Source organism: Streptomyces sp. SAJ15 (genome assembly GCF_007595705.1).
Classification (GTDB): domain Bacteria; phylum Actinomycetota; class Actinomycetes; order Streptomycetales; family Streptomycetaceae; genus Streptomyces.
In genome coordinates this window covers 1-56891 of sequence record NZ_NISY01000022.1, presented here as the reverse complement: position 1 = coordinate 56891, position 56891 = coordinate 1, and the positions used below count along the sequence as shown (strand labels likewise).

The 56891-nt window shown below is 73.7% G+C and carries 51 protein-coding genes and 2 tRNA genes (1 of these 53 running past the window's edge); 23 read left to right on the top strand and 30 right to left on the bottom strand.

The features are described 5' to 3' along the window. Both CD790_RS32795 and CD790_RS32790 read left to right on the top strand, forming a co-directional pair. On the top strand, positions 1–907 hold the 3' portion of the coding sequence (locus CD790_RS32795; RefSeq protein WP_260868068.1) for an NAD(P)/FAD-dependent oxidoreductase. It extends 881 nt beyond the left edge of the window; only the last 907 of its 1788 coding nucleotides appear in the window; the start codon falls outside the window, past its left edge; it ends in the stop codon at positions 905–907. A 131-nt stretch (positions 908–1038) separates the two neighbouring features. Beyond that, entirely contained in the window at positions 1039–2547 is a 1509-nt protein-coding gene (locus CD790_RS32790; RefSeq protein WP_144387032.1) for an FAD-binding oxidoreductase, read from the top strand. On the opposite strand, the gene CD790_RS36710 is transcribed toward CD790_RS32790, so the two are convergent. From CD790_RS36710 to ehuB, 8 genes are all read right to left on the bottom strand, one after another. Next, positions 2532–2894 (bottom strand): helix-turn-helix transcriptional regulator, encoded by a 363-nt coding sequence (locus CD790_RS36710; RefSeq protein WP_313956569.1) that lies wholly within the window; start codon positions 2892–2894, stop codon positions 2532–2534. The genes CD790_RS32790 and CD790_RS36710 overlap by 16 nt on opposite strands. Positions 2895–3134: 240 nt before the next feature. Next, on the bottom strand, positions 3135–3929 hold the full coding sequence (locus CD790_RS32780) for an IclR family transcriptional regulator (RefSeq protein ID WP_144387031.1): 795 nt from the start codon (positions 3927–3929) through the stop codon (positions 3135–3137). 390 nt (positions 3930–4319) lie between these two features. Next, positions 4320–4393: transfer RNA gene (locus tag CD790_RS32775), tRNA-Lys, on the bottom strand. Between the two features lie 127 nt (positions 4394–4520). After that, on the bottom strand, positions 4521–5282 hold the full coding sequence (locus CD790_RS32770) for an IclR family transcriptional regulator (RefSeq protein WP_144387030.1): 762 nt from the start codon (positions 5280–5282) through the stop codon (positions 4521–4523). 241 nt (positions 5283–5523) lie between these two features. Further along, a complete protein-coding gene (ehuA, locus tag CD790_RS32765; protein WP_260868073.1) occupies positions 5524–6279 on the bottom strand; it encodes an ectoine/hydroxyectoine ABC transporter ATP-binding protein EhuA in 756 nt (251 codons plus the stop codon). A gap of 61 nt (positions 6280–6340) precedes the next feature. Continuing rightward, positions 6341–6991 (bottom strand): ectoine/hydroxyectoine ABC transporter permease subunit EhuD, encoded by a 651-nt coding sequence (gene ehuD, locus CD790_RS32760; RefSeq protein WP_144387028.1) that lies wholly within the window; start codon positions 6989–6991, stop codon positions 6341–6343. Next, positions 6988–7665 carry an ectoine/hydroxyectoine ABC transporter permease subunit EhuC gene (gene ehuC, locus CD790_RS32755; RefSeq protein WP_144387027.1) on the bottom strand — a complete coding sequence of 226 codons (678 nt, stop codon included), beginning with the start codon at positions 7663–7665 and terminating at the stop codon, positions 6988–6990. The genes ehuD and ehuC overlap by 4 nt, the downstream gene beginning before the upstream one ends. Then, entirely contained in the window at positions 7662–8594 is a 933-nt protein-coding gene (ehuB, locus tag CD790_RS32750; RefSeq protein WP_144387026.1) for an ectoine/hydroxyectoine ABC transporter substrate-binding protein EhuB, read from the bottom strand. Before ehuB ends, ehuC begins: the two co-directional genes overlap by 4 nt. A gap of 94 nt (positions 8595–8688) precedes the next feature. Here ehuB and CD790_RS32745 point away from each other — a divergent pair, with 94 nt between their 5' ends. Next, positions 8689–9204: a DUF3830 family protein gene (locus CD790_RS32745; protein WP_144387025.1), complete on the top strand. Its 516-nt coding sequence runs from the start codon at positions 8689–8691 to the stop codon at positions 9202–9204. A 71-nt stretch (positions 9205–9275) separates the two neighbouring features. On the opposite strand, the gene CD790_RS32740 is transcribed toward CD790_RS32745, so the two are convergent. The 3 genes from CD790_RS32740 to CD790_RS32730 all read right to left on the bottom strand — a co-directional run bounded on the left by CD790_RS32740 (position 9276) and on the right by CD790_RS32730 (position 12859). Beyond that, the gene (locus CD790_RS32740) at positions 9276–10166 is read right to left on the bottom strand and encodes a hypothetical protein (protein WP_144387024.1); all 891 of its coding nucleotides are present in this window, start codon (positions 10164–10166) and stop codon (positions 9276–9278) included. Positions 10167–10333: 167 nt separating this feature from the next. Beyond that, positions 10334–11836 carry an amidase gene (locus tag CD790_RS32735; RefSeq protein ID WP_144387023.1) on the bottom strand — a complete coding sequence of 501 codons (1503 nt, stop codon included), beginning with the start codon at positions 11834–11836 and terminating at the stop codon, positions 10334–10336. A 60-nt stretch (positions 11837–11896) separates the two neighbouring features. Continuing rightward, the gene (locus tag CD790_RS32730; protein WP_144387022.1) at positions 11897–12859 is read right to left on the bottom strand and encodes a D-2-hydroxyacid dehydrogenase; all 963 of its coding nucleotides are present in this window, start codon (positions 12857–12859) and stop codon (positions 11897–11899) included. Between the two features lie 307 nt (positions 12860–13166). On the opposite strand from CD790_RS32730, the gene CD790_RS32725 reads away from it, so the two are divergent. Together CD790_RS32725 and CD790_RS32720 are read left to right on the top strand one after the other, a co-directional pair. Further along, a complete protein-coding gene (locus tag CD790_RS32725; protein WP_144387042.1) occupies positions 13167–14033 on the top strand; it encodes an aspartate/glutamate racemase family protein in 867 nt (288 codons plus the stop codon). A 53-nt stretch (positions 14034–14086) separates the two neighbouring features. Beyond that, a complete protein-coding gene (locus CD790_RS32720) occupies positions 14087–14830 on the top strand; it encodes a decarboxylase (RefSeq protein ID WP_144387021.1) in 744 nt (247 codons plus the stop codon). 128 nt (positions 14831–14958) lie between these two features. On the opposite strand, the gene CD790_RS32715 is transcribed toward CD790_RS32720, so the two are convergent. The 3 genes from CD790_RS32715 to CD790_RS32705 form a co-directional block, all read right to left on the bottom strand. Continuing rightward, positions 14959–15189 carry a hypothetical protein gene (locus CD790_RS32715; RefSeq protein ID WP_144387020.1) on the bottom strand — a complete coding sequence of 77 codons (231 nt, stop codon included), beginning with the start codon at positions 15187–15189 and terminating at the stop codon, positions 14959–14961. Positions 15190–15253: 64 nt separating this feature from the next. Next, positions 15254–16216 (bottom strand): helix-turn-helix domain-containing protein, encoded by a 963-nt coding sequence (locus tag CD790_RS32710; protein ID WP_186319378.1) that lies wholly within the window; start codon positions 16214–16216, stop codon positions 15254–15256. 299 nt (positions 16217–16515) lie between these two features. Further along, complete coding sequence (locus tag CD790_RS32705) at positions 16516–17058, bottom strand: flavoprotein (RefSeq protein WP_144387019.1); 543 nt, start codon at positions 17056–17058, stop codon at positions 16516–16518. 281 nt (positions 17059–17339) lie between these two features. Here CD790_RS32705 and CD790_RS32700 point away from each other — a divergent pair, with 281 nt between their 5' ends. From CD790_RS32700 to CD790_RS32685, 4 genes are all read left to right on the top strand, one after another. Further along, positions 17340–18080 (top strand): DUF6879 family protein, encoded by a 741-nt coding sequence (locus tag CD790_RS32700; protein ID WP_144387018.1) that lies wholly within the window; start codon positions 17340–17342, stop codon positions 18078–18080. Continuing rightward, a complete protein-coding gene (locus CD790_RS32695) occupies positions 18077–18925 on the top strand; it encodes a helix-turn-helix transcriptional regulator (RefSeq protein ID WP_144387017.1) in 849 nt (282 codons plus the stop codon). The genes CD790_RS32700 and CD790_RS32695 overlap by 4 nt, the downstream gene beginning before the upstream one ends. An 86-nt stretch (positions 18926–19011) precedes the next feature. Beyond that, complete coding sequence (locus CD790_RS36450; protein WP_260868067.1) at positions 19012–19605, top strand: hypothetical protein; 594 nt, start codon at positions 19012–19014, stop codon at positions 19603–19605. Next, positions 19602–20015, top strand: a complete 414-nt coding sequence (locus CD790_RS32685; RefSeq protein ID WP_144387016.1) for an NUDIX domain-containing protein — start codon at positions 19602–19604, stop codon at positions 20013–20015. The genes CD790_RS36450 and CD790_RS32685 overlap by 4 nt, the downstream gene beginning before the upstream one ends. A gap of 52 nt (positions 20016–20067) precedes the next feature. On the opposite strand, the gene CD790_RS32680 is transcribed toward CD790_RS32685, so the two are convergent. Beyond that, positions 20068–20934, bottom strand: a complete 867-nt coding sequence (locus CD790_RS32680; protein ID WP_260868066.1) for an alpha/beta hydrolase — start codon at positions 20932–20934, stop codon at positions 20068–20070. Positions 20935–21117: 183 nt separating this feature from the next. On the opposite strand from CD790_RS32680, the gene CD790_RS32675 reads away from it, so the two are divergent. Continuing rightward, the gene (locus CD790_RS32675) at positions 21118–22227 is read left to right on the top strand and encodes an LLM class flavin-dependent oxidoreductase (protein WP_260868065.1); all 1110 of its coding nucleotides are present in this window, start codon (positions 21118–21120) and stop codon (positions 22225–22227) included. Here the strand turns inward: CD790_RS32675 and CD790_RS32670 are convergent. From CD790_RS32670 to CD790_RS36445, 3 genes are all read right to left on the bottom strand, one after another. Then, entirely contained in the window at positions 22214–22948 is a 735-nt protein-coding gene (locus CD790_RS32670) for a hypothetical protein (protein WP_144387014.1), read from the bottom strand. The genes CD790_RS32675 and CD790_RS32670 overlap by 14 nt on opposite strands. 166 nt (positions 22949–23114) lie before the next feature. Beyond that, complete coding sequence (locus CD790_RS32665) at positions 23115–23651, bottom strand: hypothetical protein (protein WP_144387013.1); 537 nt, start codon at positions 23649–23651, stop codon at positions 23115–23117. A gap of 112 nt (positions 23652–23763) precedes the next feature. Continuing rightward, the gene (locus CD790_RS36445; RefSeq protein WP_313956568.1) at positions 23764–25974 is read right to left on the bottom strand and encodes a bifunctional diguanylate cyclase/phosphodiesterase; all 2211 of its coding nucleotides are present in this window, start codon (positions 25972–25974) and stop codon (positions 23764–23766) included. 451 nt (positions 25975–26425) lie between these two features. Between CD790_RS36445 and CD790_RS32640 the strand changes: the two genes are divergently transcribed. The 3 genes from CD790_RS32640 (at position 26426) to CD790_RS32630 (ending at position 30546) form a co-directional block, all read left to right on the top strand. Next, a complete protein-coding gene (locus CD790_RS32640) occupies positions 26426–27604 on the top strand; it encodes a M6 family metalloprotease domain-containing protein (RefSeq protein WP_313956567.1) in 1179 nt (392 codons plus the stop codon). Positions 27605–28043: 439 nt separating this feature from the next. Next, positions 28044–29753: an AMP-binding protein gene (locus CD790_RS32635; RefSeq protein WP_186319377.1), complete on the top strand. Its 1710-nt coding sequence runs from the start codon at positions 28044–28046 to the stop codon at positions 29751–29753. 187 nt (positions 29754–29940) lie between these two features. Then, on the top strand, positions 29941–30546 hold the full coding sequence (locus tag CD790_RS32630) for a DNA-binding response regulator (protein WP_144387010.1): 606 nt from the start codon (positions 29941–29943) through the stop codon (positions 30544–30546). Between the two features lie 173 nt (positions 30547–30719). Here the strand turns inward: CD790_RS32630 and CD790_RS32625 are convergent, their stop codons facing one another. The 3 genes from CD790_RS32625 to CD790_RS32615 form a co-directional block, all read right to left on the bottom strand. Next, positions 30720–31997: a sensor histidine kinase gene (locus CD790_RS32625; protein ID WP_260868064.1), complete on the bottom strand. Its 1278-nt coding sequence runs from the start codon at positions 31995–31997 to the stop codon at positions 30720–30722. Between the two features lie 141 nt (positions 31998–32138). Next, positions 32139–34769, bottom strand: a complete 2631-nt coding sequence (locus CD790_RS32620; RefSeq protein WP_260868063.1) for a TOMM precursor leader peptide-binding protein — start codon at positions 34767–34769, stop codon at positions 32139–32141. Beyond that, entirely contained in the window at positions 34769–34954 is a 186-nt protein-coding gene (locus tag CD790_RS32615; RefSeq protein ID WP_144387009.1) for a hypothetical protein, read from the bottom strand. The genes CD790_RS32620 and CD790_RS32615 overlap by 1 nt, the downstream gene beginning before the upstream one ends. 292 nt (positions 34955–35246) lie before the next feature. Here CD790_RS32615 and CD790_RS32610 point away from each other — a divergent pair, with 292 nt between their 5' ends. The 4 genes from CD790_RS32610 to CD790_RS32595 all read left to right on the top strand — a co-directional run bounded on the left by CD790_RS32610 (position 35247) and on the right by CD790_RS32595 (position 40133). After that, a complete protein-coding gene (locus CD790_RS32610) occupies positions 35247–36071 on the top strand; it encodes an AfsR/SARP family transcriptional regulator (RefSeq protein ID WP_144387008.1) in 825 nt (274 codons plus the stop codon). 727 nt (positions 36072–36798) lie between these two features. Then, positions 36799–38004: a beta-ketoacyl synthase N-terminal-like domain-containing protein gene (locus CD790_RS32605; protein ID WP_313956566.1), complete on the top strand. Its 1206-nt coding sequence runs from the start codon at positions 36799–36801 to the stop codon at positions 38002–38004. A gap of 92 nt (positions 38005–38096) precedes the next feature. Further along, positions 38097–39308, top strand: a complete 1212-nt coding sequence (locus tag CD790_RS32600; RefSeq protein ID WP_144387007.1) for an SRPBCC family protein — start codon at positions 38097–38099, stop codon at positions 39306–39308. A 207-nt stretch (positions 39309–39515) separates the two neighbouring features. Continuing rightward, a complete protein-coding gene (locus CD790_RS32595; RefSeq protein WP_144387006.1) occupies positions 39516–40133 on the top strand; it encodes an antibiotic biosynthesis monooxygenase in 618 nt (205 codons plus the stop codon). Between the two features lie 136 nt (positions 40134–40269). Here the strand turns inward: CD790_RS32595 and CD790_RS32590 are convergent. From CD790_RS32590 to CD790_RS32560, 7 genes are all read right to left on the bottom strand, one after another. Continuing rightward, positions 40270–40343: transfer RNA gene (locus CD790_RS32590), tRNA-Lys, on the bottom strand. Between the two features lie 341 nt (positions 40344–40684). Further along, positions 40685–41341, bottom strand: a complete 657-nt coding sequence (locus CD790_RS32585; RefSeq protein WP_144387005.1) for a bifunctional DNA primase/polymerase — start codon at positions 41339–41341, stop codon at positions 40685–40687. 173 nt (positions 41342–41514) lie between these two features. Continuing rightward, positions 41515–41880: a hypothetical protein gene (locus tag CD790_RS32580; RefSeq protein ID WP_144387004.1), complete on the bottom strand. Its 366-nt coding sequence runs from the start codon at positions 41878–41880 to the stop codon at positions 41515–41517. 125 nt (positions 41881–42005) lie between these two features. Next, the gene (locus CD790_RS32575) at positions 42006–43361 is read right to left on the bottom strand and encodes an AAA domain-containing protein (RefSeq protein WP_144387003.1); all 1356 of its coding nucleotides are present in this window, start codon (positions 43359–43361) and stop codon (positions 42006–42008) included. Between the two features lie 52 nt (positions 43362–43413). Continuing rightward, a complete protein-coding gene (locus CD790_RS32570) occupies positions 43414–45003 on the bottom strand; it encodes a hypothetical protein (RefSeq protein ID WP_144387002.1) in 1590 nt (529 codons plus the stop codon). Further along, the gene (locus CD790_RS32565) at positions 45003–46334 is read right to left on the bottom strand and encodes a hypothetical protein (RefSeq protein ID WP_260868069.1); all 1332 of its coding nucleotides are present in this window, start codon (positions 46332–46334) and stop codon (positions 45003–45005) included. Before CD790_RS32565 ends, CD790_RS32570 begins: the two co-directional genes overlap by 1 nt. Further along, the gene (locus tag CD790_RS32560; RefSeq protein WP_144387001.1) at positions 46285–47286 is read right to left on the bottom strand and encodes a phosphatase PAP2 family protein; all 1002 of its coding nucleotides are present in this window, start codon (positions 47284–47286) and stop codon (positions 46285–46287) included. The genes CD790_RS32565 and CD790_RS32560 overlap by 50 nt, the downstream gene beginning before the upstream one ends. A 340-nt stretch (positions 47287–47626) precedes the next feature. Between CD790_RS32560 and CD790_RS32555 the strand changes: the two genes are divergently transcribed. Then, on the top strand, positions 47627–48220 hold the full coding sequence (locus CD790_RS32555) for a histidine phosphatase family protein (protein WP_144387000.1): 594 nt from the start codon (positions 47627–47629) through the stop codon (positions 48218–48220). Between the two features lie 367 nt (positions 48221–48587). Here CD790_RS32555 and CD790_RS32550 read toward each other — a convergent pair whose 3' ends face one another. Then, entirely contained in the window at positions 48588–50222 is a 1635-nt protein-coding gene (locus CD790_RS32550) for a hypothetical protein (protein WP_260868062.1), read from the bottom strand. Between the two features lie 218 nt (positions 50223–50440). On the opposite strand from CD790_RS32550, the gene CD790_RS32545 reads away from it, so the two are divergent. Both CD790_RS32545 and CD790_RS32540 read left to right on the top strand, forming a co-directional pair. After that, positions 50441–50890 (top strand): hypothetical protein, encoded by a 450-nt coding sequence (locus CD790_RS32545; protein WP_260868061.1) that lies wholly within the window; start codon positions 50441–50443, stop codon positions 50888–50890. 193 nt (positions 50891–51083) lie between these two features. Then, positions 51084–51956 (top strand): spermidine synthase, encoded by an 873-nt coding sequence (locus tag CD790_RS32540; protein WP_144386999.1) that lies wholly within the window; start codon positions 51084–51086, stop codon positions 51954–51956. 64 nt (positions 51957–52020) lie between these two features. Here CD790_RS32540 and CD790_RS32535 read toward each other — a convergent pair whose 3' ends face one another. After that, entirely contained in the window at positions 52021–52539 is a 519-nt protein-coding gene (locus CD790_RS32535) for a hypothetical protein (RefSeq protein WP_144386998.1), read from the bottom strand. Positions 52540–52581: 42 nt separating this feature from the next. Between CD790_RS32535 and CD790_RS32530 the strand changes: the two genes are divergently transcribed. From CD790_RS32530 to CD790_RS32520, 3 genes are all read left to right on the top strand, one after another. After that, on the top strand, positions 52582–53361 hold the full coding sequence (locus tag CD790_RS32530) for a response regulator transcription factor (protein WP_260868060.1): 780 nt from the start codon (positions 52582–52584) through the stop codon (positions 53359–53361). Further along, on the top strand, positions 53358–54821 hold the full coding sequence (locus tag CD790_RS32525) for a HAMP domain-containing sensor histidine kinase (protein ID WP_144386997.1): 1464 nt from the start codon (positions 53358–53360) through the stop codon (positions 54819–54821). Before CD790_RS32530 ends, CD790_RS32525 begins: the two co-directional genes overlap by 4 nt. A gap of 284 nt (positions 54822–55105) precedes the next feature. After that, on the top strand, positions 55106–56524 hold the full coding sequence (locus tag CD790_RS32520; RefSeq protein ID WP_144386996.1) for a cellulose binding domain-containing protein: 1419 nt from the start codon (positions 55106–55108) through the stop codon (positions 56522–56524). The last annotated feature ends 367 nt before the right edge of the window (positions 56525–56891 follow it).

The following is a 56891-nucleotide window of genomic DNA, read 5'->3' as shown; positions in this document are numbered from 1 at the left end:
GATGCTCACCGCCACCAACTACTCCATGATCAACGACCGGTTCGCCGACTACGACGAGCGCTGGGTGCTGCTCGGCGACGCCTCGTACTTCGTGGACCCGCTGTTCTCCTCCGGCGTGGCCTTCGCCGCCGCCCAGGCGTCCGCCACCGCCGCGCTGCTCCGGCACACCGCCGAGTCCTCGCTGCCCGAGGAGGACAAGCGCGGCCTGTGGCGGGACTACGACACCGAGTGGCACGGCATGGCGGAGACCTTCGCGCTCTCCATCGACCAGTGGTACCACGCCATCGGCAAGAGCCACCCGGACAGCGTCTACTGGTCCTCGCGCGGCGGCGCCGACGAGGCGGCCGCCAACCGCGAGCAGACCTTCCAGGCCCTGCTGAACACCGCCTTCACCCCGGATCTGCTCCAGGTGCTCAGCAAGGGCACCCGGAAGGTGGACGACCTGGAGCACGAGGGCCCGTACATGCGCGCCTACGGGCTGGCGGCGGCCGCGGAGCCGGACAAGGAGGCGCTGATCTCCCTGGCGGCCGGCGTGGAGATGCGGTCGAGCGTGGGGCTGGACGTGCCCGGCTTCAAGGCGTTCATCCCGCCCGAGCCCATCGAGTTCCCGGAGCAGGCCAAGTCGGCCATCGCCACGTACTGGAAGGATCCGGTGGCCAACGGGCACCTGGTGAGCTCGCCGCTGGCCGAGCCCATCGACTGCCACCGCTTCTTCTTCACCGCGGACCCGGAGCGCATCCAGATCCGCTCGGTCGTGGGCCGGGACGGCGGCGCCGAGCTGTGGGAGCTGCTGGGTGAGGGCCCCAGGCCCTGGCACGAGCTGACCGCGCTGCTGACCGACGCCCAGCAGCGGTTGGCCCGACGGCTGCTGCGGGCCGGGATGTTGGAGGCCCGAGAGGCCGACTGATCCCGGCGGCGGCGCGCTTCCCGCGGGCACACCGGCGACCGGTGTGCCCGCGGCGTCCCCGAGCGCGGCCGCGGCGCAGCACCCCGCCCGGCCCCGCCCGGGCGCCGATTCCGGAAAGGACAGTGCCAGCAGTGTCAGCAACATCAGAACAGGTCGCCGCCGCCGTCGCGGACTGGACCCGGTCGCTGGGCGAGGACGGTGTCGTCACCGACCCCCAGGCCATCGCCCGGACCGTGGAGAACACCTCCCGGTTCCGCGTCCGGCAGGTGGTGGCGGTCCTCACCCCGCGCACGACCGAACAGGTCCAGGCGCTCGTCCGCACCGCCCGCGAGCACCGGGTGCCGCTCTACCCGTACAGCACCGGGCGGAACTGGGGGATGGGCTCCAAGATGCCGGTCCGGGACGGCTGCGCGCTGGTCGACCTCGGCCGGCTGGACGCCATCCGCGAGGTCGACGAGCGCTACCACTACGCGGTCGTCGAGCCGGGCGTCACCCAGCGCCGGCTGAGCGCGTACCTCCGGGAGCGCGGGCTGCGGCTCCAGCTCAACGTCACCGGCTCCACCCCCGACTCCAGCGTGGTGGGCAACCTGGTGGAGCGGGGGACGGGCTTCCGTAACCACCGCACCGAGGACCTGCGCGGCGCCGAGGTGGTGCTGGGCACCGGGGAGTTGCTGCGCACCGGCTTCTGGGCCGAGGCCAAGCAGCCGCGCGAGACGCACCACTACCGGTACGGCATCGGGCCGCACCTGGACGGGCTGTTCACCCAGTCCGGGCTGGGGCTGATGACCGCGGCCGTGGTGAATCTGATCCCGGTCCAGGAGGAGACCCGGATGCTCATGTTCTCCTTCGCGGAGACCGAGCTGTCCCGGGTCATGGACCGGATCTCCGAGCTCTACAAGGACGGCACGCTGCGCTGGATCACGCATGTCTTCAACGACAAGCGCGTCCTCACCATGACCAGTGAGGAGCGGGTGGCGACGTGGACCGGCATCGGCGCGGTCGACGGCAGCCTGGCGCAGGTGGAGTTCACCAGCGGGCAGATCCGCGCGGCGCTGGAGGAGTGCGGGGCGCGGGTCGCCTTCGTGGACCGCGAGGCGGCGTTCGCCGAGGACGCCGATCCGATGGTGCGCGGGATGTACCGGCTGCACACCGGCGAGCCCGACACCGTCTTCATGGAGGGGCTCTACCACACCCTGGGCAGCGAGTCCGGGATCGAGGGGGAGGTCACCGAGCTGGACGAGCTGGACCACTCCCGCTTCGGAATGCTGGCCTGCCTGCCGATCTTCCCGCTGGAGGGCGAGCAGGTGACCGAGGCGATGGGCATCGTGGAGCGGGTCTGCGCGCGCCACGGCCTGGTGGCCGCGGTGGCGCTCAACCCGATCGACTCCACCTGCGCCGAGTCGGTGATCAACGTCTACTTCGACCGGACCGACGAGGAGGCGGCGGGGCGGGCCCAGCGGTGCGTCCGCACCCTTCACCGCGAGCTGTACGCGGCGGGCTTCCGGTTCTATCGGGTGGACATCGAGAACATGGGCCAGCTGGCGGAGCTGGACCCGGAGCTGTGGGCCGGAGCCGATGCGCTGAAGGCGGCCTTCGACCCCGACCACATCATCGCCCCGGGCCGCTACAGCCGGCTGTGACGGCCGGCGGCCACGGCCGGTTCCGGGCCGGCCAGCGCCGGCCCGGCACCGTCCGCCCCGGGCATCATCACCACGGCGAGGATCACCATGCCGCCGCCACCCCCGCGGTGGCGGCGGCTGGCCACGGCCTCGAAGGCCGCCCTCTGTAAGCCGTCCAGGCCGAGCGCCTTGGCGAGCAGCCGGACGGTCTCCTTGCGTGGACGGTTGACGCGCCCGTGCTCCAGGTCCCTGATGGCCCGGACGCTGAGGGTGGAGAAGTCGGCGAGCTCCTTCTGGGTCATACCGATCTGGAGCCGGAAGTCACGGAGAACGTCGGAGAATCGTGCGGTGGGCGCGGAAACACTCACGGTAGGCCTTTCCCGGTCGCCGCCGAGGCCCTCGGTGTCGCCGAGGTCTCGGCGAGGGCTGCTGCCCCGCTCCGGCGCCCCGGGCCGGGTCGGAGGTTGGAGCAGCCGGGTGGGGCGCCGAAGATCTACAGACCCGAAACAGTATTCGTTATGACTGAACTCCGTTCGGAAGCTACGGAGTCACATCCCAACTGTCAAGGTTTGTATCATCGTTGGCCCGGAAGAGGCATAGACCTGTCTTTATCCTGCCAACCGGGCGCCGCAGCCGCGGGGTGCGCCCAGGTCGCGGGAGAGGGCGCGCGCGGTATCCCGCACGGCCACCGCGAGGCGCTGCCGGCTCTCGTCCGCCAGGAGGCGCTCCCGGGGGCCGACCAGTCCGATCGCCCCGGCCGCCGCGCCCGAGCGGTCGAAGACCGGGGCGGCGATGCCCGCCTCGCCCAGCGCGGACTCCTGGTCCTCCACGGCGTAGCCGGTGGTCCGGGCCACGTCCAGCTGGGTGGCCAGCTCGGCCAGCTCGGCGGGGTCGGTCGGGCCCGTGCCGGCGGGGCGGGTCCGCGCCGCGGCCAGCAGCCGCTCCCGCTCCGGGCAGGGGGCGAAGGCGGCGATCGCCTTGCCGAGGGCGCACGCCGGCCAGGGGAGGGAGGACCCGGCCTCCGGCAGCTGGAGGGCGCCGGTCGGACGCAGCGCGTGGTGTACCACCAGCACCCGCTCCCCGGTGAGCACGCCCACCCACACCGCCTCGCCGGTCTGCGCGGCCAGCGCCTCCGCCCACACCACCGATCTGGTGCGCAGCGTCTGCGTCTCCAGAAAGGCGTTGCCCAGGAAGACCAGCTCCGGCCCGAGCTGGTACTTGCTGGTCTCGGCGTCCCGCACCACCAGGCCCTCCGCCTCCAGCGTGCGGAGCAGCGCGTGCACGGTCGGCTTCGCCGCGTCGACGCGGGCGGCGAGATCGGTCACCCCCAGCCGGGGGCCGGCGCTCGCGAGCTCTCGCAGAATGCGCACCGCACGCTGGACGGACTGCACCGACTGGGTCATGTCTTGTCTCCTGTTCGGAGTTACTGAACGCGGCACATGAATGCGGCATCCCCCGTTCGTACGTACCCCACGGAAGTGGAGAGTACTGATGATCGTGACCAGGACACGACAGAAAAGGGAGAAGAGGGCGGTGGATCGGGGTGCGGCCGGGAGCGGTCTCATGGCGCGGCGCGCCGGTGCGCGTGAAACGCATGGGCGTATGCCGTACGCGACGCCTCCTGTGGCGCACGTGGCACGTCGGGACATACGGCACGTCGGCACGTGCGGAACCTCGGCACATGCGGCACGGAAGGTGGGCATGGCGCGCGCATGCGGCGCAGGGGCCCGATTCATGCGGCACATGCAAAAGTGGGCGTTCCCGACATATCGGGAACGCCCACTTTCTTCAGGTGCGCCGCCAGGGACTCGAACCCCGGACCCGCTGATTAAGAGTCAGCTGCTCTAACCAACTGAGCTAGCGGCGCCTGCTGACAGAAGTAATACTACCTGGTCCTCGGGGGTCCTCCCGCCACCCTGGTCCCGACCCCGGGAAACGGGGCTCCCCGGGCGGTCCCGAGGCCGTGCTGCGGCGCCGTCGAGCCTGGGGGCCGCTCACAGGGTCAGCGAGAGCAGCACCGGGGCCGCCTCCCGGTTCAGGGTGTACGCCGCGTGCCGCAGTCGGTGCGCGTGCTCCACCGGCAGGGAGAGGGCCAGGCAGCCGACCGACTCGCCCGCGGTGATCGGCACGGCGGCGCAGACCGTGCCCACCGCGTACTCCTGGAGGTCGAGCACGGGGACGGTGGCGGGCTGGCTGTCCAGCTTGTTGAAGAGGACCTTCTCGTTGGTGGTGGTGCGCGAGGTCAGCCGCACGGTCTTGTGGCGGGAGAGGTGATCGCGGCGGCCGTTGTGGTCGAGCTGGGTGAGCAGACACTTGCCCACGGCCATGGCGTGGCCGGCCGAGCGGAAGTCGAACCACTCGTTGACCTTCGGTGTCCGCGGCCCGTCCGCGTACTGCATGATCTTGATCTCGCCGTCGATATAGCGGCTGACGTAGATCGCCGCGCCGATGGAGTCGCGCAGGGCGTCCAGCGTCCGCTGGAGCTTGTTCTCGATGGCGGCCTGGCGGTCGGGGCCGCTGGCGCCGAGCAGGATGAGGGATTCGCCGACGACGTAGGCGCCGTCGGTCACCTGCTCCACATAGCCCTCCCGGCTCAGCATCCGGAGCAGATGGGCCAGGTGCCCCACCGGCAGACCGGTTTCGCGGGCGATCTGGACGTCGGTCACACCGCCGCCGTGCCTGGAGACCGTCTCCAGGACGCGCAGCGCGTACTGCACCGAGTGGAACGGCGCGGTCGGCTCTGGCTTGAGCGCCACGGTTTCCCCCTACGAGGTTGTTACCGCATGCCACAGCGTCGTTGCTGCAGGTCACGACCCTGGGGCAGCCTGCACCCCAGCGCTGGGAGCCTTCCCTGCGGAACGGCTGCCTACCACGGTAGCGGTCAACCCGGGCATGCGGAGCGGGTGTTGAACATATTGGGGGGCGCGTTCCATCGCCTTCACCAGGAACGCGCTCCCGTGGCATATGCCGGCGTCATCCACCGATCGGCATGTCGGTTCAGAGCACCGCGCTCAGGAACTCCCGCGTACGCTCGTGTTCCGGCTCGCTGAAGATCCTTTCCGGGGGTCCGGACTCGATCACGCGGCCGGCGTCGAACATCAAGATCTCGTCCGAGATGTCCCGCGCGAAGTTCATCTCGTGCGTGACGCACACCATCGTGATGTCCGTCGTGTGGGCGATGTCCCGCAGCACGTCGAGCACGCCGGCCACCAGTTCCGGGTCCAGCGCCGAGGTCACCTCGTCCAGCAGCAGCACCCGAGGGCGCATCGCCAGGGCCCGCGCGATCGCCACCCGCTGCTGCTGCCCGCCGGACAGCTGGGTCGGGTAGGCGTCGCACTTCTCCCCGAGCCCCACCAGGTCCAGCAGCTCGCGCGCCCGCTCCTCGGCATCCCCCCGGTCCAGCCCCAGGACGTGCATCGGGGCCTCGGTGATGTTGCGCAGCACCCGCATATGGGGGAAGAGGTTGAACTGCTGGAAGACCATGCCGATCTTCTTCCGTACCTCGCGGGTGTGCTTCTCGCCGGCCGGCACCAGCGAGCCGCCGCGCCGCTCATGGGTGAGGAGGGCGCCGTCGACGCTGATGGTGCCGGCGTCCGGTCGCAGCAGCGTCATCAACAGCCGCAGGATCGTGGTCTTGCCCGAGCCCGAGGGTCCGATCAGCGTCACATGGCGGCCGGGCGCCACCGAGAAGCACAGGTCGTCCAGGACCGTGGTGTCGCCGAAGCGCTTGGTCACCCGGTCGAAGCGGATCAGCTCGTCGGGGGCCGCCGTCGCCGCTGCCGCCGCGCCGGTGGGGAGGGTGGTCTTCTTCGGTTCAGTGGCCAAGACGGCGCTCCAGGGCTCGCAGCAGAAGGGATGCCGGGTAGGCGATGAGGACGAAGGCGATGCCGGTCATGGTGTACGGCTCGATGTACTGGAAGGACGAGGCGCCCTCGGAGCGCGCCTGCTGCAACATGTCGACCACGCCGATCAGCGCGAGCATCGGGGAGTCCTTCAGCATCGCGATCACGTAGTTGCCCAGCGCCGGCACCACGCGGCGCACCGCCTGGGGCAGGATCACCACGCCCCAGGTGCGGGCGGGGGAGAGGCTCAGCGCGGTGGCGGCCTCCCACTGCCCGGCCGGCACCGCGTCGATCCCGGCCCGGTACACCTCCGAGGTGTACGTGGAGTAGTGCAGCCCCAGCGCCAGCACCCCGGTGGTCAGCGCGGAGAAGGTGACGCCCCAGGTCGGCAGCACGTAGTAGAAGAAGAACAACTGCACCAGCAGCGGGGTGTTGCGGATGAACTCCGTGACGCCCAGCACCGGCCAGCGCACCGGCCGACGCGGTGAGCGCAGCGCCACCGCCCACACCAGGCCCAGGGCGAAGGAGAGCATCGAGCCGAGGGCGGTGGCCTCCAGCGTGACCAGCAGTCCGTCCAGCAGTTCGGGGAGGAAGTCGCGGGCGACGCCCCAGTCCCAGTTCATCGGGCACCCCCGGACGGCTCGGGCGACCGGCCCAGACCCGCCTTGGCCCGCCGTTCCCACAGCCGCATCAGCCGGGTGAGCACGAAGGCCAGGGCGAAGTAGAGGGCGAGCACGGTCGCGTAGATCTGGAGGCTCTCGCCGGTCGCCAGCCGGGACAGCTGGGCGGCGAAGGCGATGTCGGCCACGCTCACCGCCGAGACCAGCGCCGTGGCCTTGAGCAGCTCGATCAGCAGATTGGTGAAGGGCGGGATCATCTCCGGGACGGCCTGCGGCAGGATCACCCTGCGCATTCGCTGCGCCGGGGTGAAGCTCAGCGCGATCGCCGCCTCCCGCTGCGCCGGGGTCACCGCGGCGATGGCGCCGCGCACGATCTCCGCGCCGTAGGCGCCGTAGGTCAGCCCGAGCGCCAGGACCGCCGCCCACATGGGCATCAGCTGCATCTCGAAGCTCAACGGCATCACGAAGAACAGCCAGAACATCAACACCAGCGCGGAGGTGCCCCGGAAGACCTCGACGTAAGCGCCGGCGAGGAAGCGCACGATCCACAGCCGGGAGGTGCGCGCGATGCCGAGGGCGAAGGCGACGACCGCCGCGAAGGCCGCGCCGTACAGCGTCAGCTGGACGGTGATCCAGATACCCGGCAGCAGCCAGTGCTGCCACAGTCCCACGGTCATGACGCGCACAGCTCCTCGGCGGTCAGATCGGTCATCTCCGCCTCGGTGAATCCGAAGGGCCGCACCACGCGCAGCAGTTCTCCGCTCTTCTTCATCGCGCGCAACTCGCTGTTGAAGGCGTCGCGCAGCCGGGTCTCCGCCGGGCGGAACGCGAAGCCCCCCGCGCCGACGTCGGGCTTGCCGTCGACCGTCGCCTGGAACGGCTCGGTCGCCTCCGCCTTGCCGCTGTGGGTCTGGCGGACCACGTTGTGCACGGTCACCGTGGTGCCGGCGAAGACGTCCACCCGGCCCTGCTCCACCGCCAGCAGTCCGGCCAACTGGTCGGGCAGCACGGTGATCTCGCTCTCCTTGACCCCGGCGGCGACCGCGTAGCCGATCTGCGCGTACGCCGTGCCGCTGGCCAGCTTGGCGCCGGTCCTGACGATGTCGCGGTAGTCGTGGAGGTTCTTCGGGTTGCCCTTGGCGACGATGAAGGCGTCGCGCATCCGGTAGTCGGGGTCGGAGAAGATCACCTGCTGGCAGCGCTCGGGGGTGATGTACATCCCGGCCGAGACCACGTCGAACTGCTGGGCACGCAGTCCGGGGATGAGCGAGGCGAACTCGGTCGGCACCGGCTGGACCCTTTCCACGCCCAGCCGCTGGAAGACGACCTTGGCGATCTCCGGGGCCTCGCCGGTGAACTCGCCGTCCCGGTCGATGTATCCGAACGGGATCTCACCCGCTATGCCCAGCCGCACGGCCCCCTGGTGCCGCAGCCGCTCCAGCAGGTTTCCGCCGTCCTTCGCGTCGGCGCCGGCGACCCGGCCGCAGCCGGCCGCGCCCCACGCCCCGAGTGCCGCCCCGCCCAGCAGGAGGGAACGGCGGTGGATGCCCGCCCGGATGCCGTGTGCCGTGTCGCGTCCTCTGTCTCTGCCACGTGATCGAGCCATGGGCGCGCGGCTACCCGACTTCACCGGAAACATGTCAGCCGGCTCGGGCACGATGGGTTGTCCGGAATATCCGCAACGACCGGGAGGAGAGCCGATGAGCGGCCACCCGAGTCCGCAGCGTTTCGTCGAGATCTCGCTGGACAAGCGCGGAGTGAGCTGCACCGCCGTGCTGTTGGACGACCGCGCGCCCCTCACCTGTGAAGCCGTGTGGAACGCGCTCCCGTTGGGCGGCGACGTCTACCACGCGAAGTACGCGCGCAACGAGATCTACACGCTGCTGCCGTCCTTCGCGTCGCAGGAGCCGCCGCTGGAGAACCCGACGGTCACCCCGATCCCCGGCGACCTGTGCTACTTCACCTTCACCGACACCCTGTTGGGCACCGCCTCACACGGCTACCAGACGGAGGCGGCGCACCGGGGCGAGAGCCGGGTGGTGGATCTCGCGCTCTTCTACGAGCGCAACAACCTGCTGCTCAACGGGGACACGGGCTGGGTGCCGGGCATCGTCTGGGGTGCGATCGTGGACGGGCTGGACCGGATGGCGGACGCCTGCCAGGACCTGTGGCGGGCCGGGGCGCGCGGCGAGACGCTGGGGTTCCGTCGGGTGTAGTCCGTCGGGCGCGGCGGGGTGGCGCCGCACCCGACGGGGTGCGCGGCCCGGCGGGGACGGCCGGGACGGCGTCAGACGATCCGGACGCCCAGCGCGTAGGCGGTGATCGAGGCGGGGTCGGAGCGTAGGTGGTCCTTGGCCGCGGCGCTGAAGCTGGGGGTCCGGGAGGTCGCCGGCTCCAGCCGCCACAGCAGATTGCCGTCGCCGCGCCAGTGCACGTCACCGCCGCCACCGGTCAGCGCGTAGCCCGGGGCCACCGCGGCGACGGCGGCCGGGTGGGCGGTCTGACCGGAGTCGGCGCGGGTGATGGCGGCGTCGACGCGGCCGACCGGCAGGTGGCGGCGGAGCGCGATGGCGTAGGCGCGGATGTTGGCGGGGTCGGAGACCAGGTGGTCCTTGGACCGCGCCTTCCAGGAGAACTCGGTGGCGGGGAAGGAGGCGGTGCCGAGGTTGCCCTGGCCGTGCCAGTCCACCCGGAACCCGCCGCCGACCAGGACGTAGTCGGTGGACGACGGGATCCCCGCCTCCGCCTCCGGGTGCGGGGCGGCGCCGCTGTCGGCGCGGGAGACGTAGACCGACCGCAGCAGCTGCGCGCGGCTGAGTCCGGCGATCTTCAGACCGATGACATACGAGGTGAGCTCGTGGGCGTGCGCCCGCAGATGGTCCTTGGAGCTCACGACCCAGCCCGACAGGTCGTCGTTGGGGTACGAGGCCGTCAACAGCGCCCCGGGGTCGGCGTCGGTGGCGGTGGCCCCGCCGCCGATGGCGATCATCTCCCCGTCGCCGACGAGCGTGGTCTTGTCGATCCAGTGCGGCTGGGGAGGGTTGCCGCGATGCGAGAACACGGACACCGTTACGCGGCCGGAGGCGTCCTGAAAGGTGTTCAGGCGCGTGCCGACGTGGTCGGCGCGGCGCGCCGCGGAGGGGATCGAACTCCGCGCGGCGGCGGTCCCGCCGCTCACGGCTCCGACGGCAGCGGCCCCCGCGACGGCTGTCGCCGTACGTAACACTGCTCTCCTGCTCTTCATCGACCTGCCTCTCTGGTCACTGGTGCAACCTGTGGCGCTTGTCGGACGTGACCCTACCTTCGTCATGTGCATGGTGAAATGCTCATAAAGGGGGGTTGACGTCAGGGGCGTGCCACCCCCGCTGCGTACAGCGCGTGCGCCGTGCGCAGTACCAGGGCGTCGGCGTGGCGCGCCGCCACCAGCTGCACCCCGATCGGCAGGCCGTCGGCGTCCACCCCGCAGGGGACGGTCGCGGCGGGCTGCTGGGTGAGGTTGAAGGGGTAGGTGAAGGGCGTCCAGCCCGTCCAGCGGGTGTGCTCGGAACCGGGCGGCACCTCGACGCCGGCCGCGAACGCGGTGATCGGCAGAGTGGGGGTGACCAGCAGGTCGTACGCCGAGTGGAAGCGGCCCAGCGCCTGGCCCAACGCGGCCCGTACGTCCATCGCCGCCAGGTACTCCAGCGCGCTGTACCCGGCGCCCTCGGCGCAGATCTCGCGCAGCCCGGGGTCCAGCAGCTCCCGCTCCTCGGGCGTCAGAGGTCGCACCAGTCGCGCCGCGCCGCTGAACCACAGCACATGGAACGCCTCCACCGGGTCCGTGACACCCGGATCGATCTCCTCCACCCCCGCGCCGAGCTCGGCCAGCAGCTCCACGGCGCGCCGCACCGCCGCCGCCACCTCGGGGGCCACCGGGGCCGCCCCGCCCAGCGCCGGGCTGTAGGCGACGCGCAGCCCGGACACCGCGCCGGTGCCCGGCGCGAGGGCGGCCCGGAAGCCCGCCTCGCCCGGCCCGAGCGGCGCCGACTGCGACCAGTCGCGCCAGTCCGGGCCGCTGATCACCTCCATCATCAGCGCCGCGTCCGCCGCGTCCCGGGTGATCGGTCCCACGTGCGCGAGCGTCCCGAAGGGGCTGGCGGGGTAGAGCGGCACCCGCCCGTAGGTGGGTTTGAAACCGAAGACGCCGCAGAAGGAGGCGGGAATGCGGATCGACCCGCCGCCGTCGGTGCCCAGGCTCAGCGGGCCCGCGCCCAGCGCGACGGCGGCCGCGCTGCCCCCGCTGGAGCCGCCGGCGGTGCGCCGCGGATCGTGCGGATTTCCGGTCACCCCGGTCAGCGGGGAGTCGGTGACGCCCTTCCAGCCGAACTCCGGGGTGGTGGTCTTGCCGACGAAGACCGCGCCGTGCTCGCGCAGCCGCGCCACCGAGGGCGCGTCCTCGTCCCAGCGCCGCCCCTCGACGCGCACCGTCCGCGAGCCGCGCAGCGTAGGGGCGCCGCGCATCGGCAGCAGGTCCTTCACCGAGACCGGCACCCCGTCCACCAGCCCCGCGGGCTCGCCCCGTCGCCACCGTTCGGCGGAGGCCGCCGCCTGCCGCAGCGCCTCCTCGGCGTCCACCCGGCAGAAGGCGTTGACGCCGGCCGGGATCCGCTCGACGCGCTCCAACACCGCGCGGACCGCCTCGACCGGGGAGAGGGAGCCGGCGGCGTAGAGCTCCACCAGCCGGACCGCGCTGAGGTCGGCGGGATCGGCGGCGTCCTCGACGTCGGCGGCGGCGCCGCCTTCCGCGTCCTCCGCGACCTGGTCGGCGTCGGCGGCGGGGTGGTCGTGCGTGTCGTTCGCGTCGGTCACGGGCCCTCCACGACTGGTGGTCGGCGAATCACTCCACGGGCGGAATCACTCCACGGGCGGTCACTCCACAGGCACATACCCCAGGCGCTTGTCGACGACGTTGAAGAGCGGCCGGCCCGTCGCCCAGCGGTCGTAGTTGTCCTGGAACTGCCGGGCCAGCTCGTCCCGCCAGCCGACCGTGTCGCCGCTCATGTGCGGGGAGACCAACAGCCCCGGCACGTCCCACAGCGGGTCGTCCACGGTCAGCGGCTCCTGGACGAACACATCCAGTGCCGCCCCCGCGATGCGCCGCTCCACCAGCGCCGCCACCAGCTCGTCCTGGTCCACCAGCGGTCCGCGACCGACGTTGACGAAGCGGGCGGTGGGCCGCATCCGGGCGAACGCGGCCCGGTCGAACATGCCACGGGTCTCCTCGGTCAGCGGGGCCGCGCACACCACCCAGTCGGCGGCCGGCAGCAGCTCGCCCAGCTCCGCGGCGCCCCGCACCCCCTGGTCGGGGCGCGCCCGGCGCCCCACCAGCGTGACCGCCACACCCAGCGCGCCGAGGGTGGCGGAGACCGCCCGCCCGATGGGCCCGGCGCCGACCACCACCGCCCGCGTCCCGGCCACCCGCTCCGTCTCCCGGTGCCGCCAGCGCCGCCGGCGCTGCGCCTCCCAGCTGCCGGGGAAGTCCTTGGCCAGGGCCAGCACCAGCCCCGCCACGTACTCGGCGATCGGCTGTTCGAAGACCCCGCGGGCGTTGGTCAGCAGGGTCGGGGACATGACCAGCTCGGGGCAGAGCACCCGGTCCACGCCCGCGCTCGCGGTGTGCACCCAGCCCGGCCGCCGCCCGCCGCCGGGCCAGGCGGCGCGCGCCGCGTCGGACCCGAAGTCCCAGACGAGCAGCACATCGGCGGTCGGCAGCAGCTCCGGCAGCGTCCGCTCGTCGCAGACCCGCACCCGGGCCCGGTCGACCAGCCGGGGAAGCGCGACGGGGGGCTCCTCGCCGAGGACGAGGACGGTGGGCAGGCGGTGCTCGGTCATGGCGCGGACCCGGGGTCGGGGACGGGGTTCCGGCCGGACCCGCGGGTGGTCCGGGGCGTCCGAGGAGCGTCCCGTACCGATCGCGGAACTGCCGGAGATGTGAGGATTGACCACGCTAGGCACCCGTCACTACGGTCGTCAACACGGCTTGTGCCGCCGGGCCTTCCGCCCCTGGTGCCAGGGTCCGACATGTCCCGGAGGCCGATGTGTTCCGGGGTTCGCGCGCCCCGAGGTGCGCGCGCCCCGGGGGTCGACGTGTCCGGGGGCCGACGTGCCCTGGGGGTCTCACATGTCCTGGGGGTTCGACATGGACGTCTCCTTCCTGGGCGGTCCGCGTCCACAGCGCGGCGTGGGCGTCGTCGCGCCCTTCGACTTCGCCCTCGACCGCGAGCTGTGGCGCTGGGTCCCCGACGAGGTGTCGCTGCACCTGACCCGCACGCCGTTCGTCCCCGTCGAGGTGAGCCTGGACCTGGCCCGGATCGTCAGCGAGCACGAGACGCTGCACGAGGCGGTGCGGGCGCTGTGCGCGGTCTCCCCGGAGGTCGTCGCCTACGCCTGCGCCTCGGGCAGCTTCGTCGGCGGCGTCGCCGGGGAACGGGCCATGTGCGAGGCGATGCGACAGGCCGGCGAGGTGCCCGCGCTCACCACCTCCGGCGCCCTGCTGGAGGCCCTGCGCGAGCTCGGCGCGGCCCGGATCGCGCTGGTCACCCCGTACACCCGGTCGGTCACGGACGCGCTGGAGGAGTATCTGGCGGAGGCCGGCGTGACCGTCGGCGGGCGCTCCTACCTCGGGCTGACCAGCCACATCTGGAAGGTGCCGTACCGGGACGTGGTCGACATGGCCCGAGAGGCGGCGGTCCGCTCGGCCGACGCGCTCTTCATCAGCTGCACCAACCTCCCCACCTACGACGTGATCCCGCAGTTGGAGGCGGAGCTGCGGATGCCGGTGCTGTCGGCCAACCAGGTGACGATGTGGGCCGCGCTGCGCGCCATCGGCGCGTACGCCGTCGGTCCGTACCAGGCGCTGCTGGACTTCGGTGCGCGCGGCGGCCCGGCGGCGCTCTCGGCCGACCGGGGGTCCGCGGCGCTGCCGGGGGAGCCGGATCCGGCGGCGGCGCTGCCGGGGGAGCCGGGCGAGGCGGTGCCGCCACCGCCGCCCGAGACCGAGACATGACATCTCGCGCCCGCCACCGGGCGTCGGGTGCGACAAGAGAGGCGAGTCAGGGCATGACACCAGGAGGCGCCCGGAACCACACCTGGCCGCCGGCGGTCGGCTTCCTCTACCCGGGCCACTCCGCGGAGGACGACTACCCGCGGCTGGAGGCGCTGCTGGGCTGCGCCGCCCGGCTCCCGGTCGTCCACACCGACATCGGCGAGGACGCGCACCGGGTGGACGCGCTCCTGGAGATGGGCTCGGCGGAGCGGCTGGCCGCGGGGGTGGCGGGGCTCAAGCGGCGGGGCGCGCGGGCGGTGGTCTGGGCCTGCACCAGCGGCAGCTTCGTCTTCGGCTGGGACGGGGCGCACGCCCAGGTCCGCGCGCTGGCGGAGGCATCGCGCCTGCCCGCCTCCAGCACCTCCTTCGCCTTCGTACACGCGGTCCGCGCGCTCCGCGTGGCGCGGGTGGCGGTCGCCGCGACGTATCCGGAGGACGTGGCCGCGCACTTCACGTCGTTCCTGGAGGCGGCGGGGGCGGAGGTGGTCGCGATGCGGGGCAGCGGCGTCGTCACGGCGGCCGAGGTCGCCACCTGGGGGCGCGAGGACGTCCTGGCGCTGGCCCGCGCGGGCGACCATCCCGACGCGGAGGCGGTGCTCATCCCCGACACGGCGCTGCACACCGCGGCCTGGCTCCCCGAGCTGGAGGCCGCGGTCGGCAAGCCCGTACTGACCGCCAACCAGGTCACGGTCTGGGAGGGCCTGCGCCTGCTGGGCCGCTCGGTGACCGGCCCGGCCCTGGGCGCGCTGTCCGCGTAGCGCGCGGGCCGGCCGGCGCGGGCCGGAACGGGGAGCTCGACGGCCCGGAACGGGGAGCTCGACAGGCCGGAACAGGGAGCTGGGGGCCCACGAAGGGGTCCGTCGGCCCCCTGCCCCCTCCCGGCCCGTCAGTACTCGCGGATGTACCAGCCCTTCTTCAACTCCCCGTCCGGGGTGGCCTTGTAGTACAGGCACTTGTAGTCCGGGCCGCGGTAGTGGCCCTTCCGGTAGACGTCGCACTTCGCCTTGGTCTTGAAGGGGCCGGCGACGAGCTTGACGGAACCGGCGGCCTCCGCGGCCGGTACGGCCGCGACGGTGACGGCCACCGCGACCGCGGCGGCGCTCAGGAGCTTCTTCACGTGACGATCCCCGTTTCGTGCGGGACGCGGTACCGCATCCCATGATCGATTACGGCGGATCATGCTACTGAGCGGTCGACGGGTGGGGAAGGTCGAAGAGAGGTGAACACGGGCCCGCGCGGTCGGGTGCTCGACAGTCCCGACACAGCCCGGGCGCCGGTGCGCGAAAGGCCCGTTCGCACCCGTCGCAGGTCTGGAACGGGTCGGGGCGCGCCGCGCGTTGCTCAAATAGCTCGGGAACGACCGGTGGCAGCCACTCGGCCAGCCGGTGCGCGAGCAGCCGCGCGGGCCGACGGATGGCGCCTGCCGGCAGCGTCCCGGTGAGCGTGCGCGTCACCTGATCGCCGCCGACCCCGCGCTCCAACCACCGACACACGGCGGGCACCAACTCCCGTACGTCCCGCCCCGACAGCACCAGCCGGGGCTCCAGAAGGCGCAGCCCGGCCAACAGCCGCGCGGCATCGTGAGCCAACGGCCCGGAGGGGACGGGGGCGACGGGCACGACGGCGGTGGCCCGCACGACCGCCTTGCCGAGATCCACGCGGCGCGGCGCCTCCGTCGTTCGCCCCCGGCGGACCGCCGCCGCCCCGGCGACCGCCCGTGGGGCGGCGCCCCGCTGGTCGGCCACCGGCCCCGCCGCCCCGGGCCGCTCGAAGAAGGTCGTACGGGTCACCACCCGCCCGCCCCCCACCCGTTCCCGCCGCCGCTCCAGATACCCGGCGGCCTCCAACTCCCGTAACGCCCGCGCCAAGGTCATCTCCCCCTCGCGGAACCTGCCGGTCAGCTCCTTGATCCCGACGCGGGCGCCGTCGGGCAGCGACTGGATGTACACACCGACACCGATCGCGACGGCGGAGAGCCGGGGATGCTGCGCGAGGTGGTTGCCGACGACGGTGAAGTGGCTGTCGTGGCGATGCCGGACGTGGACCACTCCGGCGGTCGGGAAGGCGGCCGAATCGGGGGCCGGAAGGGAGTCCGAACGGGCGGCGCGCGCGGCGGGGCCCGCGCTAGGATGCGATGAAGTCATCGGGAAGCTGCTTCTTCCTGTTGATCAGGCCCTCGGCAATGGGGATGGCCGTCCCCGCCGGGGGCCGAAGTCTTTTCTGGGGTCATTCATGCGCTTGTTGGCGCGACCGTACTCCGCAGTCGATCGCACCTGCCACCCCATCACTCGATGGAGTGACAAGGGGGTGGGGTGGGGACGGGTTTGGTTCTCTTCCAGGTTCTTTGAGGAGATGTCGCGGACCGCCGGGACGCGGTCGACCGGGACGCGGGATTCCGCGATGCGGTGATCGTCGGTACGGGGGAGGAGACCCGCTGGCCCCTTCACGTAGCCAGCGATTCCCGCGCGGCCGCGAGCGCGAGATGCCACGGATACGCCTCAGGCCGTCCTTGCCCCGGCTTGTTCGGCACGAACCCGCCCGGCCCATAGAGGACTCGCACGCGGGCACCGCGGAGCGTCGCGAGGCTCTGTTCGAACTGGGGATGCTGGGCGTACGCCTCGTTGACGCACGGCATGGCGACCAGGGGGATGGCCTTCCCGATGGCCTCCGCGACGACTCCCACCACCCAGGTGCCCGTGATTCCCAGGGCCCACTGATTGATCGTGTTCATCGTGGCCGGCGCCACCACCACGACAGACGCCGGCGGCCACACATCGGGCTGGCCGGGTTGCCGGTAGGAGCTTCGCACCGGCCGCCCGGTGAGTTCAGCCAGCTCCGGCAGCCGGCCCCCCAGCCACGCTTCGGCGGTCGGCGTCAACCCGAGGCACACCTCCCACCCGTCCGCTTGGGCTCCTCGGATCGCGTGGTCGATGTAGTGCACGGGAGGCGCGGCACAGCCGAAGAGATACATCACCGGGGCATCCATGCGCCGCAGTTCACCACACGTGCCACACCATTCAGATCCGGGCGGGTGATGGCGAGCGCGAGTACCGTTCCAAGGGCTGTGTGGAACGAAGGCCAGGATGCACCCGATCCGAGAGGTCACCGGGACGCAGGCCCCCCGGCGAGAAGTTCGAGCCCAGCCTGTTCTTGATTGCGCGCAATCGGAGCTCGGCCGCGGTTACGAGCAATCCGCCGCAATCCGGAACCCGGCGGCGTCGACCGAGCGGCATCCTTGATCTCCAACCAACTGGCCTGGAGGGATGCATGGCGCTCAGGTTCCTCGGTACCACCAGCGAAGACGGCGACTGCCCGACCCTGTACGAGGTCGATGGCACGGACGACATCCTCGTCCAGGGCGAGAGGGAGACCGACCCAGAGCATCTCGCACGGTTGCGTGACGTCAAGCCGTCCGAGACCTTCGTGCGAGTCCCACGCAGTCTGCTGGCCCGATACGCGCCCAGGAGCGAGGCTCCTGAGCTTCAGCCTTTCTCCTCGATCTCCCACCTCTTCCGTGAGTTCCGGCACACCGCGTGGCGGCTGGAGACCCGCCGCGGCTACGCCTCGGATCGCAACGGCCCCAAGTGGCAGCGGTTCCTCGACGGTGACGACATCGCGCACGATCCGGACAACGCCTGGCGCGAGAACGTGCGATTCCAGAGCGCGCAGGGCAAGCGTTTCGAGCGGGTACGTCTGGTGGACGACCCGCTGACTGAGGGGCAGAGGTTTCTCCTCGCCAGTGCCCCCGGCAACATCGGCGCCGGTGAGGACATCCGCAATCTGCCTCGTGCCGAGGCCGAGCGAATCCGGTTGCCGGACTGTGACTTCTGGCTCTTCGACTCGAAGATCCTGGCCCGCTTCGCGTTCGACGACCAGGACACCACACTGGGTGTGTACGTCACCGAAGACCCGGCGGAGGTCCTCGCGGCTTGCCAGGCCCGTGACGCCGCCTGGCATCACGCCGTGCCTACGGAGGAGTTCGCCGAGCGGGTACGTTCCACCATGTGACGACGGACTTCCAGATCGCCAGAGAGGCTCTCGGTGCGCGGCTGCGCGAACTGCGCGCCGAGGCCGGTCTGGAGGGCAAGGACATAGCTGCCGACGTCGGATGGCAGCCCTCGAAGGTCTCCCGACTTCAGAACGGCAAACAGACCCCGACTCGCGAGGATCTCACCGCATGGGCTCGCGCGATCGGTCGCCCAGACGTCGAGGACGAGTTGCACGGTTTGCTCGCCGCCCTGGACATGAAGCAGCGGCACCGGTCCTGGCGGCGCCAGTTGGCCGGTGGGCATCGCGGGCGTCAGGAGATCGCCGTACGCCAGACCGCGGCCACGCAGATGATTCGCGGCCTGGAGGTCTCGCGGATCCCCGGGCTGTTCCAGACTCCGGAGTACGCACGCGTCATCTTCGACGCCAACGCGGAGTTCCGCGGTATTCCGCCGACCACGGAGGCTGCTGTCGAGGCCCGGATGCGCCGGCAGGAGGCACTGTACGACCCGGAGAAGACATTCCGGTTCCTCGTCTGTGAGGCCGCCCTGTACCACCGCGCCTGTCCGGTGGACGTGATGGCTGAGCAGCTCGACAGGTTGTACAACCTCGTTGGTCAGCGCCGCATCGAGCTTGGCATCGTGCCCTTCGGGGCGCAGCTTCGCCGTACGGCCCCGCACGCTTTCTGGATCTACGACCGGCGGTTGGTGATCGTCGAGACGATCAGCGAGGAGCTCTGGCTGACCGGCGACGAGGACATCCAGCTTTACGAGCGGGCCTGGGACTGGCTGGCCGAGTCCGCTGAGCATGGACCGCCAGCGCGCCGTTTGATCGGTCGTGCGCGGGCATCGTTGGACGTCGCGTAGACGATCCCCGCAACCGGCGACGCCACTCGCGCAATCGCGTGCAATCGATGCCCGCTTGCGCAATCGCCTTCCCTACGGTCGTGGTCATGTGCCACATCGGTATCAAGGAGGGCGCGTCGATGCCCCAGACCAACCCGCCGTGGACCCCGCCCAGAAACCCGGAGATCGAGCCGTACCCCGCAGGGGAGTGGTGGGACGCCGTCAAGGTGCCCACCCTGGTCGGCGAACTGGTCCTGGCGCGGCTCGGCGAGAACAGCGGCGCGGTCATCGACGACCCGTTCACGGCCGTCTGGTACTGGCTCGTGCGGCCGAGAGCCGCCGCGGACTGGACGCTCCAGCGGGTGCTGAGCAAGGGTGCGTTCGTCGCCGTGCCGCCTCGGGAGCGTACGTACGGCCCCGGACCGCACTGGCGCGTGCCCCCGGGCCCTGACCGCTGTCTCACCGACGCCGACCGGCTGCACGCCGCGCTGCTGACCGCCATGGGAACGGTGAAGTACTGCCTGCGCTGCGAGCGGCTGACCGCCGAGCCCGTCGCCGTCGCCGACGTCCACGGCGGCAGCGGGGCGGGCCGCACCCTCTACGCCTGCGAGCAGTGCGCTCCGCTCTTCCCCGCACACCGTGACCCGTTCACCGAACTCGCCGCCGCACACCGCGCCCGGCAGGAGGGCCGGTCCCGATGAGCGAGGAGACCGCCCGCGGAGCCGTCGCGATCATCACCAACCGTCGCGGCGAACTCCTCCTCCACCTCCGCGACGACCTTCCTGTCATCGCCTGGCCCGCCCACTGGAGCCTCCTGGGTGGCGGCTGCGACCCCGGCGAGGACCCTGCCACCGCGATCGTCCGCGAACTCGACGAAGAAGCCGGCCTCACGGCCGACTCCCTGACCGAGCTCTTCGAGACCCCCGACCAGTACGGCTCCGGGCAGATCATCACCTTCTTCTCCGCCTCCTGGGACGGCGACGAGACCGCCCTCCCGCTCTCCGAGGGCGTCAAGCTCCAGTTCTTCGCCCCAGAGCACCTCCACAGCCTCACGATCCCGCCGTTCATCCGGGACGGGATCCACCGCTATCTGGCCGCCCGGTCCTCCTAGCCCGAAGGGACGACCCGGAGCGCGGTGCCGACCTCGCCGAGCCGGGCGTTCGTCAACAACGGTGAGTGCCTGAGTCGGACGGCAGATGAGGCTCGCCACTCGTGAACCAGTCCGCGACGGCGTGCACCACGACGGTCTGCCACCGCCGGGTCTGCGGCTCCTCGTAGGCCGGATCGTCGGGCATGGCGATCCCGTGCTGCGCGCCGTCGATCTCCAGGAGGTGCCGCGTGGGGGAGCCCAGTCGTTCGAGGTGGTAACGCGAGCTTTCGACCGGGATGAAGGTGTCCTTCGTGCCGTGCACGATCAGTGTGGGCTGCCGGACCCTGCCCAGGTAGTCGTCAGGCGCCACGTGGAAGACCTCATTGAGCAGCGGTCGGCCCAGTTTGAATGTCGGCGAGTGCGGCAGAAAGCCGTCGGTGAGCAGGGCGTGCGCCGCTTCGTGTTGGAGGCGATCGCCGGACCAGTAGGGCTTCTCCGTCACGAACCGCCGCTTGTAGTCGAGAAGCGGATTCAGCAGCACCAAGCGGCGTACGACCTCCGGGTAGGCGCCGGCTGCCATGGCGGAGACGCCGCCGGAGAAGCTGGCGCCGACGAGGTGCACCTGCCCGGGTTTCCCGGTCCGGGTGACGATCTCGTCGGCCGCCGCTCGGATGTCGTTCGTGACGGCCGCGAGGGTCAGGTCCTCCTGCTGCCCCTCGCTCTCCCCGTGCCCGCGGAGGTCGAAACGGAGCACACCCATGGACGCCAGTTCGGCGATGCCCCGGGCCAGTCGTCGGAAGAAGCCGCCTTCCTCTCTCGTGACCCCTCCGCCATGGACGAGGACGACGCCACCGGCAGGGCGCTCCACCAGCGTCATGGTGCCGCGCAAGCGCAGGCCGTCCAGGCTCCGGAACTCGACGTGCTCCTCTACCGCTGCCACTCTGCCGCCTCTCCCGCCACCTGACGATGACGGACACACGATCCCTTCCCGGATCCGCGCGGCGCATTCGGGCGCGGTCACTCCGCGCACGGGAATAACCGGAGATTCGCTCCGGTTGCGCTGACGGCAGATACCGTACGCCGCGCGGGCGGCGACGCCGAGCGTAGAGAGGGGCGGGCCATCGTGGCCGAGCAGCAGCAGGACGGGGCGATTCGAGGGCGGGCCCGTGGGACCGCGCCGGTGCCGCTGTCGGTGCTCGATCTGGCGACCGTCGGGAGTGGGCTGACCGCCGCGCAGGCGCTCAGGACGACGGTGAGCCTGGCGCGGCTGGCGGAGCGGCGGGGATTCCACCGGTTCTGGGTCGCGGAGCACCACTCGATGCCGGGGGTGGCCAGCTCCTCGCCGGCGGTGATCCTCGCCCACCTGGCCGCGCATACCGAGCGGATCCGGCTCGGCTCCGGCGGGGTGATGCTGCCCAACCACGCGCCGCTGGTGATCGCCGAGCAGTTCGGCACGCTGGAGGCGCTGGCGCCGGGCCGGGTGGACCTGGGGCTGGGGCGGGCGCCGGGGACCGACGGCGCCACCGCGGCGGCGCTGCGCCGGGCCGACCGGCTCAGCGAGGGTGCCGACGAGTTTCCACAGCAGCTCTCGGAGTTGGTGCGGTTCCTGGACGACGACTTCCCCGACGGGCACCGCTACGCCCGTGTGCACGCCGTCCCCGGGCCCGTGCAGGGCACCGTCCCCGGCGGCGTGCAGTCCGCCGACCGGCCGTCGGTGTGGCTGCTGGGCTCCAGCGGGTTCAGCGCCCGGCTCGCCGGGATGCTGGGGCTGCCGTTCTCCTTCGCGCACCACTTCTCCTCGGCCAACACCATCCCCGCGCTCGACCTGTACCGGGAGAGCTTCCGGCCCTCCGCCGTGCTGGACCGGCCGTACGCGTCCATCGGCGTCTCCGCCTTCGCCGCCGAGGAGGAGCGGGAGGCCCGGCGGCAGGTGATGACGGGCGCGCTGTCCATGCTGCGGCTGCGTACCGGGCGGCCCGGCCTGGTGCCCACCCCCGAGGAGGCGGAGGCGTACGTCTTCAGCGACATCGAACGGGACTTCGTGGACGGCTGGCTGGCGAACGTCGAGTTCGGGACCCCGGACGCGGTCCGCGAGCAGCTCAACGACCTGATCAAGCGGACCGGCGTCGACGAAATCAAGATCACGGCGGTGGGGCACGGCCGGGAAGCCCGGCTGCGCTCGTACGAACTGATCGCTGACGCCTACGAACTGCCGGTGGTCACGGGTGCTTGAGGTAGCCCACGTGGAACCGCACCGTTCCGGCGTACCCCGAGCCCTCGGGGAGGAACCGCCCTTGCAGCAGCGTCCAGCGGCCCTCGCTGGTGTGGACGCACAGGCTCTGGTCGGGCTTCATCATGTTCATGTACAAGGAGCCCTGCTGGAGTTGAGCCCGCGTCGAGCACTTCGGCACGTTCGCGTCGTCGATGATCCCCAGCTTGGCCCCTGACGACGGCGCGAGCCAGCCCGTGGAGTAGTAGAGGTCGTGACCCGGGCCCGGCACGTTCGAGATCGCTTCACCGTCGACGTCCAGGTAGTGCGCGTTCGGCACGTCGATGTCGTAGACCCCGGTCATGTGCTCGTCGAGGGCGAGGAACGGATCCGTGGAGTCCGGCGAGGGCGGGTCGACCACGGTGGGCGGGTCGGAGGGGCCCTCGCTCGCGTCCGGGCTCTCGCTCTCACTCTCGCTCGGGGGCGGGGAGGAGGGGGTGGGCGATGCCGAGGTCGGCTCGGCGCTGCCGGCGGAGGGGCTCGGAGACGTCGGGGGCGGGGGCGGGGGCGACTCCGTCGACGGGGCGGTCGAGGAGGGTGGCGGGTGCGTCGCCGAGTCGTCGTCATCCGAGCCGATCATGTCGGGCACCAGGATGGCGGCCACGCCCATGACCACCGTCGCCAGGACGCCCGCCCATGCCTGAAAGGTCCGTGAGCGCAGCAGGCCGTAGCCGTCGTCCCCCATGTTCGGCGCCCCCCGGCCGTCGTGAAAGTGAACCCTGGAATCTCGCTGGAATGGTTCCCCATCGTGGCAGCCCGCCCCCGGCGGTCGTTCGAAGTTGCACTACCGTTACGGAGTGGCTCACGTGAGCGCCCCCGGCCCGTAACCGGACCGGCGAGACACCGGGTAATCAGGGAGTCCGGGGCGCCGCGAGTCGCCATTGGCCGGAGTGGCCGGGCGGGAGCGCCAGGTCACTCCGGACGGCCGCGTAGTACCTCTCGCGCGCCGTGCGCTGGCGCTGGAGCAAGGCCGACCAGGTGTCCGGGCTATGGGTCCGGTCTCGTAGGAACCCTTCCATCTCGATCACCGCGACGACCCATTCGCGGGCCCTCTCCACCACGTCCGGGCTGCCGAGCATCAACAACGCCTCTCCGGCCGGGTCCCGGGCCTCAGCGGCCTCGGCCATGTGGGGCTCCGCCTCCTCGGGAGACAAGGGGTGCGGATGAGGGTCGTTGCCGAGATGGGCCGCGACCCGGTACGTCAGGGTCACGCTCTTCTTCAGCGACCTGGCGTAGTCGGCGTAGGCCGTCAGCCGCCGCTCCTCCCAACGGGCAGCCTGCTCGCGACGGAAGCGTGCTTGATCGCCACGCGTAATCGCCAAGTACGATCCGAGCGCGCCGATCACCACGCCTATCAGGGCGGGGAGCTGTTGTATGAACGCGGACATAGCCACACGGTATAGGGCGGTGTCAGAGCCGATATGACCCTGTTTCGGGTCGCCCCCCGCACACACGGCAGGGTGCCTGGAGGCGGACCGAGCCCTGAAAAGAAGGGCGCGCTCAAGCCCCGCCGACCGCCGCCGCGTACCCCGCGCATCCGCCTATCATCGCCGCGATCAGCTCCGGCGAGACCGGTCGCGAGTAGAACCACCCCTGTCCGGTGTCACAGCCGATGCGCGCCAGCCGCTCCGCCTGCTCGGCGCTCTCCACGCACTCCACGGTGACGGTCTGACCCAGCCGGTGGGCCAGGTCCACCAGGGCCTTGACGATCGTCTCGTCGGCCGGGTTCGGCTGGGCCCCGGCACGGAATCCCTGGACGAAGCTGCCGTCCAACTTCAGTGTGTTGACGGGGAGACGGCTGAGGTAGGCGAGGTTGGAGTAGCCGGTCCCGAAGTCGTCGATGGCGATCGCCACGCCCATGTCGCTCAGCTGCTGAAGCGCCTCCAGCGGGCGTCCGGCCGAGCCCATCACGGCCGACTCCGTCAGCTCCAACTGGAGGAGATGGGGCGGGAGCCCGGTGCGGCCGAGAATCGTGGCGACATCCGCCACCAGATCCGAGTCCCAGACCTGTCGCACCGCCACGTTCACGCTTATCACCAGCGGGTTGTGCGGGTGTGTGAGCTGCCAACTGCGGCCCTGGCGGCAGGCGGTCTCCAGGATCCAGCGGCCGAGGGGAACGATCGCGCCGTTCTCCTCCGCCAGTGCGATGAACCGATTCGGCGAAAGCCGGCCGAACCGCGGGTGCTGCCAGCGCACCAGCGCCTCAACCCCCCGCAGCACCCCGTCCACCAGCCCCACCAGCGGCTGGTACTCCAGCACGAACTCCTCGCGCTCCACCGCCCCGCGCAGCGCGCTGGACAGCGCCTGGCGGGTCATACGGTGGGCGTTGCGCTCCGGGTCGAAGAGGGTCCAGCGGGCCTTGCCGTCGGCCTTGGCCCAGTACAGCGTGGTGTCGGCCGCCTGCATCAGCCAGGTGGCGTGGGTCTCGGCGGCCGCCCGCTCCACGACGCCGATGCTGGCCGAGACCGACAGCCGGTGCCCGTCGAGGTCGAACGGCTGCTGGAGCGCGGCGAGGACGCACCGCGCCAGGTCGCACAGTTGCTCGGTGCCCTGCGAGTCCTCCACCAGCAGCGCGAACTCGTCCCCGCCCAGCCGCGCGACCAGATGGCCGCCGGGCCGCGCGCAGTCGGTCAGCCGTTGCGCCACCGCGCTGAGCAGCCGGTCGCCGACCCGGTGGCCGAGGGTGTCGTTGATCGCCTTGAAGCCGTCCAGGTCCAGGTAGCACAGGCCCACGCGGCCGGTGAGCCGGCCGGCGTCGGCGCGGTGGTCCGTGCCGGCGGACGGGGGGCCGGTGGCGGCGCCCGCGCCCGCGTCCCCGGGCTGGGCCCCGCCGCCCGGGGGCGCTCCGCCAGACGCCATCCCGCCTGGCGTTCCGTTGCCAGGGGGGCCAGGGCTGCCAGGCGGGGCAGGTGCAGGCGGTCCAGGGCTGCCAGGGGGACCAGAGCTGCCAGGGAGGCCAGGGGGACCACAGCTGCCAGGAACGCCAGCGGGTCCAGGGCTGCCGGGGGGGCCGACCCCGGGGCGCCGGCCGCTCGGCAGCCCGGCAGCGCCCGGAGGCGCGTCGCTCGGATGTCCACCGCCCGGATTCCGGCCGTCGGGAGGTCCGCCTCCCGGAGTCCGGCCGTCCGGGTGCGCGCCCGCCGCGGCCTCCTCCAGGGCCACCGCCAGCCGCTCGAAGAAGAGCGCCCGGTTGGGCAGTCGGGTCACCGGGTCGTGCAGCCGCACATGGTTCAGTCGCGCCTGGAGGTCCCGCCGGTCGCTGATGTCGACGAGCGAGAGCAGCACGCTGCGGCCGTCCGGCGTCGACTCCACCGTGACCTCGGCCCACAGCGCCTGTCCGTCGGTGCGTTTCAGTCGTCGGGTGCGGCAGAGCCGGTCCCGACAGCCGCGCAGCACCTCGCGGAACTCGGCCCAGGTGAGCGGGTCCTCCCGCAGGTCGGCCAGGTCGGCGGCGTCGCGCGCCGCCAACCGCGCCGGGTCGGCGCCCAACAGCGCGCCGAAGGCCGGGTTGGCCTCCAGCACCGTCCCGTCCGGGTGGACGACGGCCATCGCGAGGCGGGCGGCGTGGAAGGCCGCCCGGTAGTCGCCGGGGGTCGGGCCGGCGGCGGCGCTCGGACCGGGGTCGGCAGCGCTGGTCCGAACATGACGTTGTGTGATCGTCTGAGGCGTGGTGCGGGGCGCGGGGCCCTGGCCTTCAGGGGATCCGCTCACCGGTCGCTCCCGCGTGGTGTCCGTCTCGTACAGGTCGTCTGCATATCTCACACCGGGCGTCGGGCGGACCGTGGACCGTCGCCCGAATAGGGAATCCCCGCTGAAAAAGTCGCGATCATAGAAGCTATTACTCCGGCCGTTCCAGGAGCGCAACCAAGGCCCAAAGCGTCTTCATCATCTCTATGGCCGTTTCTGCTCGATTCTGCCCGGACTCGCTGGCATCAATGACCGACTGTGACCGTCAGTTACGTACCCGGATGCCGACCCTTTCACTCGACTGGGTCAGCGGAACAGGGCGCATCGCCGCATTCCGCCCGAGGGTGGTTGGGGTGCCCCGATGGGTTCCGATGCTGTCCGGGAGGTCTTTGTGGCCCGTCCGCGCGTATCCGAAGGGGTGGGCCGACCGTCGCGGCTGCGCCGCGCCGGGGCCATGTGCACCTCACTCTCCGCGATGATCGCCACGACAGTGGTGGGCGTTCCCGCGGTGGCCGCCGGAGCGGGCGGCCCGTGCGCCCTCCCGCGCAGCACGGCGCACCACTCCGAGGGCCTGGACAGCTGGCATGCGGGCTATCCCCGCCCCACCCGCACGCTCGACGCGCTGATGCTCTTCCTCCGCTTCCCGGACGCCGTGCCGTACACCACCCCCCGGCAACTGGTGGACGACCACTTCCCAGCCACCACGGAGTTCTTCCGGCGCGCCTCCTACGGGCGCTTCTCCCTCCGGGTCCACCCGGTCACCCGGTGGCTGGAGATGCCCAGGGACTCCACCTCGTACGCGATACGGCGCGACTGGGCGCCGGACCGCCGCACCGCCTATCTGCGCGACGCCATCGCCACCGCCGACCGGAGCGTGGACTTCGGGCGCTACGACCTGGTCTACCTCGTCGCCGACCCGGACGCCCCGGGCATAGACGCCGATGCCACCAAGGTCGTCAACTTCGACCGCCCGCTCCGCGCGGACGGCGCCGCGCTGCGCCGGCTCGTCACGATCTTCGAGCACCACCCACCCGACCGGAACGTGCTCGCCCATGAGACCGGACACGTCTTCGACCTGCCCGACCTCTACCACCGGCCGACCGGCGGCGGTGGCGACTGGGACACCCGGGTCGGCGACTGGGACCTGATGGGCAGCCAGTTCGGGCTGGCCCCGGAGCCCTTCGGCTGGCACAAGTGGAAGCTGGGCTGGCTCGACGCCTCCCAGGTGCGCTGCGTCCGCGAGCCGGGCGCGACCACGCACGCCCTGCTGCCCGTCAGCGCCCCCGACCCGCACGACATCCCCGCGCCCGAGGGCCGCCCCCGGCTGGTCGTCGTCCGCACCGGCACCGCCCGGGTCCTGGTCATCGAGGCCCGCGCCCGCTACGGCAACGACGCCGAGCTGTGCACGGAGGGCGTCCTCGTCTACCGCGTGCGCAGCGATGTCGCCTCCGGCGACGGCCCGGTCGAGGTCCTCGACGGCCACCCCCACAGCGAGGCGTGCCCAGACGAGTCGGTCTACCCCAGGCTCGCGGACGCCCCCCTGGGCGTCGGCGAACGCCTCGACATCCGCCAGGACGGCGTCCGCGTGGAGGTCCGCGGACGCACGGCCCACGATGCCTGGCTCATCCGCGTCACGCACACGGAGCGCCCGTAACGCGGCGCCGGACCGCCTGTCGGACCGCGCGTCGGACACCCACCGGCCAAGTGCCGGGGCCCGTCGGCGTCGCCTCCCGGGGGCCGATGCCGGGCCTGTCGGCCCCGGGGCCGCCGGAGCCGCCCCGCGCGGGCTGCCACTCGTCGACGAAGGGGCCCGTCGACGAAGGGGCCCGTCGACGAAGGGCCCGTCGACGCGGGGGCCCGCTGGCAGAGCGCCCGGGTCGTCCGCCGCGTGCGCCCCCGGGGGCGTGGCGGCCCCGGTTGTGACCCCGGTGACCCCGACGCTCCCCGTTCGGTGTCTGTACGGGCCACAGAACGGCCTGAGCGGTGGTCGAGTCGGGTTCGAGGGGGGCCGTCGACACTGGCGCCGGGGGCTTGCCGGGTGCACGTGCCGGAATCGACGGCCTCCGCATCCAGCCGCGAGGGAGTTAGCCCGCATGGCCCCAGCCGCGCACCTGGTCGACGAACTGCTGACACGCGCCGCCCGCTGCGGCGGAGATACGGCCGTGATACACCCCGCGTCGGACGGCGCGATACGTCGGGTGTCGTACGACGAACTCGACCGGCGCGCCCGCGCGGTCGCCTCCTGGCTCCATGCCCACGACGCCGCCGGGCGCCGTGTCCTGATCGCCATGGACACCGGCCCGCACCAGGCGGCGGCACTGCTCGGCTGCCTGTACGCGGCGGCCGTGGCGGTGCCCGTGCCCGCGCCGGGCGACGCCTCCGGGACCACCGCCGCGCGGACCGCCGCCATAGCCCGGGACGCCGCCGCGCACCTGGTGCTCACCGAGGTCGCCCACGCCACGGAGGCGTCCCGTCTGCTCTCCCTCGTGGGCGCCCCGAGCCTGACCTGCCTGGCCGTGGACGGACTGGGTCGGCACGAGGAACACCCGTCCCGCGCGGCGGACGAGGATCCGCACGGCCCCTCGGCCGCGCGGGACGGCTGGCTGCCCGCCCGCACCGACCCCGACACCCTCGCCCTGCTCAGCTACGACTCGGGGCCCGCCACCGCCCCGCGCGGGGCGCGACTGACCCACGGCGCCCTGCGGGTCGCCGTCTCCGCGCTCCGGGCCGCCCTGCGCACCGACCGCACCTCCCGCGTCGGCTGCTGGCAGGTCCGCCCGCACACCCTCGGACTGATCGCGCAGGTGCTGCACCCGCTCTGGCTGGGCGCGACCGCCGTACTGCCGCCCACGCTCCCGCCGTCCGCCGGCGGACGGGCCGGCGACTGGCTGCGCGACCTGAGCCGCTACGGCGTCACCGAGACCGCCGCCCCCGACTCGCGCTACGCGCGCTGCGCCGCCGCCTCGACGGTGGCCTGGGCCGGCGTCGACCTGTCGCGGCTGCGCACGGCGGTCAACGTCGGAGAGCCGGTCTCCGCCGCCACCCTGGCCTGCTTCACCCGTCGCGGCGCTGCCGCGGGGCTCCGCGCCGACGCGCTGGCCCCCGGGTACGCCCCGGGCGAGGCGGCGCCGTGGCTGGCCGTGGAGGGCCGCGGCCCGGTGCCCGGCGCCGAACCGCGCGTGGTCGACCCGCGCGCCCTGCGCACCCTGCCCGACGGCGTCACCGGAGAGATCTGGGTCCGCGGCCCCGCCGTCGCGGACGGCTACTGGGGCAGCCCCCCGGACGCCGGGCGGGTCTTCCACGCCCGCACCGCGGAGGGCGTCGACGGCTTTCTGCGCACCGGGGACCTCGGGTGGTCGGGGGAGGGCGGCACGCTGCGCCCCACCGGGCGGCTCGACGACCTCCTGATCGCCGACGGCGTGCCGCTGCACCCCCAGGACGTGGAACGGGAACTGCTGGGCTGCGGGCGTCCCCTGGGCACCGCGCGGGTGTTCTGCGCCGGGCCCGGCACCGGGCGGCTGGTGGTGGTCCAGGAGGTCCGTACGGTCCGCGGCGCCCACGCCGGACTACCCCACCTCGCGGCGACGATCCGGGACCGTGTCGCGCGGGAGTTCGGCGCGGAGCCGGGCACGGTGCTGCTCGTACGGGCCGGCACGCTGCGCCGGGCCGGTGGCGGCAAGGTCGGGCGCTCCGCGCTGCGCGCCCAGTTCCTCCGCGGCGACGTGCGGACCCTGCACGTCGACGTCATCCCCGAGGCAGGCGCCTCTCCGGGAGACGGCTTACGCCACGGCGGGGCCGCCTGAATCGGAGCCGGCGAGACGGGAACGGACGGTTTTGAAACACCTGCGCGAAGGGTGGAATCGGCGAACGAACGGTAGAGCGGCCGGGCGCCCTTGGGAATAATCGCGGATGTGCGGCGACCGGGGTCCGGGGCACCGTAGGCGGGTCGGTGGCGGCACGGGGTCGGGCGACGAAAGCGCCGGGGGAGACGTGGTCAGGGTTCTCATAGCCGAAGACATGCATTTGTTGCGCAAGGCACTCGTCGCGCTGCTCGAGCTCGAACCCGATATCGAAATCGTGGCCGAATTATCGAGTGGTTCCGATATCGTGCCGCGCGCCCAGGAACTCCGGCCGGACGTGGCGGTGCTCGATATCGACCTGCCCGGCATGGACGGGCTGACCGCCGCCGCGGAACTGCACACGCTCGTTCCCGAGTGCCGCACCATGATGCTGACCAGCCTGGGCCGGCCGGGGAACCTGCGCCGGGCGCTGGCCGCCCACGTCTCCGGCTTCCTGCTCAAGGACAGCAGCCCGGACACGCTCTGTTCCGCCATCCGCGCGGTCGCCCAGGGCGAGCGGGTGATGGACCCGCAGCTCGTGCTCGCCGCGCTGGACGACGAGCCGCAGCCGCTGACCCCGCGCGAGCGGGAGGTGCTCCAACTGGCCTCGCAGGGCGAGGGGGCGCAGCAGATCGCCGCGCGGCTCTACCTGTCGGCGGGAACGGTGCGCAACTATCTGACCTCCGTGGTCACCAAGTTGAACGCCCGCAACCGGGTCGACGCCATCCGGATCGCCCGCGAGGCCGGCTGGCTGTAACGAACGGTCGCCCCGCGCGGGCGGGTGATGGCCGGCCCGCCGTGGCGCGGGCCTGCGGTACCCGTGACCCGCCCCGCGCGGGTACCCGCTTCCCGGGGCCCGCCCCGCGCGGGTACCCGCTTCCCACGGGACCCGCCCGCGCGGCGCCCGGGTCCCAGGCCCCCGCCGCCGCCTTACGCCGGGACCGGCGGGGGCCCGTACTCGTCCTCCGTGCCGTGGTCGTCGCCGCCCCGCGCGGTGGAGCCGTCGGCCGAGTCCAACTCGGCCGTCAGCTCGAACCAGCCGTCGGGGCGCACCCCCGCCCGCAGTCGTCCGCCGAGCTTGGCCATCCGCACGCTCAGATTGCCCAGCCCGCTGCCGCCGTGGGCGCTGTCGGCGCGCAGGATGGTGGAGGACTTGCCCACCCCGTCGTTGGCGAGGGTCAGCCGGACCAGCGCGCCGTCGCGGGCGGCCTCGATGGCGCAGTTCTCCGCCTTGCTGTGGCGCAGCACGTTGGTCAGCCCCTCGCGCAACACGCTGGCCAGCACGGTGTCCACCAGGTCGGGCAGGTCCCCGCAGTCGACGTGGGTGGTGGTGTCGATGCCGACCGCGGCGAGCATCGACTGGGCGGTGCCGACCTCGGCGGAGAGTGACATCCGTCGGTAGCCGCGGGCCACCGCCCGCACATCGGCCAGCGCCTGCCGCGAGGTCTGGAGGATCTCGGTCAGCTCCTGCTGGGCCCGGGCGTTCTGCTCCGGCACCAGCCGGTGCACCAGCTCACACTTGAGGGTGATGGTCGAGAGGCTGTAACCGAGCAGGTCGTGCAGGTCGCGGGCGAACCGCAGCCGCTCCTGCGCGACGGCCATCCGGGCCAGCTCCGCGCGGGACCGGTAGACCTCGGAGACCAGCCCGGAGAGCCGGGAGAGACCGAAGACGACCAGCCCGGTCAGCCCGGTGGAGACGGTGGTGTAGGCGACCTCGCCCCAGCCGAACCCCACGTAGAACAGCAGCACATCGGTGGTCGCCAGGATCGCGCCGAAGGCCAGCCAGCTCAGCGGGGCGCGCAGCACCAGCAGCGTGGAGCCGGCCAGGAAGCCCGGCATCCCCAACCAGGACTGCTTGAAGATCGCGAACGGGAGGAAGGTCAGCAGGGCCTGGACGCCCAGCGTCCAGTGCCGGGCCCGGCTCAGCCGGGGGGCCAGGCCGGGGAAGGAGTGCGCCAACTGGAGGCCCAGCAGCATCAGCAGCGCGGGTAGTTGCGCGAGCATCAGCAGCGCGGCGTCCAGCCCCTCGGCCAGGGGATGCGCGTCGTCCACGTAGGTGAGCGCGACGCTGAAGTAGCCGAGCAGGACGACCACGGTGATCGCCACGGCCATGCGTGGCGCCAGGTCGTCCCGGTAGCGCTCCGGCTGGTGCCGGTGGCGCTCCGGGCCGTGACCGGCATCGCCGTAGGGCGAGGTGGTCCCCTGCACTCATCCTCCGGAAGTTCGGGCCGGATTGGGTGGCTTGCCCGAGAGTATCCGATCTTTATATGGGGTGGAGAGGGGGCGAACGCACCAGTGGAGATCACAGGATGAGCCAGCGGGGGGATCAAGGGAAGAGCCCATGCGACATCAGAGGAACAGCGGGACGGGATTGAGATCGTCATACCGGGTGGGAGTCGTCAACCGGCCCAGCGCGACGGGCACCTCGAAGAGTCGTCCGGGCGCGAACCGCGCCCAGTGCGGGCGTAGTCCGGGCACGAACACCTTGGCCACCGGCAGTCCCACGTCCGGCCGCGTCTGGTCCAGGACGAGCAGTTCGAGACCGTGGGCCCGGAGCAGCTCGACCAGCGCGGCGACGGCTTCGGCGGGGTCCGGGCTGGAACGTACGGAGGTCGCGAGCGAGAGCGGCGCGGCGGCCGGATCGGGGCTCAGATAGGGCTGGTTGGCGAGGGTGGCGGTGCTGAACCAGCGCAGCGCCTCCGGGTCCAGGCCCTCGTATCCGCCGCCGTCCGGGCGCGCCCCGGCCACCGGCGGGAGCATCTGGTTCAGCTCCGTCAGCGCCCGGCGCAGCGCGGTGTGCCGGTCGAAGTCGGCGCCGAAGCCGAGCACGATGTCCTCGGCGGGCTTGTCGACGCGCCGGGAGAGCGCGGCGACCACCGGGATGCCCAGGTCCGCGGTGAGGTCCAACGCCCACACCTCGCGCCGCATGGCGGCGTGCACCCGGCGCAGCTGGGCGATCCACGGGTCGCTCCACGGGGCGTCGTCGGCGTCCAGGGCGAGACCCGGCTGGCGGGTGCGGTTGTACCACCACAGCGCCACCGCGTCCCGTTCCACCAGCTCCAGGAAGCCGCGCAGCGCCGCGTCGGCCAGACTGCCGCCCGCCGCCGCGCCGTTGGAGTTGGCCAGGCAGTAGCGGCGGCCCGGGGCCTGCGGGGCGTCGTAGTACAGCAGCGCGGTGGGCATCAGCCGGTGGACGCCGGCGGAGAGCGACCACACCGGGGTCCAGTCCACCTCGGCGTCCTCGTCGAAGGGGTCGCACACCCAGTGCCGCGTGGCGTGTGCCGCGTTCCACCGGTCCCGCTCGGCGAACTGCCGCTCCGCGTACAGCTGCACGGCGTCCGGATGCACCGCGGCGCCCGCCCCCAGGTCGCGGTAGCGGGCCCGCTGGCGGGGCTCGCCGTCGGTGAAGTGCCCGCTGTGGTGCTCCAGGGCCTCCAGCAGCGCCCCGGCCCTGGCCTGGTCGGCGGTGGCGCCCTTGCCGTGCGCGGCGGCGCGCAGCCCGGCGCGCACGGAGTCCAGGCCGCCCGGCGCGGAGGGCGCGGGGCGGTACGGGGCGTGGAAGCAGTTGAGGAACGCGGGCCCGCGCGGGTCGCGCTGGATGCGGGTGACCAGGCCGGTGACCGGGCTGACCAGGTGGCCGTAGGCGGCCAGCAGCCTGGACGGGGACATCGCCACGGCCGAGGAGGCCGCCGCCGCGGCGTCCCCGCGCGGGGTGAGTCGCACCGGCGCCCACACCCGGTCCGCGATCAGCTTCGGGTCGCCGCAGGCCGGGCACTGCGGGAGGCGGCGCACCGGGTGCCGTTCGGTGGTCGCGGTGAGGCAGTCCAGGGTGCACAGCGCGTCCTGGCCGGGGTGCCGGTGCCCGGCCAGCCACCCCGCCGCCTCCAGCGCGGCGAGTTGGAGCGCGGCGCCCCGACTCGCGGGCAGCGCGGCGGGCGGACGGGGCAGCGGCGCGTCGCGCTCCAGCCGGCGCAGCAGATGCGCCTCGGCGCGGCGGCCGCGCCACAGCCGGTCGGCCAGACAGCTCCAGCACGGCCCGTCCGGTGCGCCCAGCACCGGCCCGAACCACGCCTGGACGCCCACCGGTTTCACCGGGAGCCAGCGCCGACCGGCCGTCCGGTGCTCGGCGTCCACCCGGCCCAGGCCCGGGTCCAGGTAGTCGTCGCACACCACCACCGTCAGGCCCGCCTCCGCGGGCTCCGCGACGCCGCGCAGCCCCGCCGCCCCTAACGCCCGCGTCGCCTCCTCGGGGTCGGTGCAGCCGAGCACCACGAGCGCCACGGCGGGTGCGGCCTCCGCGCGGCGGTCGGCGCGCGCGCCCCGACCGCCGGGCCCCGGGGGCGGCGTGGGCCGTGGGTCCCGGGTGTCCAGGCCCGGGCTAGATATGGACCGTGCGCGGGGGCCGGGTCCGGGTCGGTCCGCGGCGGGCCCGGGGCGGCCGGGGCCGGGGAGGTCCATGGAGGAACCAGGTCGGCGGGGGCCGGGGAGGTCCGCGACGGAACCAGGTCGGCCGGGGCGGGCCGGGGCCGCCCCGGCGCGGAGTCCGAGGCGGCCCTGGCGTGCCTCCGGGTGGCCCGTGGAGGGCTCGTGTCCGGCCGTGCCGGCCTCACCGGGCCCCGGGGCCCGCCCGGCTCCTCCGGAGTCCGCCGCCAGCCCCACGGGGCCGCCCTCGGCGCCGGCGAGCGACCAGTAGGCGTCCTCCGGACCCGGGGGCCGGTCGCTCTCGTAGACCAGGCCGGCGGCGCGCAACCGGGCGACGATGCGGGCGGTCTGGGCGGCGGGGACCGCGTCCGGCCCGCGGGCCGGGTCGGCCGCGTCCGCGGACAGCGCGGCGAGGTCGCGGGTGCCGTCGAGCAGGGGGGCGAGCGCCGCCACCTGCCGCCCGTGCAGCGCGGTCACCCCGCGCTCCGACACCAGGTAGACGGCCTCGCCCGGCACCGGCTCGACCCTCAGGTGCGGCGTGAAGCGCAGGGTGCCCATCAGGTGGTGCTGAAGGTGCAGATGCAGATGCCGGGCGGCGGCACCGGCCAGGGGTCCTCGGTGAGGTTCTCGATGAGGAATCCGTCGGCGGACGAGCATCCGTCCGCGGCCGGTGTCTCGCCCGCGAGGGCCGTACTGAGCCTGTCTTCCGGCCCGGAGGGCCGTAGCGCGGTGGGGGTGTTCATGGCGGTCGCTCCTCGTTGTGGACGGTGGGGGTCATATCGCGAAGGACATGCCAAGGAGTCTGCGGTGACGAATACACCGTGGACCAGTGCCCCCGTCATGACCAGGGCGTGAAATTGTCACGGCGCGCGCCTCCCAGGATTCATGACGGGAACGGGATTCCGGCACTGGCAGGGACGCCCCCCGCGCGCGAGGCTCGTATGTGCCTCGATGGCGGCACCTCGGCCAGGAGGGCATGCGACGGATGTGTGACGGGTGACGTGTGGCATGTGAACGTGACGGAGGTACGGAACCATGGACATCAAGCTCTTGGGGCCACTCAGCGTGGAGGCGTGCGGTCAGTCGATCGTGCCGAGCGCGGGCAAGCCGCGGCAGATCCTGGCGCTGCTCTCCGTCTACGCCAACCAGATGATGCCGGTTCCCACCTTGATGGAGGAGATCTGGGGCACCGAGCTGCCGCGGAGCGCTCTGACCACCCTGCAGACGTACATCCTCCAGCTCCGCCGGAGACTGGCCGCTGCCTACGGGCCCGAGGAACCGGACGCCTCCAAGGCGGTGCTCGCCACCCGCTACGGCGGCTATCTCCTGGAGGCCGAGCCGGGTTCGGTGGATGTCCACGAGTACGACCGGTTGGTCGCCGCCGGGCATGACGCCCTGGACGCCGGCGACGACGAGGAGGCGTCGCTGCTCTTCCGCGAGGCGCTGGCGGTCTGGCGCGGCCCCGCCCTGGTGGACGTGCGGGTCGGGCCGATCCTGGAGATCGAGGTGGCCCGGCTGGAGGAGAGCCGGCTGGGCGTCCTGGAGCGCCGCATCGAGGCCGACCTGCGCCTCGGCCGCCATGCCGAACTGCTTACCGAGCTGACCGAGTTGACGGCCCGGCATCCGCTGCACGAGGGGCTGCACGCCCAGTGCATGGCCGCGCTCTACCGCGCGGGGCGGCCCTGGCAGGCGCTGGAGGTCTATCAGGGGCTGCGCGGCCGGCTGGTGGAGGACCTCGGTCTGGAGCCGTCCCCGCGGCTCCAGAAGCTGCAGCAGGCCGTGCTCGCCTCCGACCCGGCGCTCGACCTGGACCTCGGCGGCAGCTGGCGCCGCCCGGTGCTCGACCTGTTCGCCGCCTGAGGGTCCGGCCCGGCGGGTCGTCCGAACCACGATGAAGCCGCCCGGCTCCCCTCCCGCCGGGCCCACCACGGCTCCGCTGTCCGGTCCCCCCGTCCGGGCGAGCGGAGCCGTGGTGCGTGCGCGACACGCGCGGGCCCAAGCCGACGGTCCGGGCCCTCCGTCGGGTTCGCGGCGGGGCCGCCGGCCGGGGGTGCGCCCGACCCCTCCGCGAGGGGCTGCCCGACCCCTCCGCGAGGGGCTGCCCGACCCCTCCGCGAGGGGCTGCCGGACCGCTCCGCGAGAGCTGCGGACCCGGGGGCCGGGCCGTCCGCGGGGGCGTGCCGGCGAGGTTCGCCCGGGGCCGCCCACGGGGCCGTCGGCCGGTTCGTCTGCCGCGTGTCTGTCCGGTCGGGTCACCCGCCGGGTACGTCCGCTCGATGGGGCCGTGCCGGACCGCGCTCGACCGCGTCGGACCGTACCGGACAGCAACAGGAGCGCGACCGGACCGCTCCGGGCTCGGATCCGATCACGGTGCACCCGACCGGTGCGGTTGACTCCGTGTGAACGCGATAAGTCCGCCCCGGACGCGGTAAGTTTCGCCGGGTGCCGGCTCGACTCCGTCCCCGCCGCCGTCGACCGACTCCGGGCGCCATGAGCGCCGGACCGCCCGGACGACACGGAGTCGAGGGCCCGTCGAGGACGGGACGCCAGCTCGGCGGGGGACTGCCGCGCTGAAGGGGAAGGCCAGTTGACCGGAACGACCGTCACCGCGCGTACCGCCACCGACATCGGCACCGGCGGCGCCGCGGCCGTCTTCACCGGCATCGGCGTCGCCGCCCCCAACGGCCTGGGCACCGCGGCCTGGTGGCGGGCGACGCTCAACGGTGAGAGCGGCATCCGCCCCGCCTCCCGGTTCTACGCCACCGGCTACCCGGCTCGCCTCGCCGGAGAGGTGCCCGGCTTCCCCGCACGCCCGCCGTGCTGGTCGCGTCGGCAGGAGCCCGAACGCGCCGTCGGTCTCGCCTCCGTCGCCGCCCGTGAGGCCCTCGACGACGCGGGCGTCGACCTGGTCGATCTCGGTGGTCCGTACGGCGCGCGGGCGGCGTTCAGGGGCGCCGCCGGCGGCCTGGTGCTCGGACAGTACGAGCCGGGAGCCGTCGGAGCGGGCACCGGCGCGCGGAACGGTCCGGGTGACCTCGTCGGCGCGCTGGCGACGGGACGGGCGGGCGGGCTCGACCTGACCGCGCGGGCGCGCCGCACTATCCGCGCGGGCAGACGTGTGGTGCTCACCGGGGGCATGGACGGGGCCGGTTGCCCCTGGGGCTGGACGGCGCAGCTCGCGGGCGGTCGACTCAGCCCGGCCGTCGACCCGACCCGGGCCTTTCTGCCCTTCGACAGCGACGCCAGAGGCTATGTGGCCGGGGAGGGCGGAGCCATCCTGGTCCTGGAGGCGGCCGAGACCGCGCGGGCGCGCGGCGCCCGCCTCTACGGCGAACTCGCGGGCTATGCCGCCGTCTTCGACTCCCGCCCCGGCGTCCGCGGCGGCCCCGGGCTGCGCCGCGCCGCCGAACTCGCCCTGGAGGAGGCGGGCGTGGCGGTCCGCCGAGTCGACGTCGTCTTCGCCGACGCGGCCGGAGTGCTCGCGCTGGACCTCTCGGAGGCCGAGGCCATCAGCGGCCTCTTCGGGCGCTACCGCGTCCCGGTGACCGCGCCCAAGACCATGACCGGGCGGCTGTACGCGGGCGGCGCCTCCCTCGACCTGGCCGCCGCCCTGCTGGCGATCCGCGACGGCGTCATCCCGCCGACCGTGCACACCACCCGCCCGGCGCCCGGCGTCGCCCTGGACCTCGTCACCACCCGACCCCGTCCGCACCCGGTGCGCACCGTCCTCATCCTCGCCCGTGGCTGCGTGGGCTACGCCGCGGCGGCCGTCGTCACGGCCCCGCGCCGCTGACGTACCGCCGTGTCCTCGACCGGCCGTCGATCAGGGTTCAAGACCCTTCCGTCACGGTGGACGGTGCGGCGACGCGGGAGGAGCGGGCTGGCATGGCGAGCGAGCAGCGGCGGACGACCGGAACGCAGCAGACGGTCCACGGCATCACCGTACGGGCGCCGGCGACGACCGTGTACGGCATCGTCGCCGACAGCGCCGCCTGGCCCCAGCGCTTCGCCACACATGTGCACGTCGAGCCCCTGGAGCGGGGCGCGGGCGCCGAGCTGATCCGGATATGGGCGACGGCGGGCGGCGAGGTGACGTGCTGGACCTCGCGTCGCGAGCCGGACCCGCGCGGACTGCGCGTCGCCTTCCAGCAGGAGGTCACACAGCCGCCGGTGGCCGCCATGGAGGGCATGTGGCGGGTGCTTCCCGGTGTCGGCGGCACCTGCCGTCTGGAGCTCCGACACGCCTTCCGCGCGGTCGGCGACGACCCCCGGCAGGTGCAGTGGCTCATCGACGCCGTCGACGACACCAGCGAGTCGATGCTGGCGTCCGTGAAGATGTTCGCCGAACGCGACGGCGCCCTGAGCGAGGTGGAGTTCAGCTTCGCGGACACCGTGCGGGTGAACGGCGACGGGGCCGCCGTGTACGACTTCCTGCGCCAAGCCGACCTGTGGGAACGGCGGCTGCCGCACGTCTCCCGGCTCGACCTCAGGGAGGACTCGCCCGGCGTGCAACTGGTGACCATGGACGCGCGGATGACCGACGGCTCGGTGCACACCACCGAGTCGGTGCGGATCTGCTTCGCCCCGGATCGCATCGTCTTCAAGCAGACCGCCGCACCCGCTCTGTTGGCCGCCCACACCGGCAGCTGGACGATCAGTCCGGTCGGCGGCGGGGCGCCGAGCGGAGGGCCGTACGGAGGCACCGCCGGGGAGGCGAGCCCGGCGGCGCACGGAGCGGCCGCCGCGGACCCGGCGGGCGTCGTGGACGTCACCTGCCGGCATACCGTGATGGTCAACGCGGAGGCGGTGGAGCGGGTGCTCGGACCGGGGACGACGACGGCCGACGCCCGCGCGTATGTGCGGGGTGCGCTGAGCGCCGCCTGCACCGACACGCTCCGACACGCGCGGGCGTACGCGGAGGGGCGCCGGGTGGCCGAGTGCCGCCGCGCCCTCGAAGGACTTCCGGGCCTCGGGCGGCAGCGGGGCCCGGAGCAGGTGCGGGCCCCCGAGCTGACGCGGGCGCCCGAGCTCACCCGGGCCCCGGAGCTCGCACGGGCGCCCGAGGCGCGCCCGGCCCACCGGCGCCGGCGCGGTTGACCGGCGCGCGCCGCGCGCCCCGCACCGCAAGGGCACCCTCCTGCGAGCACGGCCGGGCCCGTCCCCCGGCGCGGTGCGCGCCGTGCCCCGGCCCGCCGCCCGCACCCCTCTCTGCCGTATCGCTTCTTCGCACCGCCCGCCCGCCCGCACCGCCCGCCCGCAGGACAGGCGTCTCGGCCTGCTGCAGGAAGAGAAAGGTCGCACTCCATGCCCTACGTCATGCGGCACACTGGCCTCTTCACCGTCGTGAACACCTTCACGCTCCGGGACCCCGCGCGGGCCCCCGAGTTCGAGCGCAGCTTCCTGGGCCACGCGGCCTGGCTGCGAGCCCAGGACGGTTTCGACTCGCACCAGGCGGTGCTGCTGGCCGAGTGCCCGGGCGTGTACGTGAACATCGAGCGCTGGCGGAATCCGGAGAGCTTCCAGCGGGTGCGCGGCAGCTCGGTCTTCCAGGCGCACGGGCGGGAGTTCCACGCGTTGGGCGAGGTCGCCGTCGACCCGTCCCGCAATGTGCTGCGGGCGGGCGACGGCGATGTGTCCGAGGGTGCGCCGCTGGTGGTCGTGGAGTGGCTGACGGCGGAGGGGATGAACCTGGAGGAGTTCGACCGCGCCTACCGCGCGTACGCGGCCGCGCTCTGCCATGAGCCCGGCTTTCTCCACGCGGACCTCAGCCGCTCGCTCACCAAGCCCGGCGCGTACACCTTCGTCACGTGGTGGCGGGATGCCGACGTGTGGCGGGCGACCCGCCGGGCCGCGCCGGCCACCGGCGCCGCCGAGTGCGCCGTCCACCTCACCGCGCGACAGGCGGCCGGGCACGCCCGCTGACCGCGCGGGGGACGGCGCGGGCACGATCGGGTGCGCCGCACGGCCGCGCGCTGGTCGCCTAGGGCCAGGGACCCCTGGGACCCTCTGGAGACATGAAGAAGGCCCCTCACCGGAGTGAGGAGCCTTCTTCTGTCGGTGCGCCGCCAGGGACTCGAACCCCGGACCCGCTGATTAAGAGTCAGCTGCTCTAACCAACTGAGCTAGCGGCGCCTGCTGACGTAGAAGACCTTAGCATCCTGGTCCGGCGGAACGAAAATCGATACTTCCGGGCGCCCGCGGGCCCGCGTGGAACGCCTGCCGGGGCCCTGAGCTGCGGCTGCGGCCTACGGCGGCCATGCGGCGGCCCGGCGGCCCGGGAGCGGCCGCGCGGGGATGGCGGGCGTGACGGGCGGCGTTCCCGCGCGGTCAAGGGGGCGGGGAGGCGCACCCCGCGGGGACGGCGTACCGCGCGGGGACGGCGTACCGCGCGGGGACGGCGTACCGCGCGGGGACGGCGTACCGCGCGGGCCGGGCCGCGGTGGCCGACGGGCGCGGTCAGGTCGGGTCCGGGATCAGGCCGGGGTCGGGGCGGCGAGCGGCCCCGTCGCCCGCGCGGTCGCCCGGGCGGCCCGCACGCAGGCCCACAGCAGCACATCGGGCCCCGGCAGCCAGGGGTCGCCGGCCGTGGGCGCGACCAGCCAGCGGGCCGCGGGCTCGGCGATCGGCCGTCGCCCGGGTCGTCCGGCGGTCGCGGCCATCTCGCCCCAGGCGGGGTCGGTCGGGTCCTCGGCGGGGCCCGGGGCGGCCGCCGTGGCCGCCTCGCCCGGCCCCATGGTCGGCTCCACGGGGTGCGGCGGCGGCACGGTGACCGCGTCGCCGGCGCCGTGGCACAGCAGCGGCGGAGTCGCCGCCCCCCACTCCTCCCAGCGCAGCAGCGCGGGCAGCCGTTGCGCGCAGCCCGGCATGGCGAAGATCAGGATGCGGTCCCGCTGCGCGCCCACCGGCCCGGTGCCCGGCCCGTACGCCCACAGCCGGCTCACCATGTGCCGGCCGAACAGCGCCGGAACGCTGATCACGTCGAAGGTCACGCCGCAGGGCAGCACCACCTGGGCGGCCGGGTGCTCCGCCCAGAGGGCCCGCACGCTGCGCGGGAACGGACTGGCCGAGGCGAGCCAGTCGGCTCCTTCCGGGGTGGCGTACGGACGGGGGTGCCGAGGCCGCCTGCTCATGCTGCTCATGGCCTCCACATCTATCGGCGCCCCAGCCCGGGATTCCGTGGATTGCCGATTACCGGGACAAGGGGCCGTGAGGTGGGGTATATTGCGCCGAACTCACATATCGAACGTATATGCGTTTCGCGTGTGCCTCGGGCATGCCCGGCGGCATATGCCTGGGCAGCGGCCTAGTCGACACCGTGCATCAGCTCCCGGCCGAACTCCACCATCTTCTTGGCGTAGTCCTCCGTCCACTCCGCGCGCTCCGCGATCAGGGCCGGCGGCAGCCGGTCGAACCGGCGCGGGTCGGCGAGCTGGGCCGCCGCCATCGCCTGGTACTCCATCGCCCGGTCCGTCGCCGCGCGGAACGCCAGCACCAGCTCCGTGGACCGGGCGAGCAGCTCCCGCGGGTCCTCGATGGACTCCAGGTCGAAGAAGTGCTCGGGGTCGGCCGCGGCCTCGGTGGGCTCGAACAGCAGCGGGGCGGGCTTGAGCCGGCGCTGCGGACTGGGAGCGCCGGCGGGCGCCTGGGGAGCCGACTGCGGCTCGGACATGGACGTACCTCCCGGATCGTGTGCCGCATTCCATTGTCGCGCCGGGCGCAAGTGGCCGGTGGCGGCCCAGGACGCGTCGCGCGCCGCGGGGCGGCCCCCGCGCCGCCCCGGTCGCGTTCCGCCGCTCAGGGCCGCCAGGCCACCCGGTGCTCCGCCAGGTGCGCCAGGACGGCGTGGTTCGCCTCCCAGCCGTCCGGGAACTTCACCGTCACCCCCAGCCGCACCGGCTCCGTGGACGGATGCTCGTCCAACAGCTCGGCGACGCCCGCGCGGCAGACCACGACGCAGGCGTGCCGGTGGCGTGAGGCCAGCACGCACAGCCGGCCCGTCTCCAGGTGGAACTCCGTCGCGTCCGGGCGGCCCGACAGCGGGTGCAGGACCACCGTCACGTCGAACTCCCGCCCCTGGAGGCGGTTGGCGGTGTCCACCGTCACCCCGCCGACCCCGAGCGTGGTCAACGCCGCCCGCACCGCCGCCGCCTGGTCCCGGTGCGCGGTGCCCACCGCGATCCGGTCCGCGGTGAGCGGCACCGGCCGCTCGGACCGCTCGCTGACCGCCGCGCCGCCCCGGTCCAGCAGCCGCCGCACCACCAGCGCCACCGCGCGCACCGCCTCCGGGTCGGTGCGCGGGGTGTGCCGCGCGGGCAGCTCCAACAGCCCCCAGCCGGACTCCGCGGCCTCGTCCAGCACCCGGTCCGGGCCCGAGCCGTCCGAGGGCACCCCGAAGGACAGCCTCCGGTCGCCGTGGCCGGTGCCGCTGCGGAACGGCGTGTACGGGTAGAACGCGGCGGACACCAGCGGCGCGGCCGAGGCGGGCAGCCGCCAGGACACCGGGAGTCGGTGCTGCGGCAGCCGCGGGTTGTGCGAGAGCAGCGTGGCCACCGCGCTCGCCGACGGGTCGTACGACAGCCCCGCCCACTGCTCGGTGCCCACCACGCTGAACGGGTCCAGCTGCCCCGGGTCGCCCACGAACAGGGCCCGCTCGAAGAGCCCGGCGACGGCCAGCAGCGCGTCCGAGCGCATCTGGTAGGCCTCGTCGACGATGGCGTGCCGCCACGGCTCCACGTTCTTGACGTGCGCCCACTTCGCCGCGGTGGACACCACGACGCCGAGCCCGGTCAGCTCCGCGACCTTGGCGGAGGTCACCACGTTCGCGTGGCCGTCGAGCACCGGGTCGTACGGGTGCGGGTCGTTGCTGTGCAGCCGGCCCACCGGCAGCTCCGGGTCCTCCCGCGCCAGCCGGTCCACCAGGTCGTCCACCTGAGCGTTGGTCTGCGCCACCACCATCAGCGGCCGCCCGGCCGCCGCCAGCTCCCGCGCGGCCCGCACCACCAGCGTCGACTTCCCCGCCCCCGGCGGGGAGTCCACCACCACGCCCCGGTCCGTCCCATGCAGGGTGTCGCGCAGGATGGCCTCGGTCGCGCGGGCCGCCGCCGCGCCCGGGTCGAAGGCGGCCTCCGTACCGGCCGCCGCGCCCCTCATGCCGCTCCCTCACGACCGGGGCGCGGCGCGCCGGGGGTCGGGTCCGTGCGGATCACAGGAAGTCCTCCGGGGTGACGGGGTCGGGGACGTGGCCGGCCGGCTCGGGGGAGTCGGCCGGCGGGCCGCCGTGGGTCCAGGGGGTGCGCTCGGGGTCGGGGAGCTCGGGACCCCCGCGCGGGGCGTGCTCGAAGAGGGTCCAGCACACCCGTTCGCCCGGCTCGGGAACGGAGCCGGGCTCCGGCATCCTGCCCCGGCCCATGCCGCCGGTCAGCCGGACCACCGGCGAGCCGTCGTCCGCGGCGTACCCGACGAACTCGGCGGTCTGGGTCCTTCCGTCGTCCAGCGCCCGGTACAGCTTGGTCCGCTCGGCCAGCAGCGGGCGGTCGTCGGTGCGCAGGGTGAGCAGCGGCCGGGGGCGCGGCACCTTCGCCTCGGTCCAGGCCATCTCCACCTCCGTGACGGCTCCGGCGAACGCCTCCCCGGCCAGCCGCCGGCCCGCCATCACCAGCGGGTCGTCCAGTGCCTCCTGGGCGTCGAGCTGGGCCTGCGCGGTCTCCCGCGCCATCAGCTTGCGCGCGGCCGTCACCGCGTCGTCGTGCCGGGGCTGCGGCGGCTCCCCGGCCCGCACCCGGTCCCGGTGGCCGGTGTACGACCAGCGGTCGCGCTTCCAGCGGTCGCCCACCCGCGACCCCTCCGGCAGCGCCCGCAGCAGGTCCACCGCCCGCCAGACGGCGTCCCAGGTCGGCCGCAGCTGGCCGCCGATGAGCGCGCGCAGCTCCTCCTCGGCGGCGCTCAGCCGCGCGCCCGCGCCGGGAACGCCGTCGATGACGCCCGCGCGGGCGGTGTCGTAGCGCTTCATCGCCGGGGCCAGCCGGGCGTTGTCGAAGACCGGGTCGGTGGCGGGGCCCGCGGGCGGGCACTCCAGCAGGCCGTCCGCCCCCCGCGCCAGCTCCGCGCGGAGCGCCGCCTCCGCCCCCGACATCCCCTCCGGGGGGTCGATCCAGCCGAGCAGCGCGCCCAGGTGCTGGTCCTCCAGCACGCTCTGCCCGGTGGCCCAGTGCCGGCCGAGCAGCTCGGTCAGCGCGAGCAGCAGCGAGGAGCCGGGGACGCGGGAGCGCTCGCCGTAGTGGGTGAGCCAGCGGCCGAGCAGCGGTACCCGCGCGGGGGCCGGGAAGGGCGCGTCCGGGTCCTGCTCGGCGGTCCGCCGGAACCGCATCGACCGGCCCAGCAGCCGCACGAACTCCACGCCCCCGCCGCTGGGCACCAGCAACTGCGGGGCGTCCGCGCACAGATCGACCTGGACCGTGACCTTCCGCCCCGTTTCGGGGTCGGTCTCCTTGCGCTCCTCCTGGACCGTCTCGTCGGCGTACGCCTCGATGTGCGGCAGCATCTCCTCGGCCAGCTCGGCCAGGAACGCGAACCGCAGATCGCGGTCGCGCGGCTGCGCCACCACCAGGAGTCGCGGCGCGTCCCGGTCGGTCCCCACCATCGCCCCCAGCGGCGCGCCGGCTTCGCCGGCGGTGGTGAGCGGCACGAAGACCAGCGGGCGGTCCGCGAGGTGTCGGTGCCGGACGGTGGCGGTGGGCCGGGCCCGCCCGTCCCGCACCGCCTCCATCCGGGCAAGAGTGGTCATCAACGACATCAGGCGCCTCCCGCTCGGGCCGCGGCGGCGGGTCCGGCCGTGGCGGGCGCCGCCATCCCGGCCGCCGCCAGGGCCTCGGCGCGCAGCGCGGCGGCCCGGCGCAGCGCGATCACGGTGGGGTCGTCCTCCGCCTCCGAGTCGCCGCTCGCCCCGGAGGCGTGCCCGGCCTCGGCGGGGGTGCCCGCGCCTGAGGGGCCCGCCTCGGAGGGGGCGCAGGCCGCGGCCAGCACCGCGTCGATGGTCGTCAGACCGCCCAGCTCGCCGCGCACGCCGCGGCCCAGCGCCTCGACCGAGCCCGCCGCGCGGGCCCGCTGACGGCAGTGGAAGGCCAGCTCGCAGGCGGCCAGGCACTCCGGCGCATAGGACGCGTCCACCGCGTCCACCGCCACCGCGAGCTCCTCGACGGGCCGGGTCGTGCGGCCGTCCTCGGTGGGGCACAGGTCGAAGCTGGTCCCCTCCGGGAGCGCCGCCGCGATCTCCTCCACCCGGGTCAGCCGGCCCAGCTGCCGTCGGGTGACCGCGAGCTGCTTGCGCACGTCCACCAGCTCGCCCGTCGGCAGGTTGGAGAAGTCCTTCGGGCACACCAGCAGCACGCGGTGGCGCACCCGGTGGACGCCCGCGGTGGCCGGGGAGAGCCGGGGCACCTCCGCGTCGGTGAGCTTGACGACGTCGGTCAGCCGCTCGGCGACCCGCTCCAGGGCCAGGACGTAGACCGCCGCCTGACGCGCCGCGGCGCCCACCTTGGCAGGGTCGGCGGCGCCGTCGATGACGGGGAAGGACTTGATCTCGACGACGGTCCAGCTGCCGTCGGGGTGGACGACGACCGCGTCGGGCTCCAGGAACGCGGGCGACCCGGCGACGTCGAGGCTGAGCAGCGGGTGGTCCAGCAGCGTCCAGCGACCGACGGCGGTGGCCTCGCGCAGGGCCAGGGCGGTGCGCGCGGTCCGGCCCTCGGGGCCGACCGCGGTCAGGTCGGGGGTGCGGGTGCGGCCGGGTTCGGGGGCGGGCACCCCGCCCGCCTCGGCGCCCAGCGCCGCGTACAGGAGCCGCAGCAGTTCGTCCCCGCCGTCGGCCTTCACCCGGGCCTCGAAGGTGTTGCCGCGCTGGTGGGCGAACTGCGACTGGCCGAAGGTGGCGGGGGAACCCAGGGCCCGGGCCAGGGCCCGCTTGTCGACCCCGGCGCCGTCCAGCAGGGTGCGGCGACGGCAGCCGGGGTTGGCGGCCAGCGCGGCGAGCGCGCGGGCGTCCAGAGGGTGGGGCGCGGCCGTGGGGCCGCGCAGATCAGCGAGCCGCCGCCGCAGCGCCGTCGTCGGCCCCGCGGGAGCCGGCAGCGGCGTCGGACTCGCCGTGCCCGCCTGCCTCGGCCGCGGTGCCCGAGCGCTGCTGCTGTCGGGGGATGCGTTCGCGTTCACGGGGCGAAGTCTCGCACCCGTCACCGACAGGCGTGGCGGAAGCTCTCGCTCCGGAAGTGGCGTCCTTCGTCCCGGACTCCCGGGTCGCGTCGCCGGTGCCGTCGCGGAAGCGGGCCAGCACCCGCCCGGCCAGCCGCATCGCGGGGCGGGCCAGCAGGAAGCCGATGCCCATGACGGCCATGCCGGCCGCGGCGTCCATGAAGTAGTGGTTCGCGGTGCCCATCACCACGAGGGTGATGATCAGCGGATACAGCACCCCGGCGATCTTGGACCAGACCGAACGCCCCTGCCACCACAGGGCCACCCCGCACCACAGGGCCCAGCCCACGTGCAGGCTCGGCATCGCCGCGTACTGGTTGGTGAAGCCGCCGAGACCGCGCGGGGCGCTCGCCTCGCCGCCCCACCAGCCGTAGGAGCTGTACTGCGCCATGGTGTCCACGAAGCCGTAGGCGTCGTCCAGCAGCCGGGGCGGGCAGGTGGGCATCAGCGTGAAGCCGATCAGCCCGATGAGCGTGGAGACCAGCAGCCAGGTGCGCAGCAGGCGGTAGTCCTGCGGGCGGCGCTTCCACAGCCACACCAGCAGCGCCGGAGTGACCAGGTAGTGCAGCGAGGCGTAGATGAAGTCGGCGGGCACGCCTATGGAGGCGTGCCTGGTGAATATGTCGTTGAGCGGCGTCTCGAAGTCGATGTGCAGGCTCTGCTCGAACCGCAGGAGGCCCAGGCCGTGGTCGACGGCGGTCTGTACGTCGCCGCGGGCCAGCAGGCGACCGGCCGAGTACGCGGCGTACACCACAGCGATCAGCGGCAGTTCGGTCCACCAACGTGGCCGACCGCCCTGTGATGCTCCGGCACGGGGCACGGTGTAGGGCATCCGGACGCTCTCCCAATGAGTTCAGGTCAGGTAGTCAGGCGGCCACGTCGACTGGATGAGGCGCGCACCAAACCGTACGGCGTAAGCGAAACGCCCCGCGCACCGCCCCCGAGGTGCCCCCGGGCCGCCCCAAGGTGCCACCGCGTGCCGCCGTACGGCGGCACGCGGTGGCTAAGACGCCGCTGCCGCCCCGGAGGTTGCCTCTCGATCGTGTGAGCGATGATGGAGGGGCGACGGTCGGGCAGAGTCGCCAGAACGGCCGAAAGAGCGGGACGTGCCGCCATCGGTCTGTCGCGTACATCACTCGGACATTGCTCACACCCGGCGAAAGGCCCCCTGAATGGCACCGCGCATCCTGCTCGCCCGGCACGGTCAGACGGAGTGGTCGCTGAGCGGCCGCCACACCGGCCGTACCGACATCCCGCTGCTGGACGAGGGTCGGCGCGGCGCCAAGCTCCTGGGCGAGCGGCTGCACCGCGAGCCGTGGGCGGGGCTGCCGGGCGTGGAGGTGCGCACCAGCCCGCTGGTGCGGGCCAAGGAGACCAGCGAGCTGGCCGGCTTCGGCGACCGGGCCCGGGGCTGGGACGCGCTGATGGAGTGGGACTACGGCGCGTACGAGGGCCTGACCCCCGCCCAGATCAAGGCGGACCGGCCCGGCTGGCTCATCTGGCGCGACGGGGTCCCCGAGGGCGAGACCCTGGCACAGGTGGCCGCGCGGGCCGACGAGGTGATCGAGTGGGCACGTGGCGAGGACCGCGATGTGCTCGTCTTCGCCCACGGCCACATCCTGCGTACGCTCGCCGCCCGCTGGCTGGGCCTCGACGCCTCCTTCGCCGCCCGGCTGCGCCTGGAGCCCACCTCGCTGTCCATCCTGGGCTGGGCCTACGGCGAGCCGGCCATCGAGCGGTGGAACGACACGGGACACCTGGCCTAGCCCCGCCGCCCGCCCGCCCTCGGCCGCCGCGCGGCACGCCCGCGCGGGGAGCCCGTGCGATGTGGGGCGGGTGGTCGCCCTCCGTACGGCGGCCCGCGCGGGGCCGTGCCACGGCCCGCTCGGCTTCCTCGGCACCCGAAGCCGGCCGGTCTCGGCTCGGACGGGTCGGACGGGCACTCCGCGGGTCCCGCACGGCACCGCCCGCGTCGGTCGCGCCAGCCGCCTCGGTCGCAGCCTCCGCGCCGGTCGCACCGCCGGCTTCGGTCGTCTCAGGCCGAGGAGTCGTCGCCCGCGCGGGGCGGCACGGCCCGGCCCGGGGTGGGCGGACGACGACCCGCCGTTGCCGCACGGGTCCAGCCCGCGCGGGTCACGCCGGGTGGCCGGCCGCCGCATAGCGGGTGAGGAAGTCGGCGACGGTCGCGTTGCGCGCGTAGGCGCGGAGGGTGCGGGCGGCGCTGCCGAGCATGGCCCGGATGCGGCTGGACTGCACGCGGGAGAGCAGGTCCTGGGTGCGCCGCGCCTCCACGGCGGCCTCTTCGGGGCGGCCGCCGGCGGCGAGGTCGGCGGCGAGCTCCGCGGTGAACAGCGCGATGTTCCGCGCGAAGTGCGGTTTCTGGAGGTCGACGGCGTGCCGCGCGTGCTCGGCCGCCCGCTGCCAGTCGCCCAGCGCGGACCAGACCTGCGCCTCCAGGCCCTCCAACTCCGCCTCGCCGTAGAAGCTCATCCACTCCGGGTCGGCGGCCGAGGGGCCCCGCCCGAAGAGCCGCTGCGCCCGCAGCAGCGCGTGCTCGCACGCCGTGCGGTCGGCCAGCCCGGCCCAACCGCCCGCCTCGCGCAGCGCGATCAGCGACAGCAGTCGGGGCGAGGCGAGGCCCCGCGCGGCGCCGTGCGCGGCCTGGGCCGCGCGCACCGCCTCGCGCGGTCGGCCGACATCGCGGGCGAGGAAGGCGATGTTGCAGAACGCGTGCGCCTCCAGCGCCCGGTCGTCGGCGACGCGCGCGGTGGCCAGCGCCTCGGCGTAGTGCGAGCGGGCGTCGGCGAAGCGGCCGGAGTCGTGGGCGAGCCACCCCACCGAGATGGCGAGCTCGCCTGCCCCGGTGTGCAGCCGATCCGAGACCGACTGGCGTTGCGCTCCCGCGTCGAGGAGGGCGTAGGCGGTGCGCAGCGGCCGCGCGGAGCGCAGATAGAGCCCGTCGGCGCCGTAGCGGTCGTCGAACAGCCGGATGTGGCGCACCGCGTCCTCCACGGCGGCCGCCTCGGCCTCGCCGGCCCGGTGGTGGCCGGGGACCGGCCCGTCGGGCCAGGCGTCGCCGCCCTCCTCGCCGCCGTCCCGCCCGGGCGTTCCCCAGGGGGCGGTGGCCACGGCGGTCGGGCCGCCGGTGATGAACGCGCGACGCAGCACGTCGCTCTCCTCGTAGACGTCGATATCGGGGTCGGTGGGCGGGCCGGGGCGTGGACGCGCGGCGGCCGGATGCCCGGAATCGGTCGGGTAGGACGGGTCCTGACCGAAGCCGGACGGCGATGGTGCGGAAGCGACCGCGTACGCCCCGTCCACGCCGGCCATGCCTCTGTGCGCCGGGTCCTCGCGCTCCGCGCGGTCCCGCACGCTCCCGTTCATCGCGACCCCGCGCGCCGCGTAGCCGCGCACCGCCTCGCGCGGGGCGAATCCCAGGTCCGTGAGCGTCCGGCCGGGGAACATATGCCGGAACACCCGTTCGTACGCGTAGTTGGGGCAGCGGATCGCCCCGGACTCCACGCGCCCGATGTAACGGGCGTCACACGACACCTGTTCGCCGATCTCGCGCGCGGCCCGGCGCACCACGGCCGCGAACTCGGCGGGCGACAGCTGTCCGCGCAGCCGTCGGAACGCGGTGTTGGGCGAGGTGGCGGGGATCGGGCGCGCGGCCTGGGGGACGGGTGCGGCGACGGGCGGAGCGGGGGCGGGGGACGGTGGTGCGGAGGGCGACGACGAAGGCGACGAGGACCCGGGAAGCGGCGTCATGGCCAGCCCTTTCCCTACGGTGATGCCGTTTCGGCGGAGCTGCACCGTACCGCCGCCGTCTTATACGACATCAGGACTTTGGCTACAAACCGGATATCTCACGCGCGATCTGCCATGAACTGCCATCCTTTATGAGGGCATTGCGCCGTAGCCGTTGACATGGTCAAGCGTTGAACCTGGCATATGTACGCGGTTACGAGCGTGAGGAGGGGTTTCCCTTGGCGAAGGCCCGAGTGGACTTCAACGGCTCGCGGACGCCGCCCCGGCACCTTCACGGCCCGCACGGCTTCCACGGCTTCCACGGCGACCAGCGGTGCGACCTCGTCACCGTCCCCGCCCGCCAGGGCCTGGAGGCGGTGGACATCCTGCGGCTGCGGGTCGGCGGCGGAGTGGGCCCGGTGCTGCACGACGGCGCGGGCGACACTCTGGGCTTCCTGGTGCCGCCCGGCACCGCGGCCGGCTGGGACCTGCCGGGCAGCGCGTGCACCCAGACGTTCGGGCGCGCCCCGGTCGACGAGGGGCACGGTGCGGCGGAGCCCCCGGTGACCGGCACCGGCTGGCTGGTCCCCCCGCACGCGACGTACATCGCGGCCACCGACCCCCAGGCGCTGCGCGAGGCGCTGGGCGAGGCGGCCCGCACCATCGAGGCCGTCGACCGCTGCCAGTGACCCGGGCCTCGCCGGCCCGCGCCCCGCGCGGTCACCCGGTGGCGTCCGCCCCCTCCGGTCACTCCCTGGACCGCCCCGCCGACGACGTCCGGTGACTCGCACGGCGCCGGCGTCCGAGGCGCCGGCCGGCGACCGCGGCACCCGTCGCGCACGCCCCGCCGGGCCCTCCTCGGCCCCGGGCGATACTGGACGCGTGGCGAAGAGCAGAGGCAGGCAAGGCCGGGGGCGGGCCCCCGAACCGGTCGCGGGACCGGTCGACGGCGGCTGGGCGGAGCTGATACCCGACCGCGACCGCCCGCGCGGCTGGACCCTGCTGCTGGACGGCGCCCCCCAGTCCCATGTGGACCTGGACGACCCGGCCTATCTCGACTTCGAGTACCAGCGTCGGCTGGGCCACATCGCCGATCTCGCCACCCCGACCGGCGACCGCGGCCTCCACGCCGTGCACCTGGGCGGCGGGGCCTTCACCCTCGCCCGCTACATCGCGGCCACCCGGCCCCGCGCCACCCAGCAGATCGTCGAAGTCGACACCGCGCTCATCGGGTTCGTCCGGGAGCATCTGCCGCTGGACCGCGGCTGGCGCGTCCGGGTGCGCGGGATGGACGCGCGGGCCGGGCTCGCCAAGGTGACCGACGGCTCCGCCGACCTGATCATCGCCGACGTCTTCAGCTCCGCCCGCACCCCCGCCCACCTCACCAGCACCGAGTTCGTGCGCGAGGTGCGGCGCGCGCTGCGCCCCGGCGGGCTGTACGCGGCGAACATCGCCGACGGTCCGCCGCTGGCCCACCTCAAGGCGCAGATCGCCACGGTGCGCACCGAGTTCCCCGAGCTGTGCCTGATGGCCGACCCCGCCGTGCTGCGCGGACGACGCTTCGGGAACGCGGTGCTGCTCGCCTCCGACCAGGAGCTGCCGGTGGCCGAGCTGCGCCGCCGGGCGGCGGGTGACCCGCACCCCGCGCGGGTGGAACACGGTCGGGCGCTGCTGGAGTTCACCGGCGGCGCGGCGGCGGTGACCGACGCCGGCGCGGTCGCCTCGCCCGCACCGCCGCCCGGGGTGTTCCGCTAGCCCGCCCTTCCCCGCGAGCGCCGGCCGTGCGCCGGCACTCCCGCCGCCCGGGTCGCCACGCGGCTCAGTCCTGCACGACCTGCACCCGCGGCGGATGGCCGTTCCAGGTCGCGAAGACCGAGGTCGTCTCCTCGTCCGAGACGAAGTCCACCCGGATCCAGGCGCTCTGCGTCCACACCCGCATCTGCCACTCCGCGTCCGGCGTCGCCGAGACCAGGGTGGCCGAGCTCGTCCCGAGGTCGAAGACGACCCGGCCGCCCTTGACCGAGTAGTTCTTCACCTTCCCGCCGTCCGCGCGGGGCCGGGACGGCGGCCTGGGGGGTGAGGGCGCGGCCGGCCGCGGGGTCGCGCGCCCGGACCGGCGGGGCGGCGTGGGGGAGTCCACCGAGGGCGGCTTGGGACGGTGGGTGGAGGAGGCCAGCTCGGGGGAGGCCGTCGGTAGCGCGGCATCGGAGATGGGCAGCGCGCGTGGCGGCTCGTACGCGGTGCCCGTCAGCACCGTGCGCACGCCGTACCAGGACACCGCCATTGCCGCGCTCGTGGCCAGCGCCCAGGCCAGCGCGTGCAGAAGACCTCGTCGCATCCGGCTCATACTGCCTCACTCGAATGGCGTACGGTGCCGCCCATGGCAAGAGTGCTGGTCGTTGAGGACGACCCGTTCGTGCGCTCCGCCCTCATCCGGCAGCTGACGGAGGCGTCCCACACCGTACGCAGCGTCGGCACCGCACTGGAGGCGTTGCGCGAGGTGGCCCACGTCGGCTTCGACGTGGTCATCCTCGATCTCGGCCTGCCCGATCTGGACGGGGCGCAGGCGTTGAAGATGTTGCGTGGCATCACCGATGTGCCGGTGATCGTGGCCACCGCGCGGGACGACGAGGCGGAGATCGTCCGACTGCTCACCGACGGTGCCGACGACTACCTGGTCAAGCCGTTCTCGGTGGCGCACCTGACGGCCCGCATGGCCGCCGTGCTGCGTCGCGCGCGCGGCGGGGCGGGGGCCGGAGGCGGCTGGGCCGGCGGCGAGCCGGAGCCCTCGCGCGTGCTGCGGGTGGGTGGGCTGTCCATCGATCCGCTGCGCCGCCAGGCCGAACTCGACGGCGCCCCGCTGGACCTGACCCGGCGCGAGTTCGACCTGCTGGCCTTCCTGGCCGGGCGGCCCGGCGTCGTGGTGGCGCGCAAGGAGCTGCTGGCCGAGGTCTGGCAGCAGTCCTACGGCGACGACCAGACCATCGACGTCCATCTGTCCTGGCTGCGCCGCAAGCTCGGTGAGACGGCCGCGAGGCCGCGCTACCTGCACACCCTGCGCGGGGTCGGGGTCAAGCTGGAGCCCCCGCCGGACGCGTCGACGCCACCCCCGCCGCCGCCCCCGCACCGGCCCCCGTCGCACCCGGAGTCGAGCCTGTGAGATGGGCACTGGTCAAGGTCTCACTAGCCGTCACCGTGATGGTGGTGCTGGCCTTCGCCGTGCCGCTCGGGCTGGTGGTCAAGGAGCTGGCCAGGGACCGGGCGTTCACCGACGCCGAGCGGCAGGCGGCCCAGATCCGCCCCGCGCTCGCCATCACCACCGACCGCGGCCAGCTGGAACGGGCCGTCGCCAGCTCCCAGGCGGGCGGCGACGGCCGGATGGCGGTCCATGTGCCGGGCACCCGGGAGCTCCACGACGGGCGGCGTGACGGCGCCCACGGCGGCTCCCGCCACGGGCTGGTCGACGCGTCGCGCGAGGGCCCCCACGACGCGTACGTCGTCGGCGAGCGGCGTGCCGACCCGCGCGTCGTGGAGGTGGCCCGACGCGGTCGCTCCACCATCACCCCCGTACCCGGCGGCTACGCGCTGCTCCAGCCGACCGCCCTGAGCGCCCGTGAGTTCGCGGTCGTCGAGGTGTTCGTGCCGCACCGCGCGGTCAGCAACGGCGTCACCACCTCCTGGGTGATCCTGACCGGTGTCGGCTTCGCCCTGATCGCCGGCTCCGTCGCCACCGCCGACCGGCTCGGCCTGCGCCTGGTGCGCCCGGCGGAGCGGCTCGCCCGCGCGGCCCAGGAGCTGGGCGACGGCCGGCTGGGCGTGCGGGTGCGCGAGGACGGCCCGGCCGAACTGCGCGCGGCCGCCGTCGCGTTCAACTCCATGGCCGACCAGGTGGTGCAACTCCTCGCCAGTGAGCGGGAGCTGGCCGCCGACCTCTCGCACCGACTGCGCACCCCGCTGACCGTCCTGCGGCTCAACGCCGCCTCCCTGGGCGAGGGCCCGGCCGCCGACCAGACGCGCGCCGCCGTCGCCCAGCTGGAACGCGAGGTGGACCAGCTGATCCGCACCGCGCGGGAGGCCAAGACGCATGCCCCCGTCGGCTGCGACGCCTGCGAGGTCATTCGCGAGCGGATGGACTTCTGGTCCGCGCTCGCCGAGGACGAGGGGCGTACGGTGCGGCTCGCCGGCGTCTCCGAGACCGCGTGGGTTCCGGCCGCCCGTTCCGAACTCGTGGCCGCGCTCGACGCGATGCTCGGCAACGTCTTCCGACACACCCCCGAGGGAACCGCCTTCGCGGTGGACGTGCACCGCAGCGAGGAGGCGGTGATCGTGCTGGTCTCGGACGCCGGCCCGGGCATCGCGGACCCCGACGCCGCGCTGCGCCGCGGCCACGGCGACGGCGGCCCCGGCTCCACCGGCCTCGGCCTGGACATCGTGCGCCGGGTCGCCGAGTCCACCGGCGGGGACGTACGGATCGGCCGCTCGGTGCTCGGCGGTACGGAGGTGCGGGTCTGGCTCGCGCTCCACGGGAACGGGGGCTCGCGCAGGGGGCGCCGCATGTCGCGCGCGGCCCGCGCAAGGCGCTTCCGGCGCGGCCGCGCCCGGCGCCCGTCCCAGGTCTGACCACCGGGCTGGACGTGGGAGTGCCGCCGGGCGGGAACAACGGGTGTGCGCCTACCGCGCGGGCCGGCGTTCCGACGCTCTTTCAGAGGCTGCCCGATGCCTCGTCAGAGCCGCTGCGGTGTGCGGCGGTACTCCTCTGAGGGTCAGCTTTAATCGCGGCCGATGGCTTCCTTAAGCGCGCCATAAGAAGTGCGTCCACAGCCCCGATCCGGTCATTTGCCCGATTCGTTCTCGCTAGCGTGCTGCTCGCACTCACCCCCGACATATGACAGGCAGGCAATGCGATGGGTTCCTCCCAACACCGTCGACGCATGAGCCGAAGGGCGCAGCTGATAGGCGCCGGCGTCGTCGTGGCGATCGCGACGGGTGGGGCGTTCGCGCTCACCGGCACCGCCCAGGCCGCGTCGGTCGGTGCCGCCTACTCCACGACCAGTCACTGGTCGAACGGCTACACCGGCCAGTACGTCATCACCAATGACACCGACCGGGAGCTGTCCGGCTGGACCCTGAAGTTCACCCTCCCGGTCGGGACCAAGGTGACCTCGGTGTGGAACGGCAAGCACACCGTCAGCGGGGGGAACATCACCGTCAAGCCGGAGAGCTGGAACGGGACCATCGCCCCGGGCAAGTCCGTGACGGTCGGCTTCGTCGCCGCCGCCACGACCGGCAAGGCCCTGGCCCCCGTCGAGTGCGTGATCAACGATGCCAAGTGCTCGGCGGGCGACGGGCCCGCGCCGCGGCCGAGCACCTCCGCCCCGCGGCCCACCCCCACGCCGACCGACTCGCAGACGCCGGCCCCCGGCGGCAAGGCCGGCCGGTTCGCCCCGTATGTCGACACCTCCCTCCACCCCGCCTACGACCTGATCGGCACCGCCAAGAAGACCGGGGTGAAGACCTTCAACCTGGCCTTCGTCACGTCCGGCGGCGACTGCACGCCGAAGTGGGGCGGGGTGACCGACCTCGGCGCCGACGCCGTCGCCAAGCAGATCGGCGAACTACGCAAGGCCGGCGGGGATGTGCGGGTCTCCTTCGGCGGTGCCGCGGGCTCCGAGCTGGGCCTGGTCTGCTCCTCGGCCTCGGAGCTCGCCACCGCCTACGGCAAGGTGGTGGACGCGTACAAGCTCACCAAGGTCGACTTCGACATCGAGGGCGGCGCGCTCCCCAACACGGTCGCCAACACCCGCCGCGCGAAGGCCATCGCCCAGCTCCAGAAGAAGCACCCCGGCCTCGACGTCTCGTTCACCCTGCCGGTGATGCCCACCGGGCTCACCCAGGACGGCGTGAACCTGGTCGAGGACGCCAAGAAGAACGGCGTGACCGTCTCCGCGGTCAACATCATGGCCATGGACTACGGGTCGTCCTTCACCGGCGACATGGGGCAGTACGCGATCGAAGCCGCCACCGCCACCCAGGCGCAGGTCAAGGGAGTGCTGGGGCTCAGCGACGCGGCCGCCTGGAAGGCCGTGGCGGTCACCCCGATGATCGGCGTCAACGACGTCGCCGTGGAGGTCTTCAAGGTCGACGACGCCAAGCAGCTGGTGGACTTCGCCCGGTCCAAGGGGATGGGTTGGCTGTCGATGTGGTCCGCGACGCGCGACAAGCAGTGCCCCGGCGGCGCGCAGAACCACGCCTCGCCGACCTGTAGCTCCATCGTCCAGGACGATCACGCGTTCACCAAGGCGTTCGCCGCCTACCAGGGCTGAGGCGCTTCCCGTTTCCCTCCTCCTCGCTCCCACGAAGACCCCACCCCCCACCCCCCACTGAGGGCCGCCCCACCGGCCCCGACTCCCCCCCCACAGGGGGCCGCCCCAACGGCTCCCGACGCCCTGGCGGGGGGCCGCCCCACCGGCCCCCCGCCCCACCGGAAGCGGGGGCTGCCCCACCAGCCCCCGCCCCCCACCACAGGGGGCCGCCCCACCGGCCCCTGTCCTTCCGGGCAAGGAAGCCGTCCCACCGGCCCCTTGCTTCCCCCACAAGGGGCCGCCCCACCGGCCCCTGACCCTCCGGCAGGGGGCCGCCCCACCGGCCCCTGACCCTCCGGCAGGGGGCCGCCCCACCGGCCCCCTGCTC

Coding starts and splice junctions, on each gene's coding strand:
- CD790_RS32665 (WP_144387013.1), bottom strand. CDS start 23,651: ATGTCCGCGTTCATACAACAGCTCCCCGCCCTGATAGGCGTGGTGATC.
- CD790_RS32670 (WP_144387014.1), bottom strand. CDS start 22,948: ATGGGGGACGACGGCTACGGCCTGCTGCGCTCACGGACCTTTCAGGCA.
- CD790_RS32535 (WP_144386998.1), bottom strand. CDS start 52,539: ATGCGACGAGGTCTTCTGCACGCGCTGGCCTGGGCGCTGGCCACGAGC.
- CD790_RS32710 (WP_186319378.1), bottom strand. CDS start 16,216: ATGACTTCATCGCATCCTAGCGCGGGCCCCGCCGCGCGCGCCGCCCGT.
- CD790_RS32615 (WP_144387009.1), bottom strand. CDS start 34,954: ATGAACACCCCCACCGCGCTACGGCCCTCCGGGCCGGAAGACAGGCTC.
- ehuD (WP_144387028.1), bottom strand. CDS start 6,991: ATGAACTGGGACTGGGGCGTCGCCCGCGACTTCCTCCCCGAACTGCTG.
- CD790_RS32705 (WP_144387019.1), bottom strand. CDS start 17,058: ATGGATGCCCCGGTGATGTATCTCTTCGGCTGTGCCGCGCCTCCCGTG.
- CD790_RS32610 (WP_144387008.1), top strand. CDS start 35,247: ATGGACATCAAGCTCTTGGGGCCACTCAGCGTGGAGGCGTGCGGTCAG.
- CD790_RS32530 (WP_260868060.1), top strand. CDS start 52,582: ATGGCAAGAGTGCTGGTCGTTGAGGACGACCCGTTCGTGCGCTCCGCC.
- CD790_RS32700 (WP_144387018.1), top strand. CDS start 17,340: ATGGCGCTCAGGTTCCTCGGTACCACCAGCGAAGACGGCGACTGCCCG.
- CD790_RS36450 (WP_260868067.1), top strand. CDS start 19,012: ATGTGCCACATCGGTATCAAGGAGGGCGCGTCGATGCCCCAGACCAAC.
- CD790_RS32585 (WP_144387005.1), bottom strand. CDS start 41,341: ATGAGCAGGCGGCCTCGGCACCCCCGTCCGTACGCCACCCCGGAAGGA.
- CD790_RS32725 (WP_144387042.1), top strand. CDS start 13,167: ATGGACGTCTCCTTCCTGGGCGGTCCGCGTCCACAGCGCGGCGTGGGC.
- CD790_RS32780 (WP_144387031.1), bottom strand. CDS start 3,929: ATGACCCAGTCGGTGCAGTCCGTCCAGCGTGCGGTGCGCATTCTGCGA.
- CD790_RS32685 (WP_144387016.1), top strand. CDS start 19,602: ATGAGCGAGGAGACCGCCCGCGGAGCCGTCGCGATCATCACCAACCGT.
- ehuB (WP_144387026.1), bottom strand. CDS start 8,594: ATGGCTCGATCACGTGGCAGAGACAGAGGACGCGACACGGCACACGGC.
- CD790_RS32620 (WP_260868063.1), bottom strand. CDS start 34,769: ATGGGCACCCTGCGCTTCACGCCGCACCTGAGGGTCGAGCCGGTGCCG.
- CD790_RS32595 (WP_144387006.1), top strand. CDS start 39,516: ATGCCCTACGTCATGCGGCACACTGGCCTCTTCACCGTCGTGAACACC.
- CD790_RS32720 (WP_144387021.1), top strand. CDS start 14,087: ATGACACCAGGAGGCGCCCGGAACCACACCTGGCCGCCGGCGGTCGGC.
- CD790_RS32640 (WP_313956567.1), top strand. CDS start 26,426: ATGATCGCCACGACAGTGGTGGGCGTTCCCGCGGTGGCCGCCGGAGCG.
- ehuC (WP_144387027.1), bottom strand. CDS start 7,665: ATGACCGTGGGACTGTGGCAGCACTGGCTGCTGCCGGGTATCTGGATC.
- CD790_RS32555 (WP_144387000.1), top strand. CDS start 47,627: ATGGCACCGCGCATCCTGCTCGCCCGGCACGGTCAGACGGAGTGGTCG.
- CD790_RS32745 (WP_144387025.1), top strand. CDS start 8,689: ATGAGCGGCCACCCGAGTCCGCAGCGTTTCGTCGAGATCTCGCTGGAC.
- CD790_RS32600 (WP_144387007.1), top strand. CDS start 38,097: ATGGCGAGCGAGCAGCGGCGGACGACCGGAACGCAGCAGACGGTCCAC.
- CD790_RS32520 (WP_144386996.1), top strand. CDS start 55,106: ATGGGTTCCTCCCAACACCGTCGACGCATGAGCCGAAGGGCGCAGCTG.
- CD790_RS32575 (WP_144387003.1), bottom strand. CDS start 43,361: ATGAGGGGCGCGGCGGCCGGTACGGAGGCCGCCTTCGACCCGGGCGCG.
- CD790_RS32560 (WP_144387001.1), bottom strand. CDS start 47,286: ATGCCCTACACCGTGCCCCGTGCCGGAGCATCACAGGGCGGTCGGCCA.
- CD790_RS32570 (WP_144387002.1), bottom strand. CDS start 45,003: ATGTCGTTGATGACCACTCTTGCCCGGATGGAGGCGGTGCGGGACGGG.
- CD790_RS32730 (WP_144387022.1), bottom strand. CDS start 12,859: ATGACCGAGCACCGCCTGCCCACCGTCCTCGTCCTCGGCGAGGAGCCC.
- CD790_RS32580 (WP_144387004.1), bottom strand. CDS start 41,880: ATGTCCGAGCCGCAGTCGGCTCCCCAGGCGCCCGCCGGCGCTCCCAGT.
- CD790_RS32550 (WP_260868062.1), bottom strand. CDS start 50,222: ATGACGCCGCTTCCCGGGTCCTCGTCGCCTTCGTCGTCGCCCTCCGCA.
- CD790_RS32635 (WP_186319377.1), top strand. CDS start 28,044: ATGGCCCCAGCCGCGCACCTGGTCGACGAACTGCTGACACGCGCCGCC.